This window comes from Dickeya sp. CFBP 2040 (genome assembly GCF_012273755.1).
Classification (GTDB): domain Bacteria; phylum Pseudomonadota; class Gammaproteobacteria; order Enterobacterales; family Enterobacteriaceae; genus Dickeya; species Dickeya poaceiphila.
Genome location: NZ_JAAVXH010000092.1, coordinates 1 through 57,671 on the forward strand (window position 1 = coordinate 1; position 57,671 = coordinate 57,671).

The window sequence follows — 57,671 nt, forward strand, 5'->3', positions numbered from 1 at the left end:
GGAATGACACAGAATTTCTAACACTCCCTTCTGGACGCCGATATTCGCCTCACCTCACTTTAGCAGTCTGACTTTCACCGCCTTCCCTTTAATTTTCCCCTGCTGTAACTGTTTCCATACCTGACGCGCTACCGACTGCTTCACGGCCACATAGGCGTGCATCGGGTGGATCGTAATTTTACCGATATCCGCACCATCCATCCCCATGTCGCCGGTTAACGCGCCCAGAATATCGCCGGGGCGCATCTTGGCTTTTTTGCCGCCGTCGATGCATAAGGTTGCCATTACGGCTTCCAGTGGGGTGATGCGCAGCCCACTGGGCAGTGAATGCCAGCTGAGTTTCATATTCAGCATCTCTTCCAGTGCATTGGCACGCTGGGCCTCTTCCGGCGCGCAGAGGCTGATGGCCAGCCCTTGTTCGCCAGCACGAGCGGTGCGTCCGATGCGGTGAATATGTACTTCAGGGTCCCACGACAACTCGTAGTTAATGACCATCTCCAGCGCTTTGATATCAAGCCCGCGCGCGGCTACGTCGGTTGCCACCAGTACACGGCTGCTGCCGTTAGCAAAGCGCACCAGCGTCTGGTCACGGTCACGCTGTTCCATGTCGCCATGCAGCGCCAGCACGCTCTGGTTACTGCTGGTCAGGGCATCGTATACCGCCTGACAATCTTTTTTGGTATTGCAGAACACCACGCAGGAAGCGGGCTGTTCGCGGCTTAGCAATTTTTGCAGCAGATCGAGCTTGCCGCTGCGGGAAACTTCATAAAACTGCTGTTCAACCGCAGGAAGTTCATCCACCGTGTCGATTTCAATCACCTGCGGTTCGCGCTGAATACGATGACTGATGGCGGCAATGGCATCTGGCCAGGTGGCGGAAAACAGCAGCGTCTGACGCTGAGCAGGCGCGTGGGCGATAACGTCATCGATGGCATCGGCGAAACCCATATCGAGCATTCGATCAGCTTCATCCAGTACCAGCGTCTGCAAGGCATCAAGGCTGACGGTCTCCTTTTTCAGGTGATCCAGCAGTCGGCCCGGCGTGGCGACAATAATGTGAGGGGCATGGGTCAGCGAGTCGCGCTGGATACCGAACGGTACACCACCGCACAGCGTCAGTACCTTGATGTTCGGCATGTAACGCGCCAGACGGCGCAATTCATTTGCGACTTGATCAGCCAGTTCGCGGGTCGGGCACAACACCAGAGACTGAGTGTTGAACTGCCCGGCATCAAGATGCTGTAAAAGACCCAACCCGAAAGCGGCGGTTTTACCGCTGCCGGTTTTTGCCTGTGCGCGGATGTCTTTTCCTGCGAGGATCGCCGGTAACGCCGCGGCCTGAATCGGGGTCATAGTCAGATACCCCAGTTCATTAAGGGTGGTGAGTTGTTCCGCAGGAAGCGCGTTAAGTTCAGCAAATGAAGTCAATGAGGTCACAGTGAAAATTCCAGATGAAATAGGCCGACAATCATACCACCTCTTTCCCACCGCGCCGTGAGGAGTTTTCACCTCGCCGTCATTGTTCGGCTATCCCTGCTCTCTTAGTAGCTTTTGATTTTTGATTGATAAGTAAAGGAAGTACAACCCAATAAAGAGCAAGCATATACCGAGAATGAGCATGGTTTCACTGGCATTAACATATCGAGAAAGGAAAAAAGCGACAGCAGAGCCGAGTGGAATAGCAGAGTATATAATCACGTAAGAGGCTGCAATGACACTGGTTGTATCGCTTTGTTGAAAATTAGTCTGACGCTCGGTGTAAAACACTATCAGATTGATAGAACTGAGCAGCATTACTATGCACCATGCCAGATTAGCAATAAATATATTCCCAGCCAAAGGAATAATAATCAGGCAGATAGCGCAGACAATCCCAGTCACAGAGATAACATACCACTTATTAATATTATGGGAATATATAAGACGCCCTAACCTGACACCAACGATAAGACCTATAGCAGACACTGCAAAAAAAACACCTACTTTTATATCCACCAGATTAAATTTATCAATCAAATAAAAAGTAAGCACTGATTGAAACCCATGCAACGCTATATTCGAAAGAAAAAATCGAGCAAGCAGAAAATTAATGAATGGATTTTTATTATCAATTTAAATCCATTAGTGGTTTTTGCTATAACACTTTCTTTTATTTCTTTTTCTTGCTCACTAATGCGTAATATACAAATCAGAATGAAGGATAGACAATACACCATGCCGATAATAAAGAAAATATGGCTGTAATTGAAAGTGCTTAACATGGCAGAACCAATAAGAGGACCAATAGCAGGAAATAAGCTATCAACAAAGGCAACTCTACGACTTGTACTCTCAATAGTCTCCTTGTCATGAATAACATCTTTCATGACACCATGAATAAGCGTTTGAAATAATGTGAGAACGGTGCAAAATGCAAAAACAACAATAAGAAATACTGCACTGTCAAATCCGTACCTAAAATAGGACAAGCCAAATATACACAATGCAAATCCGAGAAAATTTAAAATAAGCAAACTTGTTTTCCTGGCAAGTTTTCCATCTATAAAATTGACTAATGGCGGGGAGATAACGTTCGGTGTAAATAGTAATCCATAACTAACAGTCATCATCTGTAGTGATTGTGTTTCTGCATAGAGCGCCAATGGCGCTATAAACTTGAACGCCCAATTGTTCATGGCATTGATGATGTAAGAAAAAAAGAACAGGGATGACTGGCTATGGATTAATTTAGACATTTATCTACCTATACCCTAAATAATTCGAATTGCAGAAAAGCAGCCAACGCACCTGCAACTTGACGTATGACGGGTATAAGATACGACGACGATTAATAATTGCAGGGAGGCATCACTCTGGCAAGTGCGCTTTTTGTATTATATTGAAAATTTTTTCTATTATTTATTTAAATAATAGCTTAACGATATAAAAGAACATAAAAATCAAATGGTTTACTGTTGTGTTTTTTAGACACATCCAAAACACAGCGTTCGATAAGATCGTTTTTCTGTCTCATGTGGGTTACTGACGAAGAGAACTACAGCTTCTACTCGATTTTCTGCGGCCAGGCGACACACGCTGATTGTCACGCGAGTCGCTCGCTTATCATACATTCCGCCGTTTCCTGAAGCCCCGTACTGCATACCGGCGTAATCACGGGAAACGGCCACTCACCCGTAACACCCGCCGGCTGACGGCGTCGGCCAGTACTGTACGGTTCTCCCCCACGCAACCGAGGCTGAAAGCCTGTTTGGCACGGGTTATGCCGGTGTACACCAGTTCACGGGTCAGGATCGGGCTTAAGCTATCCGGCAACAGCAATCCAGTGTGGGCGAACTCCGACCCCTGCGATTTATGCACCGTCATGGCGAATACCGTTTCCACCGCCGACAAACGCCCCGGCATTATCCAACGAATGCCGGATGAACTATCGCTGGCAGGAAACGCCACTCTGGTTACCCATGTCAGAGAATCGTCCCGCTGGCGCTGCGGCACCGTCAGGGTAATGCCGATATCACCGTTCATTAGTCGCTGGCCGTAATCATTACGGGTCACCATCACTGGTCGCCCTGGATACCAGCCCTGGCAGGCCACCAGTAACCCATCACGATACAGCAGATGCGCAATGCGCTCATTCATGCTGTCCACACCCCATGGCCCGTTACGTAGCGCGCACAGCAGTTGGAACTGGCCGAAAGCTTTCAGAATCTGCGCTGCCCAGTCATCGAACTCGCTTTGCGGTGCCGTCAGTTCTGGTTGCGTCGCAGCCATCCGCCGCAGGTAGTCGCCGTAGCCCACCGGCGCTACCGAACCGGGCTGAGGCGCGAATCGACTGGCGGCACCATTGATGACCCATTCACGCAACATACTGTTATCGTTGGTGGTGAGCGTCAGTTGTGCCAAATCGGCATACCCGTGTTGCCAGACAGCCGCCAGTGCCGCCACATCACCGGCATTCACCGCGTCAGCCAGTTGGCCGATGCCGCTGTCCGCGCCGAAGCGGTAGCTGTGGCGTAGCATGGCAATGGATTGATCCAGCGCGCTGCCGTGCGGGTCGAGCAATGTATCATCCGGCGCATCCCCTGCCACCTCACGCAGCCAGTCGCAGGTCTGCGGCAGGTAATGCCCCTGTGCGGCACGCTGGCACAGTTCACCCATCAACGCCCCGGCTTCCACCGACGCCAGCTGGTCCTTGTCGCCCAGCAGAATCAGACGGGAATGCGTCGGCATCGCTGCCAGTAGCGCCGCCATCATCTCCAGATCCACCATCGATGCTTCATCCACCACCAGCAGATCCAGCAGCAGCGGGTTATCGGCGTGATGCCGGAAATGCCGGGAGTCCGGTCGGCTGCCCAGCAGACGATGCAGGGTCACCACCTCGCCGTGGAGGTGATCGCGGATAACGTCGCCTTGTTCCAGTCCATCCAGCGTCAGGCTGGCAATCGCCCCGGAAATAGATTCGTTCAGACGCGCCGCCGCTTTGCCGGTAGGTGCTGCCAGCCGGATGCGCAGCGGTTTGCCCTGCTGTTCCAACGCCAGCGACTGCAACAGCGCCAGCAGCTTCACCACGGTGGTGGTTTTTCCGGTGCCCGGTCCGCCGGTGATGATGCTAAAAGCACTGCCTGCCGCCAGCGCACAAGCCAGTTTCTGCCAGTCGGTGGCGTGTGTTACCGCCGCGGGGAACAGCGCATCCAACCGCTGACGCAGCGCCGCAGGCGCAATCGCCGACCGCAACACCGCATGTTGTTCCAACTTCTGTGTGATGGCATGGCGCACATCCTGCTCATACTGCCAGTACCGGCGCAGATAAAGGCGCGAACCGACCAGCACCAGCGGCGTATTGCCCTCCCCCGGCGACACCAACTGCGGCTGTTGTAACGCCGCCTGCCAGGCCGACAGGGTAACGTCCGCCAGCACCTGCGCCGGGCGCACAATCTGACGGTTTTCGCTATAGTCGCCTTCCGGCGGCAACGCCAGCGAAAACCGGCTGTCGGCCAGCGTAGCCGCCAGATCAAGGCATACATGCCCGCGCCCAAGCTGATAACTAACCAGCGCCGCACCCAGCAACAGTAACGGTGGCGCCTCCGGGCATTCCTGATGCAGAAACCGCACCAGCGCCCGATCCAGTTCCCGCAGCCAGCCGCAGCCAACCCATTGATCCAGCAATTCGGTCAGTTCGTCATGATCAGTCATGTTCATGCCGTCACCTCTGATCCACCACTAAACAGGCAATCCAGCGCTTCAATCAGCTCTCGGTCTGGCCGCTCGGCATACACACCGCCGCCCGGCGCCTGACTACCGCGCAGAAACAGGTACAACGCGCCACCGACATGGCGGTCATAGTCATAATCCGGCAGGCGGGATTTGAGTAAGCGGTGCAAGGCAAACAGGTATAGCACCAGTTGCAGATCGTAACGGTGATCCAGCATGGCGTGGGCCATTCGCGGTGTGTCATAGTCGGCGGCGCTCGCCCCCAGCCAGTTGGATTTGTAGTCCAGCACGTAGTAACGCCCCTGATGTTCAAATACCAAATCGATGAACCCTTTCAACATACCGTTAAGTTGTTCGCGCACCAGCGCTGTCCGCGGCTCGCCCGCCAGCGTGGCGGCTCTAACCAGTTGATCTAATGTGGGTGTATCAACCTGATTGAGCGCAAACCAGAACTCCATTTCCACCTGATACTGCGTCAGCCCAGCCAGCGACACCGCGCTGTCAGGTTGCGCCGGCAACGCCAACGGTTGATTGAGCAGCGCCATCAGCCAGTCGGTGAGCATCGGTATCCATTGCGTCCAGCCCTGCCGGTTACAGCGCCTTGCCACCTGATCTTCCACACGAGGCCGATCCCCCGCCAGCGCCGCAAACCCCGTTTCCCCTGCCCATTCCAGCAAACCGTGCAGAAAGCTGCCCGGCACCGCTCCGCGCGGAAAACTGTACATATCACGACCGGTCGGCAACGGCGGCAGACGCTCTGCGGCTTCCTGTGGTTCACTGAAAGTTTCCTGCTGCGCGCTTTGTACTTCAGGCGTCTCGTTCGCAAACAACTCACGACGTTCGTGGTAATGCCCTTCCGGCGCCAGTTGCAACCCGGAATAGCTGGTAATGCGCCAGCGGTGGCGGCTGATATCCGGCAACGGCGGTTCCTGACCCAGCGACGGCAACGTCCGCACCGCGCGATAAATCGCCGCATCCGTTTCCGGCAACGGCGCTATCTGGCTATGCGCGCCGCACCAGGCCGACAACCGCTGCGCCAGTTGTCCCGGCTCCAGCGGCTCGCCCGCGCCGAGCAGATAACCGGGCGCGCTTTTTTCCAGCGCTTTCAGCGGCGCGATGCCAAGCCACAGCGCGTAGCGGGCGCGAGTCAACGCCACATAAAACTTACGCAAGTCCTCGCCCAGCCGCTCATGGTCAGCACGCTGCACCGCCTCGTCGCTGGCGGTCAGCTCAAGGCGCAGCTGCCCATCATCATCATGAAATTTCAGCGGCACATCGCGGTGGCTGACGGCACGAAACGCACAGGCGAACGGCAGAAACACCAGCGGATATTCCAGTCCTTTAGATTTGTGGACGGTCACTACCTTCACCAGATCGGCATCGCTTTCCAGCCGCAGTTTCAGCGTGTCGCCACCGGGATTATCCGCCTGACACTGTTCCGCCAGATAGCGGATCAGCGCGTGTTCGCCATCCAGATGCACGCTGGCTTGTTGCAACAGCTCCGAGAGGTGTAGCACATCGGTCAGCGCACGGGCGTTATCGGCAACCAGTAACCGGCGCGGCACATCGAACTCCCACATCAAGCGCCGTAACATCGGCAACACGCCTTGCTGTCGCCAGCAGTTCTGGTAGCGAACAAATTGCATTACCCGGTTTTCCCACTCCTGCTCGTCGTGGTTAAGGCGTTCAAGCGCCTGCCAGCTCATCCCCAGTAACGGGGTTGCCAGCGCGGCGCGCAACAACCGATCATTCTCCGGATCAGCACAGGCAGCCAGCCAACAGTGCAGCTCACTGGCTTGAGGACTGTCGAACACCGATTCTCTGTCCGACAGATAAACGCTGCGCACGCCGCGAGCGGACAATTGCGCCCGCACCGCCATCGCCTCACGCCCGGTATTGACCAGCACCGCCATGTCTCCCGGTCTGACCGGACGCCATGCCTGCCCTGGTACAGTAAAACCGGCCTGCCCCTGCACGCCGAGCTGTAACAACCGCACCATTTCGCGGGCGCAGCCAGCAGCCATGCGCTGACGGTATTCCGCCGACGACAGCGGCTCCTCGGTTTCCAGCATCCAGCACGTCAACGCCGCCGCTTGCGCCCCCTCCAGCACCCAGCTTTCATCACGGCCATTGGCCTGCACCGGCAGAAACGGCACCGGATTGTCACCGTCCGGCTGGCGAAACAAAAATGCACCCGCGCCGTCAGCGCGATTTTCCGCCTGCATGAACACCTGATTAACGGCATCGACCATCGCCTGCGTGGAGCGGAAGTTAGTACCCAGCGTGTAATGCCGACCGTCGGTATCGCGCCGGGCGCACAAATAGGTGTAGATATCGGCACCGCGAAACGCGTAAATCGCCTGTTTCGGGTCGCCTATCAGGATCAACCCCTGTTGCGGATCGTTGGTTGCCACCCGGTACAGGGTATCGAAAATGCGGTATTGCAATGGATCGGTGTCCTGAAATTCGTCGATCATCGCTACCGGGAACTGGCGGCGAATGCGTTGGGCCAGCCGTTCGCCGTTATCGCCGCGCAATGCGGCATCCAGCCGGGTCAACAGATCCTGAAAACCCATTTGCGCCCGGCTATCCTGCTCGTGACGAAAACGCTGACTAACCCAACGGCAGGCATGACGTAACAGTTGACTACGTGGCTCCGGTAATTCGCTTAACTGCTGCGCCAGCGTCTCCATCGCACTCAGTGCCGGGTGCTGCGGCGCGTCTTCGGGCACTTTCCAGCACTCCCGCAGCCCTTGCGGGGTCAGCCGCGTCCAGCCGGTGCCGATATCCAACGTCGTCTCATCGCTGGTGGCCCAGTGGTGCAGTTTGTCCAGCCACGGGCCGAAATAACGAGCTTGCAGCTTGCGGCCATCCGCCTTTTTCTCTGCCACCGCTGCGTTCAGCAACTCGCGCAGTTCGTCACACCACTGCGACCAGGGCGCTTTTAGCGCCGCCAGTCGGCGTGTTTTTTCTTCACGGACAGCGCTGAAAATCTGTGCTGGCAGGTCATCGATACCCATTTCATCGGCATACTCCAGCAGCGGCGTCACACTGCGGTAAAAATCGTCCGGTGATGCCCAGCTATCACGTAGTTCCAGCACATCGCGGGCATCGAGCGGGAAAAAGAAGGTGCGCCAGTAATCACGCACGACTTCCAGTAACAATTCACGCTGGTCGGTTTCCAGCGTTTGGTTAAACAGGCTGCCGCTGTCAAACGCATGTTCGCCCAGCATCCGGTTACACCAGCTGTGGATGGTGGATACCGCCGCTTCGTCCATCCATTCGGCGGCCAGTTGTAGTTTGCGCGCACAGTCCGGCCACTGTTCCGGCGGGTAACCGGTGCGAAGTTCCCGCAACAACGGATCGGCCTCTTCATCCTTGCCATCTTTGCCATCCGGCTGAAAATAGCCAGCCGCCTGCGCCAGCCGGGCGCGAATGCGGTCACGCAGCTCGCGGGTGGCGGCATCGGTAAAGGTCACCACCAGAATTTCCGGCGGGGTGAGCGGGCGGGAAAACGCCTGCTCGCTGCCGTGCCCCAGCACCAGCCGTACATACAGCATGGCGATGGTGAAGGTTTTGCCGGTGCCGGCGCTGGCTTCAATTAACCGGCTGCCGGAGAGCGGAAAGCGCAGCACATCCAGCGGAGAAGGTAATGAACGCGCCGTCATGACTGGCCTCCTGATTTCCTATTTTTCGCCGACGCCGCTTTCAGCGTCAGGTACAGCGGTGCCAGCAGTTGCTGCGTCCAGCGGGCGAACTCGCCGTTGGCCCACAACTGGTCGAAGCCTGGAAACGCGCGGGACAGATAGGCGTTAGACGCGGATTCAGCAAACTTGCGGTTAGCCGGGTCATGCTCCTCATAGCACTGGCGTGCCGCGTTACCCGCTTCACCATCCAGCGCTTGATCCGGTTCTCCGCCCGCTTCCAGCCAGCGAAATCCGGTTTTTACCGCCAGCGGCAACGGGTAACGCATTCCCTCTCGCCAGGCATCGACCAGCGCCAGCCAGTACACTTTCGCCTGCTGCGGTTCCAGCGCCGGCAGGTAAACAGTACCGTTTTTGCTGACCAGCGTACTATGCAGCGGTTGCCCATCAAGGTGCCCGGCCAGATGCGTCACCCAGAAAGGCAATAGCTTGTCGAAGCGGTAACTACGCCGTGTGGGATGGAGCAACCCGCCGCTTTCCAGCACCAGCCGACAGCGGTTGCCCTGCTCATCAACGCGCAGTTCATTCAGCCAGTCTTCCAACTGTAAATCGGGCCACGACAGCGGTTCGTCAGATACCGATTTCGGCCATTTTTCCTGTTCCTGCTGGTAACGGGTGAACAAATCCGCCATAGGCTCCGCCAAATCCTGCACCAGCACCGTGGTGAAGCCACCGGGCGCCAGTTCGCCGCGCCGGGCGATGCGTGCCAGTTGTGCCGTCAGCGCCTGCTCACGGGGAAGATGCCGACGTAACGCGGCTTTCTGTTCCTCGATCAGTTCATGTTGCAAGCGCCAGTTTTCCAGCGCATCCATGGCAAATGGTTCCTGATCCTGACTGGTGGGGTCTTCCTGTTCGAACCAGACGTTGAGCCGCAACCGGAAGAAGCTGCGCACCGGGTCACGGACAAAATCCGCCAGTTGCCGCAGCGTCAGCACGCCATCCTGCCGATAATCGTCCAGCGCGGTATCCGTAGCCGGAGTATCCTGTGGTAGCAGCCCGGCGCGCCATTCGCGGGCATAACTGAACAACGGGCTGCCGGCGGTAAAATAATCCGGGCTGAATGGCTGCAACCGGTGTTCCACCGTCAACGCGGACAACACATCCTGCCCGTCAACGGTCCGCCAGCCGTTGCTTAGATGGTCGCGCAGTTGCGCCACCAGCACCGAAGGCGGGCGTTCGCTGTTATCGTGGATGCTACGCCCCACCCAACTGATGTAAAAATGTTCACGCGCCGACAGCAGCGCCTCCAAAAACAGGTAGCGGTCGTCTTCGCGGCGGGAACGATCGCCGGGGCGGTAGTCCTGCCCCATCAGGTCGAAGTCCAGCGGCACCCGGTTACGGGGATAATCGCCGTCATTCATTCCCAGCAGACAGACATGACGAAATGGAATGGCGCGCATCGGCATCAGCGTGGCGAAGGTGACGGCACCAGCAAAAAACGGCTGGGTCAGGCTCGACTGCTCAAACAGCCCCAGCCAGTGCTCGCGCACCACCGACAGCGGTAACGCCCGCTCCAGCGCGACCGATTCGCACGCCTCCAGCCAGTTCTGTAATCCTTCGTCCAGTTGCAGCAGCATGAAGCCGTCTTCCCCCCCATCTGCGGCAAAGAACGTGCTCAACAGCGTACGTAACCGTTCACCCCATTGCACCGGTGTCGCAGGCTGACAGAGCTGCTGCCAGCTATAATCCAGCCGGTCAAGCAACAGCGCCAGTTGCCCAGCCAGCACCGCATCCAGCCCACCGATTTCATCCAGCGGTTCAATATTCCGCCAGGCACCGCCTGCACCCACCGCGTACCCCAGCAACATACGGCGCAGACCAAAAAACCAGCTATTCTGTTCCGGCGCATCAGGCAGGTTGAGGCTTTGGCGCTGACGGGCGTGTAACCCCCAGCGCACATTGGCGGCCCGAACCCAGCGCTGCAACAGCGGCAATTGTTCTTCAGCGATGGCAAAGCGCTGGCGCACCGCCGGCACCTCCAGCAAGTCCAGCACATCGCTGACCGCCACGCGTGACTGCGGCAGGTTTAACAGTTTTTCCAGCGCCGCCAGCAGCAGGTTATTCTGGCGCGGCCCGCGATCCGCCACGCTGAACGGGATGTAACGCGGGTCCTTCCGGTCGATCAACCCGAACACCGCCTGAATATGCGGCGCATAGCCGTTGATGTCCGGCACCATCACGATCACATCTCGCGGGCGCAGCGTCGGGTCAGCGGCAAATGCCGCCAGCAGTTGGTCATGCAGCACTTCCACTTCACGCTGTGGACTATGCGCAATATGAAAACGGATCGAACGATCATGCCGTGGATCGACGGCAGGCCAGCGCGCACGGCTGTCCGACAGCGGTCGCAAATCCCGAATGTCGTCCTGTAACTGATGCAGCAGACAGTCTTCGCCGTTGCTGTAAAACAGGTCGGCACGCTGAATCAGTGAGGCGTACCGCTCGCGCTGATCATATTCATCCAGCAGCCCGATGTAATCGCGCCCTTGTTTACCCCACGCCGCCAACAGCGGGTGGGCATGTTGATGCAGTTCTTCCAGCGCGATGGTCTGCGGCATACCGGGTTTACGTTGCTGGCGGACACGCTCGGCACGCAGCAGGTCCTTATCGGCAATAATATCGCCCCAGTAATGCTCGCACGGGTTATGTACGCACATGAATATCTGGGTCCAGCGCCCAATGGCCGCCAGCAGTTCCAGTGCCTGCTGTGACAACGATGAGATGCCAAAGACAATCACCCGCGAGGGTAAACCTGCGGGACGTTCGCTATCGTCCCGCTGTTTTACCTCATCCAGAAAGCGCCGGTGCAGCGCCGCTCGGCTGGTGCCGGCCAGCGCCTCGCCGGTATCCATCAGTAGCGCGCGCCACAACAGCGGTTGCCAGTGCTGTTCATCCGGCAGCGGTTCCACGCCGCGTCGGTGGCTGGTCAGCACGTCACGCCCGGCAGTCCAGTCAGCCAGCCAGTCAGCGCGATACACCTGATATTGGTCAAACAGGTCAGCCAGCCGTTCGGCCAACTGGTAATGCTTACGCAAGTCGGTATCCTGCCGCAGAAAACGCGCCAGCGTAGCGAATTCCGGTTGTGTTAGCAGCTCAGGCAACAGCCGCAACAGTCGCCATACCAGCAATGATTTCTCGAATGGCGAGGTTTCCGGCACCTGATCATGCCCCAACACCGACCGGTAAACCTGCCAGAAAAAACGCGACGGCAACTGAACATCCAGCGCAGCGGCTACGCCGCATCCACCCTCGTGGGTATCACGCGCCAGTGCCAGTTTCAGCCACTGCCCGATGCCGTTGCTCTGTACCAGAATCAGCTCGTTTTCCAACCCGGCTAGCGGATTAGACGCCATCCACGAAACCAATACATCACGTAAAGCTTCAGGATGGTTGCTGTGGATCGCCATCAAACCGGGTTGTAACCTGTTTTCGCTCATCACTATCTCTGCTCGTTGCCACAACGGTGTACCGAATAACGGTACAGTCAGCAAATATCTTAGCATTCAATAGGATTAGCGGGGATGTTACGCAGCAAATCGAGATATTTTCAGAAAATCTGTTCAGGCGGTATATCTTGTAAAACGAAACAGCAGTGAATGGCTTCAATAGCCAGACTCTCTTTTATCGATTGTCTGTGATCCACATCCTCTTTCACCATAATCAGACCATTGCATTACCCAATAGAAAATTATTAGAAAAAATAAACAATCAAGACACTTGAGACCACCAGAAACATCATTTAACACCAGTAAATCTGTCTTTAGCGGGACAGACCACCCTCATTAATCATTCAAAGCTTTTAACTATATTATTCACTTTTTCTTCCTGTTCGTTTTTATGTAATCCGATACACTCGATTCCTAATTCCCTGCCAGTCCGGCGCGTCGCGCATTGTGACTCGCCACTCACGCCGTAGCCGCCGTCAACATTGATAGACACCGTACGTCGGCACGGATTTTTATCCCAAGTCAAGGAGACTACGATGCAATACACTGGGAAGTACCTAAAGAAAACCGCGTTGATGCTGACGATGATGGCCGGTATCAGCACCTGGCAAAGCCAGGCAGCTGTCGCACCGGACACGCGTTCGCTGGATGAAATTTATCAGAGCGCATTACAGGAAGGCGGTACAGTGACCGTTTATGCTGGCGGCGACGTACAGTCACAGCAAAATGGCTTTAAGCAGGCATTTGAAAAACGTTTTCCCGGCATCAAACTGAACGTGATCGTCGATTACAGCAAGTACCACGATGCGCGTATTGACAACCAACTGGCTACCAACACCCTGATTCCAGATGTGGTGCAACTGCAAACGATACAGGATTTCCCGCGCTGGAAAAAACAGGGCGTGTTGCTGAACTACAAACCCGTGGGTTGGGACAAAATCTACCCGGAATTTCGTGATGCAGATGGCGCGTGGATTGGTGCCTATGTGATTGCCTTTAGCAACGTGGTCAACACCCAACTGCTGGATGAAAACGCCTGGCCGCGAGAAGCAAAAGATTATCTGCGCCCCGACTTGAAAGGCAACCTGATTCTGGCCTATCCCAACGACGATGACGCCGTGCTGTTCTGGTACAAACAGGTCGTGGATAAATACGGCTGGGATTTTGTTGCAAAACTGCAAGAGCAGGACCCGGTTTACGTACGCGGTACTAACGTTCCCGGCGCTCAGATAGCCACCGGCAAATACAGCGCGACCTTCTCCAGCTCCGGTGCGCTGGTCCCGGCGGCAGGCTCGGTGACCCGCTTTGTGCTGCCGAAGAGTGACCCGTTTGTCTCCTGGGCGCAGCGCGCGGCAATCTTCAAACAGGCTAAACACCCGGAAAGCGCCAAGCTGTACCTGAGCTGGCTGCTGGACCCAGAAACACAAACTCAGGTTTCACGTATGTGGTCAGTACGTACCGATGTAGCGCCACCGGCTGGCTACAAACACATCTGGGAATATCGCAATACTCGTCCACAAGCTTTTGCTGACTTCATGTCTGACCGCGCTGCGGTTGAGCGCTTCCGCGCGCAAATGAGCCTGTACGTGGGCGAAGCCAAAGGCGACCCGACTCCAGGCTGGCTCGGCCTGCACCCGGATGCACCACTGGCGAACTAATCAATAATTTAGTAGACGTCATTAATAGAGCTAACCGCCTCGGCTGGGGCGGTTAGCTCATTATTTGAAACATGGATTCAGGCGTAGCGAGAGAAAGAGAGATCGTCGTATTCAATTGCCGGTGTTTTGCCGGAAATGATATCGGCCAGCAACTGACCGGAGCCACATCCCATGGTCCAACCCAATGTACCGTGCCCGGTGTTCAGGTACAGATTGTGTAACGGCGAACGCCCCACCAGCGGCGTGCCATCCGGCGTCATGGGTCGTAATCCGGTCCAGAATGTTGCCTGTTCCACCGGTCCGCAATCCGGGTATAGATCGCGCACTACCATTTCCAGCGTAGCCCGGCGCTTCTGATTCAAGGAGAGATCAAATCCGGCGATTTCCGCCATGCCGCCGACGCGAATGCGCTGATCAAAACGGGTAATGGCGATCTTGTAGGTTTCATCCAATATGGTGGAAACCGGCGACCCAGCCTCACTGGTCAGCGGGATGGTCAGCGAATACCCCTTGAGTGGGTAGACCGGAATGCTGAACCATTTTTCCAGTAAACCGCGGGAATAAGAGCCACAAGCCATAACGTAAGCGTCGGCCACGATCTTTTCACCATCACAATACACCGCGCTGACCCGTTTCCCTTCCACCTCAAGGTGTTGTACCTCCGTATTGAAACGGAAGGTTACGCCCGCTTTTGTCGCCATCGCCGCCAACTGACGGGTAAACAGCTGGCAATCGCCAGTTTCATCATGCGGCAGGCGCAATCCGCCGGTTAATTTATGGCGTACCCCCGCCAGTGCCGGCTCAACATTAGCCAGTTGATCGGCTTCCAGTAATTCATAAGGCACACCGGCTTCTTTCAAGACCGCAATGTCACGGTAAGCGTTTTCGTACTGTTGCTGGGTACGGAACAGTTGCAACGTGCCTCCCTGACGTCCTTCATAAGCAATACCGGTTGCTGTGCGCAGTTCTTGCAGGCAATCGCGGCTGTATTCAGCCAGCCGGACCATACGGGCTTTATTAACGCGATAATGAGCGTTGTCGCAGTTCAGCAACATTTGCCACATCCAGCACAATTGCGTAGCAGTGAAATCAGGGCGAATCGCCAGGGGCGCGTGCCGTTGAAATAGCCATTTGACCGCTTTCAGCGGAATACCTGGTGCGGCCCAAGGCGCAGAATAGCCAGGGGAAATCTGACCGGCATTGGCGGCGCTGGTTTCTAAAGCTGCTTCGGCTTGCCGGTCAATGACGGTGACGTCATGTCCTGATTGCGCCAGATACCAGGCGGTACTGACGCCGATAACACCACTCCCTAAAACAACCACCTTCATTATTGCTGTTCTCCCTACTTTTCTCCGCCAATCCCGCGGAATATGCTATACAACGCCTTAAAGCCTGAAATAAAAACCTACTTTAACATGCCGCTATCAATTGTCATCTGTTGCAGATATAGCTTTTATTTATTATGAGAAAACGCACGCAGCCGCGTAGGATAACCGGATAACAACGTGCGGCCATCAGGCGTAGCCGACGGAAATACGTCATCCGACCCTCTACACAAGGACTTCATCCAAACTACCGATTTCACATCACTTTTCCCAAAATAAGCTACGATTAAATATGCCGACGCAATGAGGTGACGGCGGTTATAGTGAGGGGTGCGCTGATGGCTATATCGACTGATGAGCGGGTAATAAACCCACAACGTCTAAGTGACGGACCTGACTGGACATTCGATTTGCTGCAGGTCTATCTGGATGAAATTGACCGGGTAGCCAAACTGTACCGTTTGGATACCTATCCCCACCAAATCGAGGTAATTACCTCCGAGCAAATGATGGACGCCTATTCCAGCATCGGGATGCCTATCAACTACGCCCACTGGTCATTCGGCAAGAAATTCATCGAAACCGAACAACGCTATAAACACGGCCAGCAAGGGCTGGCATACGAAATCGTCATTAACTCCAATCCTTGTATCGCCTACCTGATGGAAGAGAACACCATGCCGATGCAGGCACTGGTGATGGCTCATGCCTGCTACGGCCATAACTCATTCTTCAAGGGTAATTATCTGTTTCGCAGTTGGACCGACGCCAGTTCAATTGTCGATTACCTGCTGTTCGCCCGTCAGTACATTGCACAATGCGAAGAACGTCACGGTGCCGATGAGGTGGAGAAACTACTCGACTCTTGCCATGCACTAATGAATTACGGTGTGGACCGCTATAAACGACCGCAGAAGATCTCGCTGGAAGAGGAAAAGTTGCGCCAGAAAAGCCGCGAAGCCTACCTGCAAAGTCAGGTAAACGAACTCTGGCGCACGCTGCCCCGCCGTGAACAGGAAACCTCGCCGGAAAAAGCCCGCCGTTTCCCAAATGAACCGCAGGAGAATCTACTCTATTTCATGGAGAAAAATGCTCCGCTGCTGGAACCGTGGCAGCGAGAGATCCTGCGTATCGTGCGTAAGATCAGCCAGTATTTTTATCCGCAAAAACAGACTCAGGTGATGAATGAAGGCTGGGCTACATTTTGGCACTACACCATCCTTAATCATCTTTATGACGAGGGCAAACTGTCTGACCGCTTTATGCTGGAATTTCTTCATAGCCATACCAATGTGGTCTACCAGCCGCCGTACAACAGCCCTTACTACAACGGTATCAATCCGTATGCGCTTGGCTTTGCCATGTTTCAGGACATCAAGCGCATCTGCCAACATCCAACGGAAGAAGACCATTATTGGTTCCCGGATATCGCCGGTAAGGACTGGCTGACAACACTGCATTTCGCCATGCAAAACTTCAAAGATGAAAGTTTCATCAGCCAATTCCTGTCACCCAAAGTGATGCGGGATTTCCGGCTATTTACTGTATTGGATGATGATCGCAACAATTATCTGGAGATCGCCGCGATCCATGATGAAAAAGGGTACCGGAAGATCCGTCAGGAGCTGTCTTCCCAGTACAACCTGAGCAATATCGAACCCAATATCCAGGTCTGGAATGTGGATTTACGCGGCAATCGTTCGCTGACTCTGCGCTATGTGCCGCAAAACCGCGCTCCGCTGGATAAAAGCAGCCACGAGGTCATGAAGCATGTTTACCGCCTGTGGGGGTTTGAGGTGACACTGGAACAGATGAATGAGGACGGCAGTGTCGAACTGATTGACCGTTGTCCGCCACGTACTACTCTATGATATTCAATCCTATTGTATACAATGGGTTAAAAAAACGGGTAGCCAAATGGGCTACCCGTTTTTCAATCTACTTACCATCAATTAACGACGGCCTTCAGCCAGATCATGGGGGATAGCATTCTGCATACTATGCCACAATGCCCCGCTTTCTTTACCATACTGACGAATAGTGTCTGGCACCTGATCATACAGGCCATCACGGCTCAGCGATTCCAGACGGCGGTAAAATGCCAGTGCTGTTTTACGCGCTTCCGTATTGGAGAAATAATAACGCCCGACCCGAATATACAACCCTTTCAGCCCATTGATAATAAGACCGTAAATCGGATTGCCGGACGCAAACGCCAGCCCGCGAAACACGTTGTAATCCAGCTCGGCGTACGCATCCGATGTATCCTGAACCGATTCGGCTAACTTAAGAATTTCTACCGATTTGGCCGGATGCAAGCGAATTGCTGTACGGATGAAAATCCCGGCGATGTTAGTACGCACCGCCAACAGGTTATCGATCAGTTGGGGAACGCTGTCATGGTCGAGCCGGGCCAGCGTTTCAAGGATATTTAACCCGGATGTCTCCCAAAAATTATTGATTTTGGTCGGTTTGCCGTGTTGAATCGTGAGCCATCCATCACGGGACAAGCGCTGTAGCACCTCGCGTAGCGTGGTACGCGTAACCCCGATCAATTCAGACAACTCCCGCTCAGCGGGCAGAATAGAACCCGGAGGGAAACGATTATTCCATATACTTTCAATAATATATTCTTCCGCGAATCCCGCCGGACTTTGCGCCTTTATAACCATAAGTTTATATTCCGTAGCGATGTTTACCAGTGAAAGTCAACATCATCATACCAAACGAACCCTACATCACATAGCATAGCAGGACCTGAAAGTCTCAATTCGACATAAAAACTGTGATTAAAGGCAATTACCCGTAAACAAACTCGGATATCTACCGTGATTTACGATAATTTTCTTCCAACACCCATCAAATTGTTAAATTAAATTAGCGCTAAAGAAAAAACGAACACCGCAGGATTACCCCACTATCGTATTTCTTTTTAGACAGCGTTGCTGGCACTAAGTCGGATTAGCGCAGGTTACCGTTCTATTATTTCTAATCATCAATCCGCTCTGTTCTTGCCGTCCACTTTCATTACTCATGATCGTCCGCAAACACAGAGTCTGTCCCTGAGTGAAGTCCTGAATGTTACCTGCAGTAGCCCTATGGCTTATCAGCGCTGGCGGCTATTTTCACTGGCATGACCAGTACAGATCAAGTATGGCATGAAGTCGCTCATAAGTAACGTAGTTAGCCTGATGCATATCGCATTTACCTCGTTACAGATCAGTTATAAAACTGATAAGGCACACAGCGGACTCATCATTGATCAATACCGTCATGTTCCCACATAAATCGTGTATAGTAAGGGGCGGATTTTGCCATGAAACTGGCGATAACTCGTAGAGAGCGTTAAAAACAACAGGGTATTTTTGGCACAGCAGAATCTCCGTTCAAATGCCGATGCAGACGCAGTGCGCGGTACAGGCGCTAGCCGCGCCACCGTGAGAAACGTCAGTTCAACCGGGCAGAGATTCAATGAGGGCGGTGAGCACGGTTATCACTGCCCATACTATCGTTTTTAGCATGGAATATTTTTTATGTTGCGATTTTTGAACCGTTGCTCCCGTGGTCGGAGTGCTTGGCTTTTGATGGCGTTCACGGCACTGGTTTTCGAACTGGTTGCGCTTTATTTCCAGTACGTCATGATGTTGAAACCCTGCGTACTATGCATTTACCAACGAGCCGCACTCTACGGCGTAATGATGGCCGGACTGGTAGGTGCCGTCGCCCCTGGCACACTGCTACGCTATCCGGCGATTGGATTATGGATTTACAGTGCCTGGGAAGGCTTGTCACTGGCCATCAAACACACCAATATTCAGTTGCACCCATCGCCATTTGTTACCTGCGATTTTTTTGTCAGTTTCCCATCCTGGTTGCCGCTGGATAAGTGGCTACCAGTTGTTTTTACCGCCACCGGCGATTGCGCCGAGCGCCAGTGGCATTTCCTTAATCTGGAAATGCCGCAGTGGATGATCGTGATTTTCGGTGCCTATCTGCTGGTTGCAGCACTGGTACTGATTGCCCAACCTTTCCGCCCCAAACGCCGCGATCTGTTTGGTCGCTAAACGCGTACGATACCGGGTCGGATGGTAACCGGCCCGGTTGATTGTTACCTACAGCACAGTTCTGGATAACGACAGGCTGAGTGAATGCGAAAAGCCATGTCACTCGATGACATGCCTTGGTCCAGTGAATTGATATAACATCATTAATATCAATAACTATCGCGCCCACTCCGGTTTGTTTAAGATGTGATCCTGCCAGTCCACCACATCGCTTTCACGCACGGCGATATATCGTACCGAGATTCTCTGTTGGTGCATCGCCGTTTTGGAACCCGCCAGCAACGGATGCCAGGGCTGCAATCCTTTACCCTCATGTATCAACCGATAAGCGCAGGTTTCCGGTAACCAGTCGAATGACAACAAATTTTCTCGCGTCAGCTTGATGCAATCCGGCTCATATTCGAACCGGCGCGCATAATTACGGCATTGGCAACTTTTAATGTTCAGTTGATTACAGGCCACATTGGTGAAATAAAGTTCATCCGTGTCTTCATCAATCAACTTATGCAGGCAGCAACGACCACAGCCGTCACAAAGCGCTTCCCACTCGTCGTCCGACATTTGATCGAGGGTTTGGGTTTCCCAAAAGGGTTGTAGAGTCATAACTGCAGTTCCGATGATAAACAGGATGTACGGCTGCGTATTGTAAAGTGGGGAGATGTCAGATACCACCCGCAGCGATGCCACGGGTGGTAAAGAATTAAATAACGTGGGTCGTCAGCGTGCGATCATTAAGCGTAATGGTTAGCGCATCGCCCGGTTGCAACGGCCCCACCCCTTGTGGTGTACCAGTCAGGATGATGTCGCCAGCGCGCAGGGTAAAAAAGCGGCTCATGTAGGCGATCAATGGCAGAATCGGCGTAATCATATCTCGCGTATTGCCTTGCTGGCGTACTTCACCATTGATGTTGATACCCAGTTCAGCCTGCTGTGGATCGCCAAACTCAGCCACCGGAATAAACCCGGATACCGGACAGGAACCATCAAAGCCCTTGGCTTTTTCCCACGGCTGCCCGGCTTTCTTGAACCCGGCCTGCAAATCGCGCAACGTTAGATCCAACGCCACGCCATAACCGGCAATCGCTCTGGCAACCCGCTCTTCATTAGCCTGTTTGAGCGGCGTGCCGATCAACACCGCCAGCTCAACCTCGTAATGTACCGAACCCAGTTCTTTAGGAATGGCCACCGGCTGGCGCAAATCGCACAGCGCGGTTTCAGGCTTGATGAACAGGACCGGTTCCGCCGGTTTGGCGCTACCCATTTCACGGATATGCTCGGAATAGTTACTACCGACACACACCACCTTATTGGCAGGAAAATCCAGTAATGCGCCCTGCCAGTCTCTGTGTTGATACATGTACCTTCTCCTGACTTTCTGTTAGCGGATGGTGCCTGTCCGCCATAGCAAACGGGACATAGCCACCTCATCATACCGGTATCATCATCAAAAAAGTAAGTGCGATTAATGCGCAACAGCACCTGAAATTTATCATGACTTCACGCGATATTTTACAAACGCAATCAATACACTAGGTCAGGAGAGCGATGGCATGGGATGAATAAAAATACGGTTATTTGCCCACCACAGAAAATACACCTGTATATAAATCAGTATTAAAGAGAATAACATCAGCATAACTAAAGTATTTCCCGGCTTATTGCCGATACCCTGTATTAAAAAACAGCAGCTGATTCCCGAAGTCGCCTTGAACATTATATAAAAAATAATTCGGGCATTATTTTTTTATACTTGCCTGTAGCTCATCCAATAAATTTTCCGGCGGCGGCGGCAATTGCAGGTAAAAACCCTGTTCACTAATCAACTGTTTTACTTTATCAATATCAGCCGATGCCAGTTTTTTGCTGCCATCAAGCGGTAATAACATTACCAGATGCGGCAAACCAAAACTTTTCATCAGCTCGGCGGGGACGCGGGAAAAGTCGTCTTTTTTTTCGACATAAAGATAGGTTTGATCGCGTTTGGAACTTCTGTAGATCACACAATACATGTTTTTTACTCTTAACTAAGATAATGGTGTCTTGCCTGTATTTTCATGTGACTATAACATGCTCGAAGCGCTCTGGAATATCATGCCTTAATGCTACTCTGGGGATTTAAAGATGCTGAAACTGAGTCAGGACAGATGTCACAAACGCCAATTGAGTTGAAAGGCAGCAACTTTACCTTATCCGTTGTTCACCTGCATGATGCACAGCCCGATATTATTCAACAGGCCTTGCAGGAAAAGATCGAACAGGCACCGGCGTTTCTCAAAAACGCGCCGGTCGTCGTTAATGTATCGGCACTACCCGTTGACGCTGAATGGATTAAGCTTCAGCAGGCCATTACCGCCGCCGGTCTGATAGTTGTAGGGGTGAGTGGATGTAATGATGAACAACTCAGGCGCGTCATCGCCAAAGCAGGGCTGCCGCTGTTGCGTGAAGGCAAAGAACGGCGGACAGCTCAGCCGCCCGCACCGGTTGTCGCACCAGTAAAAACCAGAGTAATCAATACCCCCGTCCGTTCCGGACAGCAAATTTATGCCCGCGACTGTGATCTTATCGTCACCAGTCATGTCAGCGCAGGCGCTGAAGTGATTGCCGACGGCAATATTCATATTTACGGCATGATGCGCGGCCGTGCGCTGGCAGGAGTCTCTGGCGATATCAACAGCCAGATCTTCTGCACCCAGTTGGCCGCCGAATTGGTGTCGATCGCCGGGCGTTATTGGCTCAGCGATCAGATACCGGAAAATTATTTCGGGAAGGCGGCGCGCCTGAAACTCAGTCCGCCTGACCATATTCTGACTATACAACCTCTAGACTAGGCCCTTGGAAGGAATTATTTATGGCACGCATCATTGTTGTTACTTCAGGTAAAGGGGGCGTTGGCAAGACCACTTCAAGCGCGGCCATTGCTACCGGTTTAGCCCAAAAAGGCAAGAAGACGGTTGTCATCGACTTTGACATCGGTCTGCGTAACCTCGACCTGATCATGGGATGTGAACGCCGGGTCGTGTATGACTTTGTGAATGTCATCCAAAACGACGCGACCCTCAATCAGGCGCTGATTAAAGATAAGCGTACCGAAAACCTGTACATTCTGCCGGCATCACAGACCAGAGATAAAGATGCCCTCACCCGTGAAGGCGTGGATAAAGTGCTCCAGGATCTGGCGGATATGGAGTTCGATTTTATTATCTGTGATTCCCCAGCCGGTATTGAAACCGGTGCGTTAATGGCGCTTTACTTCGCCGACGAAGCCATCATCACCACCAACCCGGAAGTGTCATCGGTACGGGATTCCGACCGAATTTTAGGGATCTTGTCCTCCAAATCACGCCGTGCCGAGCAAGGTCTGGAGCCAATCAAAGAACACCTGTTGCTCACGCGCTATAATCCGGGCCGCGTCAGCCGCGGCGACATGCTGAGCATGGAAGATGTACTGGAGATTCTGCGTATTCCGCTGATCGGCGTGATTCCGGAAGACCAGTCAGTATTACGTGCGTCTAACCAGGGCGAACCCGTCATTCTGGACAAAGAGGCTGATGCGGGTAAAGCCTATGCGGATACCGTGGATCGTTTGTTGGGAGAAAATCGGCCTTACCGTTTTATTGAGGAAGAGAAGAAAGGCTTCCTGAAACGACTATTTGGGGGATAAATCATGGCGTTACTCGATTTCTTTTTGTCCCGCAAAAAAACGACAGCCAATATTGCCAAGGAACGGCTGCAGATTATTGTCGCGGAGCGACGCCGTGGGGACAGCGAACCGCATTACCTGCCACAGTTGAAGCGAGACATTCTGGAAGTCATCTGCAAATACGTACAGATCGACCCGGAAATGGTAACGGTGCAGTTAGAGCAGAAAGGCGATGACATTTCGGTGCTGGAATTGAACGTGACTCTGCCGGAAACCGACGAGCCTACACCGCCCCCTGCCGATAAGTAATCACCGTTTTCCCGGTATCTGAAGGAAACGATTTAAGCTGCCGCCCTTGTCTGCAAGGGCGGTAAATCCGATGTTAGTAATGCGCCAGAATGTCTTTCAGATCTTGCCCAAACAGGCGACTACGCCAGCCGGTTATCATTTCAGGTTCATGTTCAGACGATACCAGTTTCCAGTGCCAGTTCAGCAACCGGTTAATCTGCCGCCGGGATGCCAGTAACTCAGCAGATAACCCGCGCTGCTCCGCGCACTGCTGTACCAAGGCCTTGATGTCACGAAATGCTTTCTTATAGCCGGGATAGTCAATCAGATTGACCACAGGTGGCGGAGAATCCGCCTCACTCAGCGATGCAGTTTCCGCCACCATCGCCAGCAGCATCTTGCCGTGGTAACGAATTTCCGGTCCGCTTAGCCCCAGCGAATCCAGCTCACCTAATGAACCGGGCAGGTAACGAGCCACCTGCAACAGGTTCTCCTCCCGGACAATAAAATTAACCGCACTGTCACGCTCACGCGCCTTATGCAACCGCCATGCCGCCAGTTTTTGCAGACAAGCCAGATGGCGTCCTCTTAATTGCCAGGCATTGCCGATCTCCCGATATGCCAATTCCGGCGCCAGCACCTCCTGACGACGCTGGCACAGTAACCGGCACTCATCTTGTGCAGCCTCCAGCCAGCCCGCAGCACGAGTTTCGTCCACTAATGTTCTGGCTACCGGCAGCAGATAAAACACGTCTGCCGCGGCGTACTGGCACTGCTTTTCACTGAGCGGACGCGCCAGCCAGTCGGTGCGGGATTCGCTTTTATCCAGCGCCACCTGCTGATAATCCGCTACCAGCGCCGCAAAACCATAGGATAACGGCTTGCCCAGAAACGCTGCCAGAATCTGGGTATCGATAAATGGCGACGGCAGGCAGCCCAACGCATTCAGAAACACTTCCAGATCTTCGCTGCCGGCATGTAGAAACTTGGTCACCTGCGGATTCTGCAGCAGCGCACGAAGCGGCGCCCAGTCACGGATCGCCAGCGGATCGATCAGCGACAGATTGTCGCCGTCATACAACTGAATCAGCCCCAGTTGCGGGTAATAGGTACGAGTACGGACAAATTCGGTGTCCAGCGCCACCTCAGACACCGCGCACGCCTGTGCGCACACCGCTGATAATCCTTCATCGGTAGTAATCAACTGATAATTCAAAACGGTATTCTCTTGGTTGCGCCCCAATGCGCTCAACGGCGATCAGGGCATAAAACATCATTTATGGCGGACCATCGGCATTACGCGGGTCAACCGGTCCATCAGGGCAGGCAATGGCTTGACGCGAAAGGCGATGTTGTCCTGTGGTGCTCAGCAGGCAGGCTCCACCATACCCGGCATCCCACCCACAGGCAACCATCAGGCGGCTGACTGCTCATTGCGCAGCTCACGCCGGAGGATTTTCCCCACGTTCGATTTCGGTAACTCACTGCGAAACTCAAACAATCGTGGCACCTTGTACCCCGTGAGATTGCGACGGCAATGGTTGATCAGTTCTTCCACCGTCAGCGATGGATCACGACACACCACGAAGACTTTCACCGCTTCCCCTGAGGTGGCACTGGACACACCAACCGCCGCCGCTTCGGATACTTTTGGATGTCGTACCACCACTTCCTCGATCTCATTGGGATAAACATTAAAGCCGGACACCAGAATCATGTCCTTTTTACGATCAACGATTTTCAGGAACCCTTGTTCATCTGCCGTGACAATATCACCGGTTGCCAGCCATCCCTCTTTCAGCACGTCGTGCGTCGCGGCGGGCTGCTGCCAGTAACCGGACATCACCTGCGGACCACGCACCCACAGCTCACCGGCTTCGCCAGGCGCCGCATCCTGACCGTCATCATTGATGATTCGCACATCGGTAGACGGCACCGGCAAGCCAATGCTGCCGCTGTAATGTTGCAAATCATAAGGGTTTCCCGCTACCAGCGGCGCGCTTTCGGTCAATCCATAACCTTCCAACAAATGAATGCCAGTCAATTTTTCCCAGCGCTCAGCCACCACCTGTTGTACCGATGCCCCACCGCCCACCGACAAGTGCAGGGTGGAAAAATCCAGTCGGCTAAACGCCTCATTGTTGAGCAAGGCGTTAAACAGCGTGTTTACCCCAGTAATAGCGGTAAACGGATAGTGGGACAACTCTTTGATCATGCCGGGAATATCGCGTGGGTTGGTGATCAGCAGGTTTTTCCCGCCAATTTCGACAAACAACAGGCAATTCACCGTCAGCGCAAAAATGTGATAAAGCGGCAGCGCCGTTACCACCAGTTCTTGTCCTTCTTTCAGCACCGGGCCATACGCCGCCTTAGACTGCATCAGGTTAGCCTGCATGTTACGGTGGGTCAGCATAGCGCCTTTGGCGATACCGGTAGTACCACCGGTGTATTGCAGAAAAGCCAGATCCTGATTGCTCACTTCTGGCTTCACATACGGCATCCGTCTGCCCTGTTGCAATATCTGACGAAACGAAATGGCATCCGGCAGATAATACGTCGGCACCAGTCGTTTAACGTACTTGACTACGAAGTTGACCAGCGTGCCTTTGGCCGGCGCCAGTTGATCGCCCATGCGGGTCAGGATCACATGTTTTACCGGAGTGTTATACACCACCTTTTCCAGCGTATGGGCAAAGTTGGAAACGATGACAATCGCCGAGGCACCGCAATCTTTGAGCTGGTGCTCCAGTTCACGCGGTGTATATAGCGGATTGACGTTAACCACCACCAGCCCAGCCCGCAAAACGCCGAATAGCGCAATGGGGTACTGCAACAGGTTAGGCATCATCAACGCGACGCGCTCCCCCTTTTTCAGTTTCAACTGATGCTGCAGGTAAGCGGCGAAAGCGCGGCTACGCTCCTCCAACTGACGGAAGGTCATGACCTCGCCCATGTTGATAAATGCGGGCTGGTCGGCATAACGCGACACCGCGTGTTCAAACAACTCGATTAGCGAAGTGTAGCGATCTGGGTCAATGTCCGCAGGGACATCCACCGGGTAACGCGCTAACCATATTTTTTCCAAAACGTCACTCCAGAGATATTTTTTAAGTGGCATAGTCAATCCCAACCTGAGTGATATGTAACAATATTTTAACTCATATTAATAACGGTGAAGTTAACAATGTTCAGGTTGAGAAGACGATCACTTAATTTCAACGTATTGCTATTACTGCAAAAAACCATACTGCAAAAAAATAAGGCGACCCTGGTCGCCTCTGTTCACTGCCCGGCTATAGCTGGACTGATAACGCGTGTTACTCCGTGACAACCGACTCTACCTGCGCTGGCGCATAGCCGTCATTCCAACTGGGTCCCCATCCGGGTCCCCACATATGACGGTAGTGGCGATCCCACCAGGGATCGTAAGCCCGCGGTGGTAACATCACCTGCTGTACGACTCGCCAGCGTTTGTAACCCTGAATGCCTACCACCACATACTGATATGGCCGTTCACCAATTTTACCCTGTTCAGTGCCGGTAATCGGACCTACCACCGTGATCAGTTGATTTTTGAACTCTACCGGTTCCAGAAAACCGTTCACGTAGGCTACCAGACGTCCTTCGGAAGGTTCGTTTAGCCGCGGGCGGCCCGCATTATCCAGCGGCAACGCAACAATCTCCAGCCGGGTACGATTGGCCTCGTTGCGAATATCCGCAATCCGACCACCAAAGCGTGATTCCTGCCCTACGTACAGATTGGGCGCATTCATCACCCGAATCAGGTCCATCTGCGGCGTTGCCGAGGTGCCACGGATTTCATCCGGCACAGTGACGCAGCCAGATAACAAGCTCAGGCTGAGCAACAACAGGCCGCACCATCCACTCCGGCGTAGCCATAATCTTCCTGGCATCGACGTTTGGTTTCCGAAAATTTGGATTCTCATCACATACACCCTGCTTGCCGTCGTCAATTTATGACCGATGTCTAAATTAGACTGTAGCTAATGCGATAAGTTGCTGTTATTCGCGGCCAGGTAATTTTTTCCACGCCACGTTGTTGCGCAGATAACGGGGTTCAGCCTGCTCCACGCTCACCGCACCGCCCGATGTCCATAACTGCCAGGCCAGCGGCAACATGTCTTGCGCCTGCGGTAAGAGAACATCGGTACGATTCAGGGCAATACCGGGATGGTCGATCAGATCCGGGTAGGTTTGCCAGCCGGTTCCCGCGCTGGCCCAGTCGCCACTCAGCGACGCCGCCAGTGACTGTGTCTGGACTGGCGCCAACACGGCTTCACTCGTTTCGCCTTGCCAGTTGCCCTGCTGATCACGCTCATAACTTGCCCAGTAGACTTCGCCCATGCGGGCATCAATGGCAGTCAGCACGCGGCTGGCACCGCTCAGGCGGTACGCTCCCTGTGCCAGCGTCGCCAGCGTCGATACGCCAAGCATCGGCAAACCCGCGCCCAACGCCAAACCTTGCGCGATGCCGATGCCAATACGCACGCCGGTGAAGCTGCCCGGCCCACGTCCGAATGCCAGCGCATCCAGTTGACTGAGCGCCATGCCATGATCGGCCAGCAGTTGCTGAACCATCGGCAATACCCGCTGAGTATGTTCACGGGGGCAAATCTCAAACAGGAAATGGATTTCACCATCATTCCAGAGTGCAACAGAACAGGCTTCTGTTGCGGTATCAAGCGCTAAAATTCGCGTAGACATGCCAACCTCAGGCAGGGAGAGAATATTTCAACGGCGCGCATCATAACAGCCAGCGCCGGTGAGCGTCACGGTTTGCGCGTCAGAAAATCGATAGCGTGCCGCAAATCCCGCGTTCTTGGTGCCGGCGGCAGGCTGGTAAGAAACACTTCGCCATAAGGCCGCGTCACCAGGCGATTATCGCAAATCACCAACACGCCGCGATCCGACACATCGCGGATCAAGCGGCCAACACCTTGCTTGAGCGTGATCACCGCATCGGGCAGTTGCACCTCGTCGAACGGGTCACCGCCGCGCACCCGACAATCCTCCATGCGAGCCTTAAGCAGTGGGTCCTCCGGGGAAGTAAACGGCAGCTTGTCGATAATCACGCATGACAGCGCATCGCCCCGCACATCCACCCCTTCCCAGAAGCTGCCGGTCGCCACCAACAGTGCGTTCCCTGCCGCCAGAAACTGCGCCAGCAACTGCGGCTTACTGGTTTCACCCTGAACCAGCACCGGCAACGTCAGCGAGGCGCGGAATTCGACGGCCAGCTCACGCATCATCTGGTGCGAGGTACACAGCATAAAGCAGCGCCCCTGATTAGCCTCGACCAAAGGACGCAACAGGCGCGCCAGTTGTCTGGCGGCACCGGGCCGGTTGGTTTCCGGCAGGTAACGCGGCACGCACAGCAGCGCCTGACGTGCGTAATCGAATGGGCTTGGCAACAATAACGTTCGAGCCTGCTCCAACCCCAACCGATCAATAAAATGCGTGAGCTGATCGTTTACCGACAGCGTGGCCGAGGTGAATACCCAGCAGGCCGGTTTCTCTTTCATCACCTCACGGAAACGGTCTGCAACCGACAGCGGCGTCAGCGCCAGCACGAAATGACGCGAGGTACATTCGTACCAATAGCTGTAACCGGGTTGCTGCACGTCCCGCAGCCGCTTCAAGCGTGCCCGATATAAGGTCGCCCGTTCAAACGCCGCATCCAGCAACGCGGAACGCCCCAGCGACAGCTTAGCGACATCACAACACAGCTCCAGCGCGTCATCCAACAACGTCAGCGACCGTTTCAAGGTATTATCCGTGACAATGTCACGTAAATTACCGCGAAACCCTGGGTCGCCCAGCGCCAGCCGAAAATCCTGGGTGCTCTGGCTCAAACGATCCGCGCTTTTCTGTAGCTGGCTGACATCACGCACTTCGGTGCGATAAGCAATCACAATATCTTTAGCAAGATCCAGCAACTGGCGGCTGGAGAGCTGCAGGCCGAAATACTGGCTGGCGATGTCCGGAATCTGGTGAGCTTCGTCAAATATCACCACATCGCTGTCGGGGATCAGTTCGGCAAACCCACTCTCCTTCACCACCATATCCGCCAGATAAAGATGGTGATTCACCACCACCACATCGGCATCCATCGCCCGTCGGCGCGCCTTCACCACAAAACACGCCTTGTAGTGCGGGCAGTCGCTGCCAAGACAGTTATCATTGGTACTGGTCACCAGCGGCCATACCGCGCTGTCTTCAGCCACATCGCCGCACTGGCTGATGTCGCCATCTTCGGTTTCAGAACACCAGCTGCGCAGCCGTACCAGTTCACGTAGCACCTCGCGGCCAAGATCGCCGCCCGCCAGCGATTGCTGTTCCAACCGTTCAATGCACAGATAATTGGCACGCCCTTTCAACAGCGCCAGCTTACCCTGAAAATTCAGCGCATTGGCGACAGTCGGCAAATCGCGGCTGTACAGTTGATCCTGCAACGCGCGCGAACCGGTAGAGACAATCACTTTTTTGCCGGAACGCAGTGCAGGCGCCAGATACGCATAGGTTTTGCCAGTACCGGTGCCCGCCTCTACGACCAACGGTTTTTTGGCGCTGATCGCCTCCAGCACAGCGGTTGCCATCTGCCGTTGCGGTTCACGTGGCTGGAAACCCTGAATCGCTCGCGCCAGTACGCCATCGGTTGCAAAATCATCGATTGAGCTATCTGCCGCCACGCTGTCCCTCTTGTCTGACAATGCCGTCACCCTGATTCAGCCGGAATTAAGGTGGCTGATTATGCCAAGCCTGCGCGCACGACACCACTTCGGCTCGTTTCTGTTATTCCAATCAGGGGATCAACTGTTTAAAGGAACTGTGCTAGTCTCTGCGGTTTTAGCGCCTTCGTTGACAGGCGCAGACTGCCACGAGGAGCCTGATTTCATGTCCATTACCCGTATCAATCCCGACGCACGCTGGTCCGACGCGGTTATCTACAACAACACGCTGTACTACACCAGTGTGCCGGAAAATCTGGATGACGATGCCCAGGCCCAGACCGAAAACGCACTGGCATCGCTGGATGCTATCCTGCAACAGGCGGGCACCGATAAAAGCCGTCTGTTGGACGTGACCATTTTTCTGGCTGACAAAGCCGACTTCGCCGCCATGAACGCCGCCTGGGATGCCTGGGTAGTGGCCGGCAGCGCGCCGGTACGCTGCACCGTGGAAGCCAGACTGATGAACCCGAAATTCAAAGTGGAAATCAAGGCAATCGCTGCCGTGGAGTAACACGCACGGGCGGCGATGTTCGCGCCGCCCGAAAGCGATTATTCTTGCGTAGCATCGTCATCGTCAAAACGCGCCACCACCCGTGCACCCTGATGATTGTGGCGCAGTTCTTCCGCCACCTGTGCGATAGCCTCGCCACTGCTCATACCTTCCGCCATCAGGTGTTGTATTCTTTCCACCGCTTGTTGCTGCTGCTCATGAGTCAGCGCCGGGATACCTGCAAACATCATTCTTCTCCTAAAAACCTTTTTTATGCCGACTACGCCCGCGAACCGCCACGGTTTGTGATACGCTTGCACAGACGCTATTGCTATGCATAACGCCGGTTCAGCGTACGGCTGCCGGTATCAACACCACCGAGAAACCATGCCAATATCGCTATGCCGACACCAATAGTCTATCACGCACTACCGTATCAACCGGATGCGCTGTTACGCCTTTTTAGCGCCCTGTCGCACCAGCCCTGGGCGATGTTGCTCCATTCCGGGTTTGCCGATCATCCCCATAACCGGTTTGACATTCTGGTGGCGGAACCACGTCTGACCTTGCAAACCATTGGCGAGCTGACCACTATCCAACAAGGCGATACCCAACAGACATCCACAGAAGATCCGTTCCTGTTGCTGCAGCAGCAGATCGATGCGCTGGCACTGGATGTGCCGCCACACCCGGATTACCCGTTTCAGGGAGGCGCGCTGGGGCTGTTCGGTTACGATCTGGGGCGGCGGGTGGAACAACTGCCTTCTACCGCAGACCGCGATATCGACCAGCCCGACATGGCGGTGGGTATTTACGACTGGGCGTTGATTGCCGACCATCAGCAACAGCGCCTGACCCTGATTGCCCACAGAGACATCGATGCCAGGCTGTCATGGCTGGACGGCTTGTCCCCCGCCGATCCGGGCGTATTTTGCCTGACCAGCGACTGGCAGGCCAACATGAGCCGTGCGCAATACGGCGAAAAATTCCGCCGTATTCGGGAATATCTCCACGCCGGCGACTGCTATCAGGTCAATCTGGCCCAACGCTTTCAGGCTGGTTATCAGGGCGATGAATGGCAAGCGTTCCTGACGCTTTCCGCCGGCAACCGGGCGCCGTTTTCCGCGTTTCTGCGCTTGCCGAGCAGCGCGGTGCTCAGTATTTCGCCGGAACGTTTCCTGTGGCTGCACGATGACCACATTCAGACAAGGCCGATCAAAGGCACGCTACCACGACTGCCGGATGCTGACGCGGATGCGCGTCAGGCACAGCAGTTGGCTAATTCCGAAAAAGATCGCGCCGAAAACCTGATGATTGTTGACCTGCTGCGTAACGATATAGGTCGAGTCGCGGTGCCGGGCAGCGTGTGTGTTCCTGAACTGTTTGTGGTGGAGCCATTCCCGGCGGTGCACCATCTGGTCAGCACTATTGAAGCGCAATTACCCGCGCAGCAACACGCTACAGACCTGCTGCGCGCCTGTTTCCCTGGCGGCTCTATCACCGGTGCGCCCAAAGTGCGGGCGATGGAGATCATCGAAGAACTGGAACCGCATCGCCGCAACGCGTATTGCGGCAGCATCGGCTATCTCAGCGTCTGCGGCACCATGGACACCAATATCACCATTCGTACGCTGATTGCCGCCAATGGCACGCTTTCCTGCTGGGCTGGCGGCGGAATTGTGGCCGATAGCGAAGAACAGGCGGAATATCAGGAAACGTTCGACAAGTTGGGCCGTATTTTGCCGTTATTAACCTTATCGACCACGGATTAAACAGAGCTGACAACATGACTGACACTACGCTGTTGCCTCTCCTGACTCCCATTACCCCATCACCCCCTTATGATCTGGATGCGTTTATTACCCGCTTTCAGTTGCAGATCGCACCCACCCTGCCCGCCACGCACCACCATCGGCAGGCCGCGGTACTGGTGCCGATTATTCGCCGCCCCGACCCTTGCCTGCTGTTGACTCGTCGTTCATCGCGTTTGCGTAAACATGCCGGCCAGGTAGCCTTCCCCGGCGGTGCGGCTGACCCTGAGGATCTGTCGCTTATCGCCACCGCATTACGCGAGGCACAAGAAGAAGTGGCGATTCCTCCAGCATCGGTCCAGATCCTGGGAACGTTACCGGCTTTCGACAGCACCAGCGGTTATCAGGTCACCCCGGTGGTCGGCCTGCTGCCGGAGAACACACCTTTTCATCCCAACGCCGACGAAGTCGCAGAACTGTTTGAAATGCCGCTGCGGGACGCCTTCGCCCTACAGCGCTACCATTCGCTGGATATTGAGCGTCGCCGCCAGCGTCATCGCGTCTATCTTTCCTGGTATCAGCAGCAATTTGTCTGGGGGCTGACCGCTGCAATCATTCGTCAGTTGGCACTGCACGTAGCAATACCGTAACCGGCGTAATCACCACGCCAGACACGGTATCCGCCATAAGTTATTTTTTGGTACAACATAATTTTATTTCATGTGAAAATCCCGATACGACAGCATAGTGTCCACTACAATAGCGCGATCTATCGAGTTTTATTCTGGAATGGGCGATGTCATCGGCGATAACGCCGGGTAGACGCGGTTTGAAGCGCAATGCTCATCCGACCCCTAATATACGACAGGCAGCGCCCTGAAAGGAGTTTCAGCGTGATAAGCGTATTCGACATGTTCAAAATCGGCATTGGTCCCTCCAGCTCTCATACGGTCGGACCGATGAAAGCCGGTAAGCAATTTGTCGATGAACTACAGCAGCGTGATCTGTTATCCCGCACGGATCGGGTGAGCGTGGAGGTCTACGGCTCTTTGGCGCTGACCGGCAAAGGCCACCATACCGATATCGCAATTATCCTTGGGCTGGCGGGCAACCAGCCCGATACGGTAGATATCGACGCCATCCCAACGTTTATCCGCGACGTGGAACAAACCGAACGCTTATCGCTGGCAGGCTCACATGACGTTACTTTTCCCCGCGAAGGCGGCATGATTTTCCGCGGCGAGAACCTGCCGCTGCACGAAAACGGCATGACGCTGACCGCCTTTGCCGGTGATCTTGCGTTATTTCGCCAAACCTATTACTCCATCGGCGGCGGGTTTATCGTTGATGAAGCACATTTTGGTCAGTCTCAGGAATCCAGTTTCACCGTACCGCATCCTTACCGTTCCGCGCGGGAAATTCTGGAACACTGCAAACAAAGCGGCCTGTCAATTTCCGGCATGATGATGCGCAACGAACTGGCGCTGCATAGCCGCCAGGAGATCGAAGACTATTTCGCCGCCGTCTGGCAGACCATGCGCACCTGTATGGATCGCGGTATGAACACCGAGGGCGTGCTGCCCGGTCCGCTGCGTGTGCCGCGCCGCGCCGCCGCCCTGCGCCGTATGCTGGTATCTTCGGACAAACTGTCCAACGATCCGATGAACGTCGTAGACTGGGTCAATATGTTCGCGCTGGCGGTTAATGAAGAAAACGCTGCCGGTGGCCGGGTTGTGACCGCGCCGACTAACGGCGCGTGCGGCATCGTGCCAGCGGTGTTGGCCTATTACGATCATTTCATCGAACCGGTTGGCCCTGGCATCTACCTGCGTTATTTCATGGCGGCAGGGGCGATTGGGTCGCTATATAAGATGAACGCCTCCATTTCCGGGGCGGAAGTCGGTTGTCAGGGCGAAGTGGGCGTAGCCTGTTCAATGGCAGCGGCTGGTCTGGCCGAATTGCTGGGTGCCAGCCCGGAGCAAGTGTGCGTGGCCGCCGAGATCGGCATGGAGCATAATCTGGGCCTGACCTGTGACCCGGTAGCCGGTCAGGTGCAGGTGCCTTGTATCGAGCGTAACGCCATCGCGGCGGTTAAAGCCATCAACGCCACCCGCATGGCGGTGCGCCGTACCACCGAAGCCCGCGTATCGCTCGACAAGGTGATTGAAACCATGTACGAAACCGGGAAAGACATGAACGCCAAATACCGCGAAACGTCCCGCGGCGGTTTGGCCATCAAAGTGCAGTGCGACTAATGCAATTCACGACTATACCCTAAGTAATTCGAGTTGCAGGACAACACGCTCGCGCGTTGAACAACGCAACGCGTTGGCCCGTTAGGGCAAGGCTCATATGAGCCTTGTAACGCAGCCAACGCACCTGCAACTTGAAGTATGAAATATGAAGTATGACGGGTATAAACGATAAAAAAACCGACATTCTTGTGAGGTGATTGCAATCAGGTGATGGTAAAGACATTCCATCAACCTCTTATCACCAAGCCCGCCAGCTATGGCGGGCTTGGTATAACATTACAGGTCGTGTTCTGTGGTCGCTGGCGGAATACGGACCACGCGAACCAGCTCAATACGATAGTCCGTCACTTCCACAATCAGGAAACGTAACCGGTGCAACTCCAGCGAGTCCCCTACTTTGGGGAATTCATCGCTGTGTGCCAGCAGCAGGCCCGCCAGCGAAGTATAATCCTCTTTGGGATCGACCAGATCCTGCACATTGAGCACCTGCTGCAACGAATGCAGATCGGTGCCGCCTCGCACCAGCCAACCATCACCATCTTCGATAATATCCAGCGTTTCATCTTCATCTGGAAACTCACCAGCAATCGCTTCCAGAACATCCAACGGTGTTACCAGCCCCTGCACTACACCAAACTCGTTGGTTACCATCACCAGACTACCTTTCGCACGACGCAACACCGGCAACAGGTTGATGACATCCAGCGTTTCCGGCACCACAATCGACGGGTTAGCGGCAGCAAACTGCTCCACATCGGTGTGTTCATCCAACGCCACCAGCAGGTCTTTAGCACGCACCACGCCGACCAGTTCATCCAGCGAGCCGCGGCATACCGGGAACAGGCTGTGCGGGGTATCCAGCAGTTGCAGACGGATATCGTCCACCGAACGTTCACTATCTACCCAGGAAATATCGGTACGCGGCGTCATAACACTACGCAGGGAGCGGGAAGCCAACGTCAGCACGCCGCTTATCATATAGCGTTCCTCTTCAGCAAACGTTTCTTCCGGTTGCTGTTGCGGTTGCTCCTCATGGTCGTCATGTGTGGTTTTTCGTGACCCCATCAGGCGCAGGATCGCTTCGGCGGTGCGCTCACGCATCGGCAAGTGCGACTGATGTTTAACGAAGTTATGCCGGGCAATTTGATTGAACAGCTCGATCACAATCGAGAAGCCAATTGCCGCATACAGGTAACCTTTCGGGATATGGAAGCCAAATCCTTCCGCCACCAGACTCAACCCGATCATCAGCAGGAAGCTAAGACACAGCACGACTACCGTCTGATGAGCGTTAACAAAGCGGGTTAATGGCTTAGATGCCAGTAACATCATACCCATGGCGATCACCACGGCGGTCATCATCACGCCCAGGTGGTTTACCATGCCCACGGCAGTAATCACGGCATCGAGTGAGAATACCGCATCCAGAATAACAATCTGTACCACCACAGCCCAGAAGCTAGCCTGTGTGCGGTTGGCATTAGCGTCATGTGGCCGGTTTTCCAACCGCTCATGCAGTTCCATCGTGGCTTTGAACAGCAAGAACACCCCTCCAGCCAGCAAGATCAAATCTCGACCGGAAAAGCTAAACTGCCCGATATGAAACAGCGGTTGCGTTAACGTCACCATCCAGGAAATCAGCGATAACAGGCCAAGCCGCATCAGCAAGGCCAGCGACAGGCCGATGATGCGCGCTTTGTCACGCTGCCTGGCCGGTAGTTTGTCCGCCAGAATCGCAATGAACACCAGGTTGTCGATACCCAAAACAATCTCAAGCACTACCAACGTCAGTAAGCCTGCCCAGATTGAGGGATCCAGCAGAAATTCCATGTCAGACTCCAGAAAATGAACGAGCAAATGACATCAATGCCATAGCATTGTGCAGTGAAAATAAAAAGGAGATGTCAGTACCAGGCTGAATGTGGCCCGAATGGCCCATGATATGAAAAACACCACCGGCTTGCGGCGGAGTATAAAGAATGAATCGTCGGTGACAGTCCATAGGAAGGGCGCTTGCCCGTAACTCCTCTGTAATTAAAGGGAGAATAACTTTAACAGAGTTAATGCCATTTTCCACAACGATTTTCTTTATTACTCCGCATCCCCCCGCGAAATGGGTGGTATCGCTGATGATACAGACATGTCTTAGGGTATCGCGCCGCCGATTATCGACCGGTATCACATAATTTATTCCTTCGACCCCTAAAATAAATCCTGCTGATATCAGGCTGGCCTGAATCGATTCATAACCCAGCATGATGGGTGCCTCCGGTGCTTTTCGACCCATATATCGGGCAAGAAACAGTATTACGACCATACTGAATATCGTTCGCAGATAAACACGACCGATTTATCCAGATTCTCAGATAGATTTCACTCTCAACGAAAACAGTGATTCATGAAAGGAGGGAGCAAGTGAGTATTGCCATCATGCTATGCACTCACGGCGCCACTGCCGGTCCGCTGTTAAATACAGCTGAAATGATTCTTGGTGAACAGAGTAACGTTGGCTGGATTGATTTTGTTCCCGGTGAAAACGCCGAGATCCTGATGGAAAAATATCAGGCGAAACTGGCCGAGCTGGACACCTCGCAAGGTGTGCTTTTTCTGGTGGACACCTGGGGAGGCAGCCCGTTTAACGCCGCCAGCCGTCTGGTGAATGACAAGAAAAATCACGAAGTGGTTGCCGGGGTCAATATTCCGATGCTGGCTGAAACCTTTATGGCACGCGATGACAATCCTGAATTCGACGAGTTGGTTGCGATTGCCGTCGAAGCCGGTCGCGCTGGCGTCAAAGCGCTGAAAGCGCCTGCCCCAGAAAAAGCGCCTCATCCCGCCCCTGTCAGCGCCAAACCGACTGCGATGCAACGCGCTGGCGAGCACATGAAAATCGGACTGGCGCGCATCGATGATCGGCTGATTCATGGGCAGGTCGCCACCCGCTGGACCAAGGAAACCAACGTCAGCCGCATCATTGTGGTCAGTGACGAGGTGGCGGCGGACAACGTGCGAAAAACCCTGCTGACGCAGGTCGCCCCACCCGGCGTCTCGGCGCATGTGGTCGATGTTGCTAAAGCCGTCAGGGTTTACGACAACCCCAAATACGCCTCTGACCGCGTCATGCTGCTGTTTACCAACCCAACCGATGTACTGCGACTGGTAGAAAACGGCGTCAGGATCACGTCGGTCAACATCGGCGGCATGGCTTACCATCAGGGCAAAACCCAGGTCAATAATGCGGTATCAATTGACGACAAGGATATTGAGGCGTTCAACAAGCTCCACGAGCGCGGTATTGAGCTGGAAGTCCGCAAAGTATCGACCGATACCAAGCTCAATATGATGGACTTGATCACTAAGGTAGCGCGTTAGTTCATCCGCCACCGCGGATCGCGCAATGACGTTATTTTTCGGATCACTATTCTTACAGGAGAAGTACCATGGAGATCACCACGTTTCAAATCGTGCTGATATTTATCGTGGCCTGTATTTCAGGTATGGGTTCCATTCTTGACGAATTCCAGTTTCACCGGCCCTTGGTGGCCTGTACCTTCATCGGACTGGTGCTGGGCGATCTTAAAACCGGGATCATTATCGGCGGTACGCTGGAAATGATCGCACTAGGCTGGATGAACATCGGGGCGGCGGTTGCGCCCGATGCGGCGCTGGCTTCCATCATCTCCACCATTCTGGTTATCGCCGGTGGGCAAAGCGTCGGAGCCGGGATCGCGCTGGCTATCCCGCTGGCCGCCGCAGGTCAGGTATTGACCATTATTGTGCGCACCATCACCGTCGCTTTCCAACATGCCGCCGACAGTGCAGCTGACCGTGGCAGCCTGTCCGCCATCAGTTGGATTCACGTTTCCGCGCTGCTGTTGCAAGCCATGCGCATCGCCATTCCGGCAGTGATTGTTGCCATTTCAGTCGGAACTGAAGCGGTACACGGCCTGCTCGCTTCCATCCCCGAAGTGGTCACCACTGGGCTGAATATCGCCGGCGGCATGATTGTGGTCGTCGGTTACGCGATGGTCATCAACATGATGCGTGCCGGTTACCTGATGCCATTCTTCTATTTGGGCTTTGTCACCGCCGCCTTCACGAATTTCAATCTGGTAGCGCTGGGCGTCATTGGTGTTGTAATGGCGGTGCTGTATATCCAGCTCAACCCCAAATACAACAAGGCCCAAGGCGTGGCTGCCACATCGTCGCACAACGATCTTGATAACGAACTGGATTAACAGGAGAGCAAGAAATGGTGGATACCACAAAGAAACTCACTCCCAGCGATATTCGCGCGGTGTTCCTGCGCTCAAACCTGTTCCAGGGATCGTGGAATTTCGAACGAATGCAGGCTCTGGGATTCTGTTTTTCCATGGTGCCGGTGATCCGTCGCCTTTACCCGGAAAATTCGGAACAGCGCAAGCAGGCGATCAAACGTCATCTGGAATTTTTCAACACTCAGCCGTTTGTTGCAGCTCCGGTATTGGGCGTAACAATGGCGATGGAAGAACAGCGCGCCAACGGCGCACCGATAGATGACGGGGCGATCAACGGCCTGAAAGTCGGGCTGATGGGACCGCTGGCAGGTGTTGGCGACCCCATATTCTGGGGCACCGCGCGCCCGGTCTTCGCCGCGCTCGGCGCTGGCATCGCCATGAGTGGCAGCCTGCTTGGGCCAATTTTGTTTTTCGTCCTGTTTAATCTGGTGCGCTTACTGGTGCGTTATTACGGTGTTGCCTATGGCTATCGCAAAGGCGCGGATATCGTAAGCGACATGGGCGGCGGCCTGCTGCAAAAAATGACAGAAGGCGCCTCAATTCTGGGGTTATTCGTGATGGGTGCGCTGGTCAACAAATGGACTCACGTTAACATCCCACTGGTGGTATCACGCGTAACCGGACAGGACGGACATACCACCGTCACCACCGTGCAATCGATCCTTGACCAGTTAATGCCTGGCCTGGTACCGCTGTTGTTGACGTTTGGCTGTATGTGGCTGTTGCGACGCAAAGTTAATGCGCTGTGGCTTATCGTCGGCTTTTTCGTTATTGGCATCATCGGCTACTGGGTTGGGCTGCTGGGGCTATAATGTTACTGGCTGGGGCAACCCGGCCATTCTCCATTCCGTTCGATGCACGGCATTTCATCACCCTAACCCGCTTTTTGATCTTGTATTCAGCTACCACCGGAGTTGCCTATGACTTTCACCGATGTCGTTCTGATGGTATCCATTGCATTGACCCTGTTGTACGCCATTTACGATGAATTCATCATGGAGCATCAGCACGGACAAACCCGACTTAAGGTGCCATTACGGCGCAAACACCGTCTGGATGCACTGATCTTCATCGTACTGGTAATTATACTCGTCTACAAAAACGTCATTACTCATGGCTCATCTTTCACCACACTGCTGCTTTTTTCACTAATACTGATGGCGATATATCTGACCATGATTCGCTATCCCAAATTACTCTTCAAAGATCAGGGATTCTTTTATGCCAATACCTATATTCCTTATTACCGTATTAAAAGCATGAATTTATCGGAAGACGCTATTTTGGTGATAGAACTTGAAAAAAGACAGCTATTTATTGCCGTCAATGAATTGGATGATTTGGAGAGAATATATAACTTCATGATTGAAAATCAGTAATATAGAGAAAATCTATTCTATGGATAAATAATAATTTAACAATTCGGATTTCGTAAATAAAATATGCTGTTATTTTGACCACACGCTTATTGGCTTAATTTTCGTCAACTGTTTCCCATTTACGGCAGATGAAAATAATTATCAATTCCACTGGAAGACCTATATTATTTATTGTTGTTTACTGCAGGAATAATATGATATTGTTGCGCCGTCCTTGGGGAGTAGCTGATTCCTGATGTCTTACATTCAGGAATGCCCGTATCAACATACTCGTTCTTCACTGAACGTGGTGCGGGCGGCCAGGTTGGCAAGCGAGACCATAGACACGTGATCCGTCGTCTGGTTGGGGGTGGGTTGCGTGGATATGGAGAACTGCCCAGCCGAGGCTATTACATATGAATTTATCCGCTACTCTCATCCTTGCTTTTGGCATGTCTATGGACGCGTTTGCTGCGTCTATCGGTAAAGGTGCCGCCCTGCATAATCCTCGCTTTCGTGAAGCGATTCGAACCGGTTTGATCTTCGGTGTAATTGAAGCATTAACGCCATTAATCGGCTGGGCGCTGGGGTTTTATGCCAGCCGTTTTATTCTTGCCTGGGACCACTGGGTCGCCTTCAGTCTACTGTTGATTTTAGGCGGCCGCATGATTATCCAAGGGATAAAAGGCGAAGACAGCTGTAACTGTGAAAAAATATCCAAACACAGCTTGTTTATTCTGGTCTGCACGGCGGTTGCCACCAGTCTTGATGCCATGGCTATTGGTGTCGGTTTAGCGTTCCTACAGGTAAATATCTTTCACACTGCCATGGCCATCGGCTGCGCCACCATGATTATGGTAACGCTTGGCATGATGATTGGCCGTTATGTTGGCCCCATCCTCGGCAAACGAGCCGAAATTTTGGGTGGTGTGGTGCTAATAGGCATCGGTTGCAACATTCTTTACGACCACTTGCTCGGCCTGGCCTGACCAATATTCACAACAGGCAGCGTAAGCGTAGCTGCCCGTTGTTGATCAGCCTTCGCGCCGATGAAAACGAATCAGAAAATCGGTTTCACAATCAAACTGCGATTCTGCCATCAACCCGTCACGCACTTCCGGCGTCGCACGCCATGCAAACGGCGTCATCTGTAGCAGACTGGCGGCATCGCTTCCCGACATCGACATCTGATACTGCAACCGCTCCACCGTTTCTAATACAAACCCCGGAAACACCTCGTCTACGTCAGGGTGTGGCCTGACTTCCTGATACACCCGCGCCTTGAGCGACAGTAAATGATTCGGCCCTGGAGACACTGTCATCAGCCCTCCCCCTGGCTGAATAACCCGCGCAAGCTCGTCACCATTACAGGGCGCATAGATTTTCAATACCGCAGCCAGAGAACAGTTCTGAAAAGGCAACCGTTGACTGGACGCCACACAAAACATCACCTGAGCATAACGTTTCGCCGCTCGCTGTATCGCCGCTCTGGATACATCCAACCCATAAACCGGCATTCCCTGTGGGGCTAGTTTGTCCGCCAGCGCAGCCGTGTAATACCCTTCACCACATCCGATATCCAGTAGCGCCCCCGGTTGTCCGCTCAAGCTGGCCGCCAGTTGCTCCGCAACCCTATCCCGCAACGGCTGATAGTGTCCATTATCAAGAAACGCCCTGCGAGCCTGCATCATTTCAGCGCTGTCCCCCGGTTGTCTGGAGCGCTTGAACTGCACCGGCAACAAATTGACGTACCCTTCCCGCGCGCAATCAAAGTGGTGTCGTCCACAGGACCAACGACCAGATTCGGCATTCAAGGGCTGATGACATAAGGGGCATTGATACGGTACTGAAGATTTTTGCATAGCATTCTTGATGATGAGAAAAACAAAAAACCCGCACAAGGCGGGTTTTATGGCATGAGCTGAAAATTACAGTGCAACAACATTCACTGCAGAAGGACCTTTCTGGCCATCCTGAATTTCAAACTCAACATTCTGGCCTTCAGCTAATGTTTTAAAGCCGTTGCCCTGAATTGCAGAGAAGTGTACGAACACGTCTTTGCTGCCATCAGCAGGAGTAATGAAACCGAAGCCTTTAGACTCGTTGAACCACTTAACCTGACCTTTAATCTTTGCCATTTCAAAGTTTCCTTTAATAGTTTAAACCGCACTGAGGCGTTATACAGAAAAACCAAAGTCGTTACTGCTTGAGGCACTAAAATAAGGATCGGCAGAGAAGTGGTATTCAACGCTAACGTTTGTACTCAAGACTTCTTTACTGAAAATGCCATTCATATACAGAACTGTACCTCGTTTTACCCAGATGCGTTATTACATACTATGTAATCGTTGGCAAGGCATTTTTTGCCAGCCATGACATGTCGCACAAATTAGCGCTTTTAATGTATCATTAATATCCACTCTACAATATCGCGGGATATTGACACCTCAACGCATTCTCTGCGGCACATCCGACCATTTGATTATGTGCACAGCATTTCAATTACGCAAGCCAGTATGATCGACTGATTGTCAGCCGCACTTGTCATCACAAAATAATATTACCCGTAAATCACAGGATGCATTGACTGTCCAGCCACTGCTTATCAAAAATGTGATTAAGGTTTTCTTTTTTTGTACTTTAACAATAAGAAAAGCCTTTTATGACAAGGTGGTACACATCGTCTATTTCTAATCGTGACTATCCACTTATATAATAATGATGAAACATAGCAAGTATTCCCGTTCAAAACCCAGCACATTTTCGTAAGAAAAATGATTTGCCGATGATTTTTCTTCGCCTTATTGTGGATTTATTTCTGCTTTTTTAGCGGCTAAAAAAATGTTTATACCCGACATTGGCCTGATTGGTTTACCTGCTTATTTCCTGATTATTCAAGAATGCTACTGAATTATATTCTTTCTCGCCGTATACACCAATGACATTTATCTGTTGTGTTTTACCTAACGCAAAATTAATCTGAATCAAATGCTGACACATTCATACAAAATAAAACCACCACTCTGCGTCAAATCCAACGTTGCCGTTGCTCACACTACAGGATTGCATCATTTTTTTAACATCTATCGTGACAACCCTGACTGAGCGCGTTATTGTGTCCCTGCCGCCATCGTCTAATCACATCATACCGGCGGATTCACATTTTTCTGAGGGAAGCGCACAAACCTGACCGCCATTGTGGCGGCAGCCTGATTTCTCTCATTTCCGGTAGCCATATAGCACAGCAAGAGCTGTGCGCCAGATTCAGTTTTTACACTGCATAAATCGCTAACGTAATGATATATCGGCAACATCAACGGGAGGTGACCTATGTGGCAGACGATTGGGCAACTGCTGGAAGAACATCTCGGCCCCGGCGATATTCTGGAGAGGAAGGAATTACCCGGTGGTGAAGTACATTCCGCCTGGCATCTGCGTTACGGTCAGCATGATGTTTTCGTTAAGTGTGATGCACGTGAGCTACTGACCAAATTTCGAGCAGAAGCTGAACAACTGGAACTGTTGGCGCGCAGTAACACGGTGCAGGTACCGGCAGTCTACGGTGTCGGCAGCAATCGTGACTACAGTTTCCTGCTGCTGGAATACCTCCGTGCCAAACCCGCCTCTGCGCACGATGCCTGGTGCCTGGGGCAACAACTGGCACTGCTGCATCAATGGAGCGATCAACCTCAATTTGGCCTCGATTTCGACAATGATCTCTCTACCACACCGCAACCCAATGCCTGGCAGCGTCGCTGGTCCAGCTTTTTTGCAGAACAGCGTATTGGCTGGCAGTTGCAACTGGCTGCAGAAAAAGGGCTGCATTTTGGTGATATCGATACACTGATTGCTCAGGTGGAAAAACGACTCTCCGGCCACCAGCCCCAGCCGTCATTACTGCACGGCGATCTGTGGTCCAACAATTGTCTTAATACCGATCACGGCTATTATCTGTTCGACCCGGCCTGCTACTGGGGCGACCGGGAATGCGATTTGGCGATGCTACCGCTACACGCCGAATTGCCACCGCAAATTTACGACGGTTACCAGAGTGTCTGGCCGCTGGAAAAGGATTTTATTGAACGCCAGCCTATTTACCAAATTTACTCTCTGCTTAACCGAGCTAATCTGTTTGGCGGCAAGCACGTGGTTACTGCCCAGCAGGCGATAGAAAATCAATTACTGTAATACACGGAGTGAAAAACCGATGCCGGGGCACTGCCCCGGCGAGCCGTCAGGCCAGAATACCCACGACCTTCAGCGTCAGGTAGCCAATCACAGCAACGACAACCGGCAGGATATACAGCGGAAAAAATTGCACCAGAATCGTGTGACGAGGTAATTCCACCCGCGATTCCAGTTCTTCTCTGCTCTTGCCTTCATCGCCTTTGGCTTTTTCCAGAATCAACTGATCTTCCAGCCCTTCACGAATGTGCTTAACCTGACGAGACAGACGGGAGCCTGACACCTGTAGCGCCAGACCAACGAATATCAACAGGTAGATCAGCCAGAACATGACGGTAGCTGCTGACAACAGCCGACTAAAATCAGGCACCGGCGAGTTGTACCAAAAAATGTTCAGAAACGGGGTATTAAAGCGCAGCACTTCCACCACCAGATGCAGGAAGTCCTGCATCACGCCATTAATACCCGGCTTTTTCTCGGTAAAAGCATGAACGAGATTAGCCAGCGAGATAATGGTCGAGAACAAAGCAGGAAGAAAGACGACCCACCCCGTAATACGCTTAATCACGGCAAAAAGGCCAGCCTGTTGATACGTCATGTGTTCCCCTTGTGCGTGACGTCACGCCCAGTGCCACGGTGAGCAAAAAAATGTAGACCCATAAAACCCGTTAGCAGGGTACTTCAGGTTTTAACAGAGTCAACTTTTCTTTAGCCACAGCCGCGAACCGGTGGCAGCGTGCAATGTCTGACGGATAAAAGACAAAGTATATAAAAGGCAAAGTAAAAGGAGGAGTTTTGGCAAAGCGCCGACAATATCGCCGGCACCTTATAAATAGAAGAGATCAGAGGAAATCTGCACGTTTCGGCGAGAACGTGTCGATCAATACACTGCCTTCTTCCAGCGATACGACACCGTGCATTTCATTCTTCACCGCCATATAGGCATCGCCGGTTTTCAGAATACGTTTCTCACCTTCAATCACTACTTCGAAGCTGCCTGCCGCCACATAGGCTATCTGGTCATGGATATCATGTTTGTGCGGTGTACCGATGGCACCTTTGGCAAAATGAACGCATACCATCATCAGCTCATCGCTCCAGGTGATGATTTTACGTTTAATGCCGCCACCCAGCTCTTCCCACGGCGTTTCGTCGTCAATAAAGTACCTTCTCATGGTTTCTCCTTACAGTAGTACGGCGTGCCTCCCTTGAATAATCAAGGTAGCACAAAGGATAAATACCGCTATTCTAGTAACATCAGCATCAGATGAAACATAAAATAAGCAAAACCATGATGCCTCTCAAGAAATAAATAAAACATTATTTCATTTTTATTGAATTCACATCTCAACCACACTATTATCGCGTCACAACACGAAAGAACCGGGCAAAAAGGCTCAGGTGACGTTGTCACTGCCACGCAAGGTTATCTGTTCCGCCCGGCGCTTTCCTGTCAGGTTCATGGCCTGATTTCTACTTGAAATCGAGGAATAGCCATGCCAATCCGTCGGAGCCTCCACGGCGATCACGTCCGCCAGCTTGATACCGCTGGCCTGCGATGCGAGTTTCTGATCGGATGCGTGTTTGATGCAGACGCCTGCACCATGACGCAAAACCACATTGATAAGATTACTGAACGAGCAGGCGGTAATTTCACCAGGCTGATCGATTCATTCGGGCGTAAGTACCACTGGTTACGCCTTTATCTGGGGATAGTTGGCGATAATCAGGTTTTCTCAGACATGGCTAATGTCAAGGTTAGTGAACGAACAGTACTAACGGCGGCTGGCCTGAAAGATTTCATGTTGCGGGAGAGCGGCACGTAAGCAAATCCGATGGCGTAATGGGGATGAGCGAAAATAGCCAATCAACCACAACCTAAAATGTGATGGGTATAACCGGTATTCCCCAGTAACAAGCTCACGACAAACTATGTCGCTTACAGAGAGATCAACGCTATGATTCTAGATTCATTCAATTTACAAGGCAAAGTGGCACTGATCACCGGTTGCGATACCGGCCTGGGTCAGGGTATGGCTGTCGGTCTGGCTGAAGCCGGCTGTGACATCGTCGGCGTCAACATTGTTGAACCGAAAGAAACCATCGAAAAAGTCACTGCCACAGGCCGTCGTTTCCTCAGCCTGACCGCTGACATGAGCGATATCTCCGGTCATGCGGCGCTGGTGGAAAAAGCCGTTGCCGAGTTAGGTAAAGTGGACATTCTGATCAACAACGCCGGTATTATCCGTCGTGAAGACGCCATCGAGTTCAGCGAGAAAAACTGGGACGATGTGATGAACCTGAACATCAAGAGCGTATTCTTCATGTCACAGACCGTTGCCCGTCAGTTCATCAAGCAAGGTCATGGCGGTAAAATTATCAATATCGCTTCGATGTTGTCCTTCCAGGGTGGTATCCGCGTGCCTTCCTACACTGCTTCCAAAAGCGCGGTCATGGGTATTACCCGTCTGATGGCCAATGAATGGGCGCAACACAACATCAACGTCAACGCTATTGCACCCGGCTACATGGCAACCAATAACACCCAGCAGTTGCGTGCCGATCAAGACCGTAGCAAAGAAATTCTGGATCGTATCCCGGCTGGCCGTTGGGGTCTGCCGCAAGATCTGCAAGGCCCGGCAGTCTTCCTGGCCTCCAGTGCATCTGATTATATCAATGGTTATACCATCGCCGTTGACGGTGGCTGGCTGGCTCGTTAATTTTCCCAAAAAAATTCTTTCATGGTCAAAGGCACAACACCAAGTTGTGCCTTTTTTTGTAAATCAAAAAGTTAAAAAGTTTCGCCACCAGCAATAGTTTCCAAATTCTTCATAAAAAAATTTCAAAACAACGTTCCGACTTTGATCACACTTTCACTATTGAGCACATGACGAAGATATAATCCGAGCAATATAATCAATCAAAACAATGTTTCTATTTATAAAGAACTGTGTCCTCAGGTTCTACAAGAAGGTAGTCCATGAGTATTTTTACTGATTTAAACACCAGCAGAAAATGGCAAATCGACCAGTGGCTAGTAGCGATTAGCAGCCATATTGAAAAGATTCAGCAATACGGCCATAGCGCCATCCATCCAACACCGCTATTGGCTGATGGATTTGAGATAAAAACACGGTCGCCCGTTGTCTGGCAATTTCCTGATGGTCATAACGCTCCCATTTCCAATTTTGCCAGTCAGCAAAATTGGCTGAAGCTATTGGTTTCCATGAGTACCGTCACAGAAATGGAAAAATATCGCCAGTCTGCATTTTCTCAGAGCGACTATTTTCTGAGTCGCTTTGTCGATGAAAATAGCGGGCTTTTTTATTGGGGCGGTCACCGGTTTATTAATCTCGATACGCTGGACAGCGAAGGGCCGGAATCTAAATCATTGGTACATGAATTAAAACACCATCTGCCTTATTACGATTTTCTTTATCAGGTTAATCCGGAAAAAATCCGTCATTTTATTCAGGGATTCTGGAATGCACATGTAGAAAACTGGGACTGTCTCGATCTGGGGCGTCACGGCGATTATGCCAAACAACGCGACCCAAACGTATTTCTGCATTCTCGCCACGATGTGGTAAACCCCGCTACATGGCCAGAACTGCCGTTAACCAAAGGGCTAACCTTCGTTAATGCAGGTACCGACCTGATTTACGCCGCTTTTGCTTATGCTCGCCATAGCGGTGATATGCACGCAGCAGCCTGGGGTAAGCATCTTTATCGACAATATGTACTGGCACGTAACCCGGAAACCGGTATGCCAGCTTACCAGTTCAGTTCGCCATTGCAGCGCCAGCCGGTGCCGGCTGACGATAACCAAACCCAATCCTGGTTCGGTGATCGCGCGCAGCGGCAGTTCGGTCCGGAATTCGGCGCCATTGCCCGTGAGGCTAACGTGCTGTTCCGCGACATGCGTCCGCTGTTGATCGATAACCCGCTGGCGATGCTCGATATTCTGCACCACCAACCAGACGATGAAATCCTGACATCGGTCATCGCTGGTCTGAAAAATTACTACCAATATGCGTACGATGTTGACAGCAACAGCCTGCGTCCAATGTGGAATAACGGCCAGGACATGACCGGTTACCGCTTCAAACGCGATGGTTATTACGGTAAAGCGGGTACCGTTCTTAAACCGTTCCCATTGGAAGGCGATTACTTGCTGCCGCTGGCGCGCGCCTGGCGACTGAGCGACGATGACGACCTGTACATGCTGATCGTCACCATGTTGTCACGCCTGGAAAGACAAGGCATTCATCAATCCACCTCTCCTTTTCTGCTGCTGGCAATTACCGAACTGGCGCAGGCGACACAATCAGCGCAATGGGCAGAATATGCCTGGCAAATGGCGGAAATTTTATTTAAACGCCATTTCCATCACGGTTTATTCGTTCGCTCTGAACATCATCGTTATGTACGACTTGACGATCCCTTTCCTGCCATTTTACTGACACTCATCGCCGCCTGCAGAAATACGTGGACGGAAATCCCCGCCATCCTGACGCAAGGGGGATATATCCATGGTGACTATCGTATTAATGGAGAAAGCCGGGTTATTTACGACACAGAATTTATTTACCCACAACAATTAATACACTGATTTTCTTTTACAGATTCATCATTACTAACGCAGGTAGGCATTATGAACGAAAACAGAATGCTGGGGTTAGCTTATATCTCGCCCTATATAATAGGGTTGATAGTTTTCACCGCCTTTCCCTTTATTTCATCGTTTGTACTCAGTTTTACTGAGTATGATTTAATGAGTCCGCCCACATTCACCGGCCTGGAAAATTATCACCGGATGCTTATGGAGGACGATCTTTTCTGGAAATCCATGGGCGTCACCTTTGCTTATGTCTTCTTAACTATCCCGCTGAAACTCATTTTCGCACTGCTTATCGCATTCGTGCTGAATTTCAAGTTACGCGGAATTGGCTTTTTCCGCACCGCCTATTACGTACCGTCTATTCTCGGCAGCAGCGTCGCTATCGCCGTGTTGTGGCGCGCCCTGTTCGCCATCGATGGTCTGTTGAACAGCTTTATCGGCGTTTTTGGCGTCGATCCGGTTAACTGGCTCGGCGAGCCGGCACTGGCGCTGATGTCGGTAACCCTGCTGCGTGTCTGGCAGTTTGGTTCCGCCATGGTGATCTTTCTGGCTGCACTGCAAAACGTGCCGCAATCCCAGTATGAAGCGGCGATGATCGACGGTGCCTCGAAATGGCAGATGTTCCTGAAAGTGACCGTGCCGCTGATTACACCGGTTATCTTCTTCAACTTCATTATGCAAACGACACAGGCGTTTCAGGAGTTCACCGCCCCCTACGTCATTACCGGCGGTGGCCCCACCCACTACACCTATCTGTTCTCGCTCTATATCTATGATACGGCCTTCAAATATTTTGATATGGGGTACGGCGCAGCGCTGGCGTGGGTGCTGTTCCTGGTGGTAGCCGTATTCGCCGCTATCTCCTTCAAATCGTCTAAATACTGGGTGTTCTACTCCGCCGATAAAGGAGGAAAAAATGGCTGATATTCATTCTCCACTGTCTGCGCAGGATATCGCAGCGGCAGAAGTTCGCCGTACGCTGCGCCGTGAAAAAATCAGCGCAGGCATCCGTTACACCATTTTGTTGGCTGTCGGCATCCTGATGCTCTACCCGCTGGCGTGGATGTTCTCGGCATCGTTCAAACCGAACCATGAGATCTTCACCACGCTGAGTCTGTGGCCAACACACATCACCTGGGATGGTTTTATCAACGGCTGGAAAACCGGCACCGAATACAACTTCGGTCACTACATGGTCAATACCTTCAAATATGTGATCCCGAAGGTCGTGCTGACGGTGATTTCCTCCACTATCGTGGCTTACGGTTTCGCCCGGTTTGAGATTCCGTGGAAGAACTTCTGGTTCGCCACCCTGATAGCCACCATGTTGCTGCCAAGCACCGTGCTACTGATTCCGCAGTACATCATGTTCCGTGAAATGGGAATGCTGAACAGCTACCTGCCGCTGTATGTACCGGTTGCGTTCGCCACTCAAGGGTTCTTCGTGTTCATGTTGATTCAGTTCCTGCGCGGCGTACCGCGTGATATGGAAGAAGCCGCGCAGATAGATGGTTGCAACTCCTGGCAGGTGCTGTGGTACGTAGTGGTGCCGATTCTGAAACCGGCCATTATTTCGGTCGCCCTGTTCCAGTTTATGTGGTCAATGAACGATTTTATCGGCCCACTGATTTACGTTTACAGCGTGGACAAATACCCCATTGCGCTGGCTTTGAAAATGTCTATCGACGTGACAGAAGGCGCACCATGGAACGAAATTCTGGCAATGGCGAGTATTTCCATTCTGCCGTCCATCATCATTTTCTTCATGGCTCAGCGCTACTTCGTTCAGGGCGTTACCAGCAGCGGAATTAAAGGTTAATTGAGGATTTATCATGGCTGAAGTCATTTTCAACAAACTGGAAAAAGTCTACTCCAACGGTTTCAAAGCCGTTCACGGTATCAACCTGACGATCAAAGACGGCGAATTCATGGTGATTGTAGGACCATCAGGCTGTGCGAAATCCACAACCTTGCGCATGTTGGCTGGGCTGGAAACCATCAGCGGCGGTGAAGTTCGCATCGGTGACAAAATAGTCAATAATCTGGCGCCGAAAGATCGCGGTATTGCCATGGTGTTCCAGAATTATGCCCTCTACCCGCACATGACGGTTCGAGAAAACCTGGCCTTCGGCCTGAAGCTCAGCAAGATGCCGAAAGACAAGATCGACGAACAGGTTAATGAAGCCGCTAAGATTCTGGAACTGGAAGAGTTGATGGACCGCCTGCCACGCCAGTTGTCCGGCGGTCAGGCACAGCGTGTGGCGGTCGGTCGCGCCATCGTGAAAAAGCCGGATGTCTTCCTGTTCGACGAACCGCTTTCCAACCTGGACGCCAAGCTGCGCGCCTCAATGCGTATCCGTATTTCGGATCTGCATAAGCAATTGAAAAAGAGCGGCCACCCCGCTACCAGCGTCTACGTGACGCACGATCAGACTGAAGCCATGACCATGGGCGACCGTATCTGCGTCATGAAACTGGGTCACATCATGCAGGTGGATACGCCGGATAACCTGTACCACTTCCCGAAGAATATGTTTGTCGCCGGTTTTATCGGTGCGCCGGAAATGAACATCAAATCGGGCAAATTGCTGGAAGATAACGGCCAGATCTCGTTGCAGGTAGGCCACTATACCATGAGCCTTAGCCAATCGCGGCAAGACAAAGTACGCGACTACGTGGGTAAAGACATCTGCTTCGGTGTTCGTCCGGAATATGTCACGGTATCGGAAACGCCTTTCGACGGCGGTCATTTCCAGGGTGAGCTGGTGCGTGCTGAGAACATGGGCCACGAATTCTTTATGTACATCAAGGTCGATGGTTTTGAACTGACCAGCCGTATGCCGTCAGACGAAGCGAGGATGATTATTAGCAATGGTCTGAATCGTCAGGTGTATTTCAGATTTGATATGGATAAATGCCATATTTTCGATGCAAAAACAGAACAAAATATCTCTCTTTAACAGGAGTATAACCGATGAAAAAAGTCATCCTACGAACATTGATTGCCTCTTCTCTGGCTCTGATAGCACACCAGTCTTTCGCCGCTGATCAGGTTGATCTACGCATGTCATGGTGGGGTGGCAATGGCCGCCACCAGGTGACGTTGAAAGCGATTGATGAATTCCAGAAAAAATATCCGGACATCAAAGTAAAAGCAGAATACACCGGTTGGGATGGTCATCTGTCGCGCCTGACTACCCAGATCGCTGGCAACACCGAGCCAGACGTCATGCAAACCAACTGGAACTGGTTACCGATTTTCTCCCGCACCGGTGATGGCTTCTACGATCTGAACAAGGTGAAAGACGTGTTGGATCTGTCGCAGTTTGATGCGAAAGAACTGCAAGCCACCACGGTAGACGGCAAACTGAACGGAATTCCGATCTCCGTGACAGCCCGTGTATTTTATTACAACACCGAAACCTGGAAGAAATCCGGCTTATCCGCACCGAAAAACTGGGATGAGTTGCTGAACGCCGGCAAAGTGTTCAAGGAAAAATTGGGCGATCAATTCTACCCGCTGGTACTGGAACATCAGGACTCACTGGCATTGTTGAACTCTTACATGGTGCAGAAATATGGCATCCCGGCGGTGGATGAAAAAAACAAGAAGTTCTCCTATACCGATGCACAATGGATAGAATTCTTCGAGATGTACAAAAAGCTGGTTGATGCCCACGTTATGCCGTCGGCGAAATACTATGCGTCATTCGGCAAGAGCAACATGTATGAAATGAAACCGTGGATTACCGGTGACTGGGGCGGCACCTACATGTGGAACTCCACTATCACCAAATATTCAGACAACCTGCAACCACCTGCCAAACTGGAACTGGGTGCTTACCCGATGTTGCCAGGCGCCAAAGAAGCGGGGTTGTTCTTCAAACCGGCTCAGATGTTGTCCATCGGCAAATCCAGCAAGCACCCGAAAGAAGCCGCCATGCTGATCAACTACCTGTTGAACAGCAAGGAAGGCATTCAGGCGCTGGGTCTGGAGCGTGGTGTACCATTGAGTAAAGCCGCTGTTGCACAGTTACGCGCCGACGGCATCATCAAGGATAGCGATCCATCGGTAGCGGGCCTGAATCTGGCCTTGTCTTTGCCGCATGACACCAAAACCTCGCCTTATTTTGACGACCCGCAGATTGTCGCCCTGTTTGGCGATGCTATTCAGTATATCGATTACGGTCAAAAATCGGTGGAAGAAACGGCCAAATATTTCCAACGCCAGGCTGAGCGTATTCTGAAACGCGCCATGAAAGAATAATTACGGATTATTTCTTTTAAGCCCCGACGCCTTCGTTGGGGCTTTTTTATTAAAAACATGTCGCAGTCAGTAAAGAAAAATTTTTTGAATCAATCGGATAAAAAATAACTGGTTACAGCGTCACACCTTTCGTCATTCACGACAATCTTTTATACTGTATAAAATGACAGTTTTTGAGATGTTTCATGACCGCGGAAGGACACCTCCTGTTTGCCGTAGCCAGCGCAATCTTCGCCAAAAAAGCAGAATTATCGCCCGCTCTGGCAACAGGCGACTGGTGGCACATCATCCCCGCCGCTATGCTGACTGCCCTGTTACCCGACATCGACCACCCGAAGTCTATCCTGGGCCAGCGCCTGAAATGGATTTCCGTACCGATTGCCAGGCTGTGCGGTCATCGCGGTTTCACGCACAGTTTGCTGGCGATATTTATCGGTATCTATATCATCCGCACCCGACTACCGGCAGGTTGGCCATTACCGGGCGATGTCTATCACGCCATGATCGTCGGCTATTTGAGCCACATTGTTGCCGATATGCTGACCACCGCAGGTGTGCCGCTGTTATGGCCTTGTCGCTGGCGTTTTCGTCTGCCCATCCTTAATAGCGACAAAGGGAACCAACTGGAGCGACTGCTATGCCTGGGGTTGATTCTGTTTATGCTCTGGCAACCGCAACAACCGCTCGAATCCTGGCATTATGGCGAACCAGCACGGTGGCTACAGCAGATCAACCAGCAGTTGCACCAGCTACTGACTCGTTGACTCAACACCTGCCGGAGTTATTCCATTTCGCTCTAACAATGTGCTTCATCTCTATATAACTGCGATATAGCAGACCTGTTATGCTACGACTACGCTGGTCACGTTTCTTTATTAACCGTGGCGGCCATGGTCATTAAAAAAGGAGTCGTGGGATGAATATTCCCCTGATAATAAATGTAGTTGTGTTTGCTGTACTGCTTTTCACACTAGGGTATGGCGGTAATAAAAGCTGGAGCCTGTCCAGAAAAGTGCTGCTGGGTCTGCTTACCGGCGTTCTGTTCGGTCTGGTATTACATCTGATTTATGGCGATGACAATCCTGTCGTCAAACAATCTATCTCCTGGTTCAACATCGTCGGCAATGGCTATGTGCAACTGCTACAGATGATTGTAATGCCGCTGGTATTTGTATCCATTCTCAACTCAGTCGCCCGACTGCATAACGCCTCATCACTGGGGAAAATCAGTCTGCTTGCGCTTGGCACCTTGCTGTTTACTACGCTTATCGCCGCCTTAATCGGTATCTTTGTGACCAATCTGTTTGGGCTTACCGCATCAGGGTTGATACAGGGTGCACAGGAAACCGCCCGGTTATCTGCAATTCAAAGTAGTTATGTCGGCAAAGTTGCAGACCTGAACGTACCACAGCTGCTGCTGTCGTTTATCCCTAAAAATCCGTTTGCCGACCTGACCGGTGCTAACCCAACCTCGATCATCAGCGTAGTGATTTTCGCCGCGTTTCTCGGCATTGCCGCCCTTCAGTTGCTGAAGGACGATGCGGTAAAAGGCGAGCGTGTATTAACGGCTATTGATACGCTGCAATCCTGGGTGATGAAGCTGGTTCGTCTGGTCATGCGTCTCACGCCTTATGGCGTTATGGCGCTGATGACCAAAATGGTCGCCAGTTCCAACCTGCAGGACATCCTCAAACTCGGCAGCTTTGTCGTGGCGTCCTACCTTGGTTTGGCATTAATGTTTGGCGTTCATGCCCTGTTGCTGGCGCTGGCTGGCGTAAACCCGGCCCGTTTCTATCGCAAGGTCTGGCCAGTGCTGAGTTTTGCCTTCACCAGCCGCTCCAGCGCCGCTACCATTCCGCTGAATATCGAAGCCCAGACACGCCGTATCGGCGTGCCGGAATCCATCGCCAGCTTTGCCGCCTCCTTTGGCACTACCATCGGCCAGAACGGCTGCGCCGGATTGTACCCCGCGATGCTGGCGGTCATGGTTGCGCCAACGGTAGGCATCAATCCGTGGGACCCGATGTGGATTGCCACTCTGGCAGGTATTGTGACCCTCAGCTCAGCCGGTGTGGCGGGTGTTGGTGGTGGTGCCACCTTCGCCGCGTTGATTGTCCTGCCGGCCATGGGTTTGCCGGTGACGCTGGTCGCGTTGCTGATTTCAATTGAACCGCTCATTGATATGGGCCGCACTGCACTCAATGTCAGCGGCTCGATGACAGCCGGCACCCTTACCAGCCAGTGGTTAAAACAGACCGATAAAGCAGTGTTCAACCGGGATGATGATGCGGCGTTAACGCATCGTTAGTTCCCTTATCAGTCATAAAAAATGCCGGAGCAGTTTCCCACTCCGGCATTTCTATTTTCAGTCAGAATTTTGGATTGGTGTCGTATTCCTGACAACTCTGGAATCCCTTGTTCAACACATGACCTGTTTCATCAAAGCTGACGAAGTAGTACTGAATCTTACCGTCATGAGTGCCTAACACATAGGTATTACAGGTTCCCCGTGCATGAAGCATTGTGGCTTGCGTCGATGCGGGTCCGGCAATCCGATTCACTTCCTGCTGGCTCATGCCTTTTTTCACATCCTTCACTACAGGTTTAGTGAAGAAATTCTCTGCACGATCATAAACCATACACCCGGAAAGCAGCAGTGCACTTGCAGCGATACACATGAATAAACGTTTTTTCTTCATGCTATTACCTCATTCGCTATCGGTGTTGCTAAGACTAGACAGCCGCAACGGTTTTTTCAAATCAATGGTTGTCATTCAACAGACTACTCGTTGACGAAAAAGCCCCCCGGTGTGATGTAAAACCACCGGCTTCTTATTGTTCTTTTGTTCCATCGGAATTAACGTTACTCTCTGGCGATGTGAACAATTGTTCTGGCACATCAATAAGTTCAGGGGGTGGAGATGTCATTACAAAGAGAAATCATTCAGGCGCTAGGGGTGAAAAGCACCATCGATCCGGCGCAGGAAGTTCGGGTGAGTGTTGATTTTTTAAAGAATTATCTGAAAGCACACCCATTCGTCAAAAGCCTGGTTCTGGGACTCAGTGGCGGGCAGGATTCAACGCTGACGGGCAAACTATGCCAGACAGCGATCACCGAATTGCGCCAGGAAACAGGCAAAGCCGAGTACCGGTTCATCGCAGTGCGTTTGCCGTATGGCGTACAGGCTGATGAACAAGACTGTCAGGACGCCATCCAATTTATCCAGCCGGATCAGGTGCTAACTGTTAACATCAAACCGGCGGTGGATGCCAGTGAAGCGACGCTGCGCGCCATCGGCATTGAATTGTCTGACTTCGTTAAGGGCAATGAAAAAGCACGCGAGCGCATGAAAGCCCAGTACAGTATCGCAGGCATGAACGCCGGTCTGGTTGTAGGTACCGATCACGCAGCAGAAGCCGTCACCGGCTTTTTCACCAAATACGGTGATGGCGGTACTGACATCAATCCGATTTTCCGCCTCAACAAACGACAGGGAAAAGCCTTGCTCAGCCTGCTGGGTTGCCCATCTCACCTTTACACCAAGGCACCAACAGCAGACCTGGAGGATGATCGCCCCTCTCTGCCGGATGAGGTCGCGCTGGGTATCACCTACGAAAAAATCGACGATTATCTGGAAGGCAAACAGCTTGATCCCATCGATGCCGCCATTATCGAAAGCTGGTATCGTAAAACCGAGCACAAACGCCGACCGCCTATTACCGTCTTTGACGATTTCTGGCGGTAATCTTTTGCGTTGATAACCGTGTTGCAGCTTTAATCCCTGTTATAGCTTTAATCCCTTCAGACAGATGCCATCCGGCATCTGTCTGTTTTCCCATAACGCCATAGCCAATAATCATTGATGATACTCATAACCCCTTATCGCGCCACACTGGCCGGACTGCTGGCGATCATACTCTGGAGTACCTCGGTTGGTCTGATTCGCAGCCTGACTGAAGCACTGGGCGCGTTAGGCGGCGCTGCTATGATTTATACCACCAGCGCGCTCTGCCTGCTGCTGGTCGGACATCGTCCCACCTTTCGTTCCCATGCCAGGATTTACCTGCTGCTCGGCGGTGCTTTGTTTGTCAGCTACGAAATTTGCTTCTCGTTGTCGATTGGGCTGGCACAAAACCGAATGCAGGCGATGGAGCTGGGGATGATCAATTATCTGTGGCCCTGCCTGACTATTCTGTTCTCACTCTTTATTAACCAACAAAAAAGCCGGTTGTGGTTGTGGCCAGGCCTTGCCTTATCGATAACCGGGATTCTATGGATTCTGAAAGGCAATGGCGACTGGACGCCTGCACAGATGTGGCAAAACATCAGTGCCAATCCGCTGGCCTATAGCATGGCGCTGATCGCCGCGCTGGTCTGGGCA

General features: G+C 52.7%; 51 protein-coding genes, 1 pseudogene and 1 riboswitch (1 of these 53 running past the window's edge). Of the genes and pseudogenes, 27 read left to right on the forward strand and 25 right to left on the reverse strand.

Annotated features, from left to right (window positions below; translation table 11 throughout):
• Positions 1-54 precede the first annotated feature (54 nt).
• From dbpA to recC, 6 genes are all read right to left on the reverse strand, one after another.
• Positions 55-1,428: an ATP-dependent RNA helicase DbpA gene (gene dbpA, locus Dpoa2040_RS13990; RefSeq protein ID WP_168641695.1), complete on the reverse strand. Its 1,374-nt coding sequence runs from the start codon at positions 1,426-1,428 to the stop codon at positions 55-57.
• Positions 1,429-1,527: 99 nt separating this feature from the next.
• Positions 1,528-2,031, reverse strand: coding sequence for an MFS transporter (locus Dpoa2040_RS13995; protein WP_168641657.1), 504 nt, complete (start codon positions 2,029-2,031; stop codon positions 1,528-1,530).
• A 20-nt stretch (positions 2,032-2,051) separates the two neighbouring features.
• Positions 2,052-2,735 carry an MFS transporter gene (locus tag Dpoa2040_RS14000; protein ID WP_168641658.1) on the reverse strand — a complete coding sequence of 228 codons (684 nt, stop codon included), beginning with the start codon at positions 2,733-2,735 and terminating at the stop codon, positions 2,052-2,054.
• 415 nt (positions 2,736-3,150) lie between these two features.
• Positions 3,151-5,196 (reverse strand): exodeoxyribonuclease V subunit alpha, encoded by a 2,046-nt coding sequence (gene recD, locus Dpoa2040_RS14005; RefSeq protein WP_168641659.1) that lies wholly within the window; start codon positions 5,194-5,196, stop codon positions 3,151-3,153.
• On the reverse strand, positions 5,193-8,876 hold the full coding sequence (gene recB / locus Dpoa2040_RS14010) for an exodeoxyribonuclease V subunit beta (protein ID WP_168641660.1): 3,684 nt from the start codon (positions 8,874-8,876) through the stop codon (positions 5,193-5,195). The genes recD and recB overlap by 4 nt, the downstream gene beginning before the upstream one ends.
• The gene (recC, locus tag Dpoa2040_RS14015; RefSeq protein ID WP_168641661.1) at positions 8,873-12,349 is read right to left on the reverse strand and encodes an exodeoxyribonuclease V subunit gamma; all 3,477 of its coding nucleotides are present in this window, start codon (positions 12,347-12,349) and stop codon (positions 8,873-8,875) included. The genes recB and recC overlap by 4 nt, the downstream gene beginning before the upstream one ends.
• Before the next feature lie 545 nt (positions 12,350-12,894).
• Between recC and Dpoa2040_RS14020 the strand changes: the two genes are divergently transcribed.
• A complete protein-coding gene (locus Dpoa2040_RS14020) occupies positions 12,895-14,016 on the forward strand; it encodes an ABC transporter substrate-binding protein (protein ID WP_042870651.1) in 1,122 nt (373 codons plus the stop codon).
• Between the two features lie 77 nt (positions 14,017-14,093).
• On the opposite strand, the gene Dpoa2040_RS14025 is transcribed toward Dpoa2040_RS14020, so the two are convergent.
• On the reverse strand, positions 14,094-15,344 hold the full coding sequence (locus tag Dpoa2040_RS14025) for a D-amino acid dehydrogenase (protein ID WP_042870653.1): 1,251 nt from the start codon (positions 15,342-15,344) through the stop codon (positions 14,094-14,096).
• Positions 15,345-15,679: 335 nt separating this feature from the next.
• On the opposite strand from Dpoa2040_RS14025, the gene Dpoa2040_RS14030 reads away from it, so the two are divergent.
• Positions 15,680-17,212 (forward strand): SpoVR family protein, encoded by a 1,533-nt coding sequence (locus Dpoa2040_RS14030; protein WP_042870655.1) that lies wholly within the window; start codon positions 15,680-15,682, stop codon positions 17,210-17,212.
• Between the two features lie 81 nt (positions 17,213-17,293).
• Here the strand turns inward: Dpoa2040_RS14030 and fadR are convergent, their stop codons facing one another.
• Positions 17,294-18,013 carry a fatty acid metabolism transcriptional regulator FadR gene (gene fadR, locus Dpoa2040_RS14035; protein ID WP_042870657.1) on the reverse strand — a complete coding sequence of 240 codons (720 nt, stop codon included), beginning with the start codon at positions 18,011-18,013 and terminating at the stop codon, positions 17,294-17,296.
• An 861-nt stretch (positions 18,014-18,874) separates the two neighbouring features.
• Here fadR and dsbB point away from each other — a divergent pair.
• Complete coding sequence (gene dsbB, locus Dpoa2040_RS14040) at positions 18,875-19,405, forward strand: disulfide bond formation protein DsbB (RefSeq protein ID WP_168641662.1); 531 nt, start codon at positions 18,875-18,877, stop codon at positions 19,403-19,405.
• A gap of 156 nt (positions 19,406-19,561) precedes the next feature.
• Here dsbB and Dpoa2040_RS14045 read toward each other — a convergent pair whose 3' ends face one another.
• The 3 genes from Dpoa2040_RS14045 to Dpoa2040_RS14055 form a co-directional block, all read right to left on the reverse strand.
• Positions 19,562-20,008 carry a YcgN family cysteine cluster protein gene (locus tag Dpoa2040_RS14045; RefSeq protein ID WP_168641663.1) on the reverse strand — a complete coding sequence of 149 codons (447 nt, stop codon included), beginning with the start codon at positions 20,006-20,008 and terminating at the stop codon, positions 19,562-19,564.
• 97 nt (positions 20,009-20,105) lie between these two features.
• Entirely contained in the window at positions 20,106-20,762 is a 657-nt protein-coding gene (locus Dpoa2040_RS14050; RefSeq protein ID WP_168641664.1) for a fumarylacetoacetate hydrolase family protein, read from the reverse strand.
• Positions 20,763-21,141: 379 nt separating this feature from the next.
• Positions 21,142-21,414, reverse strand: a complete 273-nt coding sequence (locus tag Dpoa2040_RS14055; RefSeq protein ID WP_168641665.1) for a YcgL domain-containing protein — start codon at positions 21,412-21,414, stop codon at positions 21,142-21,144.
• Positions 21,415-21,549: 135 nt separating this feature from the next.
• On the opposite strand from Dpoa2040_RS14055, the gene minC reads away from it, so the two are divergent.
• From minC to minE, 3 genes are read left to right on the forward strand one after another with little or no spacing between them, the layout of a single operon-like run.
• Positions 21,550-22,233, forward strand: a complete 684-nt coding sequence (minC, locus tag Dpoa2040_RS14060; protein ID WP_168641666.1) for a septum site-determining protein MinC — start codon at positions 21,550-21,552, stop codon at positions 22,231-22,233.
• A 20-nt stretch (positions 22,234-22,253) separates the two neighbouring features.
• A complete protein-coding gene (gene minD / locus Dpoa2040_RS14065) occupies positions 22,254-23,066 on the forward strand; it encodes a septum site-determining protein MinD (protein WP_042870664.1) in 813 nt (270 codons plus the stop codon).
• Between the two features lie 3 nt (positions 23,067-23,069).
• Positions 23,070-23,354, forward strand: a complete 285-nt coding sequence (gene minE, locus Dpoa2040_RS14070; RefSeq protein ID WP_042870666.1) for a cell division topological specificity factor MinE — start codon at positions 23,070-23,072, stop codon at positions 23,352-23,354.
• A gap of 73 nt (positions 23,355-23,427) precedes the next feature.
• Here minE and rnd read toward each other — a convergent pair whose 3' ends face one another.
• The 5 genes from rnd to Dpoa2040_RS14095 all read right to left on the reverse strand — a co-directional run bounded on the left by rnd (position 23,428) and on the right by Dpoa2040_RS14095 (position 30,043).
• Positions 23,428-24,549, reverse strand: a complete 1,122-nt coding sequence (rnd, locus tag Dpoa2040_RS14075) for a ribonuclease D (RefSeq protein WP_168641667.1) — start codon at positions 24,547-24,549, stop codon at positions 23,428-23,430.
• Between the two features lie 198 nt (positions 24,550-24,747).
• Positions 24,748-26,418 carry a long-chain-fatty-acid--CoA ligase FadD gene (gene fadD, locus Dpoa2040_RS14080; protein ID WP_146411260.1) on the reverse strand — a complete coding sequence of 557 codons (1,671 nt, stop codon included), beginning with the start codon at positions 26,416-26,418 and terminating at the stop codon, positions 24,748-24,750.
• Positions 26,419-26,650: 232 nt separating this feature from the next.
• On the reverse strand, positions 26,651-27,280 hold the full coding sequence (locus Dpoa2040_RS14085) for a Slp family lipoprotein (RefSeq protein WP_042870668.1): 630 nt from the start codon (positions 27,278-27,280) through the stop codon (positions 26,651-26,653).
• Between the two features lie 76 nt (positions 27,281-27,356).
• On the reverse strand, positions 27,357-28,058 hold the full coding sequence (tsaB, locus tag Dpoa2040_RS14090) for a tRNA (adenosine(37)-N6)-threonylcarbamoyltransferase complex dimerization subunit type 1 TsaB (protein ID WP_042870669.1): 702 nt from the start codon (positions 28,056-28,058) through the stop codon (positions 27,357-27,359).
• Between the two features lie 65 nt (positions 28,059-28,123).
• Complete coding sequence (locus tag Dpoa2040_RS14095; RefSeq protein ID WP_168641696.1) at positions 28,124-30,043, reverse strand: ATP-dependent DNA helicase; 1,920 nt, start codon at positions 30,041-30,043, stop codon at positions 28,124-28,126.
• A gap of 205 nt (positions 30,044-30,248) precedes the next feature.
• Here Dpoa2040_RS14095 and Dpoa2040_RS14100 point away from each other — a divergent pair, with 205 nt between their 5' ends.
• Positions 30,249-30,596: a RidA family protein gene (locus tag Dpoa2040_RS14100; RefSeq protein WP_042873919.1), complete on the forward strand. Its 348-nt coding sequence runs from the start codon at positions 30,249-30,251 to the stop codon at positions 30,594-30,596.
• 38 nt (positions 30,597-30,634) lie between these two features.
• On the opposite strand, the gene Dpoa2040_RS14105 is transcribed toward Dpoa2040_RS14100, so the two are convergent.
• Positions 30,635-30,823: a YoaH family protein gene (locus Dpoa2040_RS14105; RefSeq protein WP_042870671.1), complete on the reverse strand. Its 189-nt coding sequence runs from the start codon at positions 30,821-30,823 to the stop codon at positions 30,635-30,637.
• A gap of 153 nt (positions 30,824-30,976) precedes the next feature.
• On the opposite strand from Dpoa2040_RS14105, the gene pabB reads away from it, so the two are divergent.
• The 3 genes from pabB (at position 30,977) to Dpoa2040_RS14120 (ending at position 34,581) form a co-directional block, all read left to right on the forward strand.
• Positions 30,977-32,347, forward strand: coding sequence for an aminodeoxychorismate synthase component 1 (pabB, locus tag Dpoa2040_RS14110; RefSeq protein ID WP_168641668.1), 1,371 nt, complete (start codon positions 30,977-30,979; stop codon positions 32,345-32,347).
• 14 nt (positions 32,348-32,361) lie between these two features.
• Positions 32,362-32,976 carry a CoA pyrophosphatase gene (locus Dpoa2040_RS14115; protein WP_168641669.1) on the forward strand — a complete coding sequence of 205 codons (615 nt, stop codon included), beginning with the start codon at positions 32,362-32,364 and terminating at the stop codon, positions 32,974-32,976.
• Between the two features lie 243 nt (positions 32,977-33,219).
• A complete protein-coding gene (locus Dpoa2040_RS14120; protein ID WP_168641670.1) occupies positions 33,220-34,581 on the forward strand; it encodes an L-serine ammonia-lyase in 1,362 nt (453 codons plus the stop codon).
• A gap of 276 nt (positions 34,582-34,857) precedes the next feature.
• Here the strand turns inward: Dpoa2040_RS14120 and Dpoa2040_RS14125 are convergent, their stop codons facing one another.
• Positions 34,858-36,411, reverse strand: a complete 1,554-nt coding sequence (locus Dpoa2040_RS14125; RefSeq protein WP_168641671.1) for a TerC family protein — start codon at positions 36,409-36,411, stop codon at positions 34,858-34,860.
• A gap of 1 nt (position 36,412) precedes the next feature.
• Positions 36,413-36,838 carry a hypothetical protein gene (locus tag Dpoa2040_RS14130; RefSeq protein WP_168641672.1) on the reverse strand — a complete coding sequence of 142 codons (426 nt, stop codon included), beginning with the start codon at positions 36,836-36,838 and terminating at the stop codon, positions 36,413-36,415.
• Positions 36,839-36,996: 158 nt separating this feature from the next.
• Between Dpoa2040_RS14130 and manX the strand changes: the two genes are divergently transcribed.
• From manX to mntP, 5 genes are all read left to right on the forward strand, one after another.
• Positions 36,997-37,953, forward strand: coding sequence for a PTS mannose transporter subunit IIAB (gene manX / locus Dpoa2040_RS14135; protein WP_168641673.1), 957 nt, complete (start codon positions 36,997-36,999; stop codon positions 37,951-37,953).
• A gap of 68 nt (positions 37,954-38,021) precedes the next feature.
• Positions 38,022-38,819 (forward strand): PTS mannose/fructose/sorbose transporter subunit IIC, encoded by a 798-nt coding sequence (locus Dpoa2040_RS14140; protein ID WP_168641674.1) that lies wholly within the window; start codon positions 38,022-38,024, stop codon positions 38,817-38,819.
• 14 nt (positions 38,820-38,833) lie between these two features.
• The gene (locus Dpoa2040_RS14145; RefSeq protein WP_042870684.1) at positions 38,834-39,670 is read left to right on the forward strand and encodes a PTS mannose transporter subunit IID; all 837 of its coding nucleotides are present in this window, start codon (positions 38,834-38,836) and stop codon (positions 39,668-39,670) included.
• A gap of 108 nt (positions 39,671-39,778) precedes the next feature.
• Positions 39,779-40,237, forward strand: a complete 459-nt coding sequence (locus Dpoa2040_RS14150; protein ID WP_168641675.1) for a DUF986 family protein — start codon at positions 39,779-39,781, stop codon at positions 40,235-40,237.
• Between the two features lie 204 nt (positions 40,238-40,441).
• Positions 40,442-40,625, forward strand: a riboswitch (yybP-ykoY riboswitch).
• Between the two features lie 7 nt (positions 40,626-40,632).
• A complete protein-coding gene (gene mntP / locus Dpoa2040_RS14155) occupies positions 40,633-41,205 on the forward strand; it encodes a manganese efflux pump MntP (RefSeq protein ID WP_042870686.1) in 573 nt (190 codons plus the stop codon).
• 45 nt (positions 41,206-41,250) lie between these two features.
• Here mntP and rlmA read toward each other — a convergent pair whose 3' ends face one another.
• The 3 genes from rlmA to Dpoa2040_RS14170 all read right to left on the reverse strand — a co-directional run bounded on the left by rlmA (position 41,251) and on the right by Dpoa2040_RS14170 (position 42,510).
• Complete coding sequence (gene rlmA / locus Dpoa2040_RS14160) at positions 41,251-42,078, reverse strand: 23S rRNA (guanine(745)-N(1))-methyltransferase (protein WP_042870688.1); 828 nt, start codon at positions 42,076-42,078, stop codon at positions 41,251-41,253.
• 66 nt (positions 42,079-42,144) lie between these two features.
• Positions 42,145-42,354 carry a transcription antiterminator/RNA stability regulator CspE gene (gene cspE, locus Dpoa2040_RS14165; protein ID WP_012769694.1) on the reverse strand — a complete coding sequence of 70 codons (210 nt, stop codon included), beginning with the start codon at positions 42,352-42,354 and terminating at the stop codon, positions 42,145-42,147.
• Positions 42,355-42,393: 39 nt separating this feature from the next.
• Positions 42,394-42,510, reverse strand: coding sequence for a DUF2627 domain-containing protein (locus Dpoa2040_RS14170; RefSeq protein WP_071604302.1), 117 nt, complete (start codon positions 42,508-42,510; stop codon positions 42,394-42,396).
• Positions 42,511-43,546: 1,036 nt separating this feature from the next.
• Between Dpoa2040_RS14170 and Dpoa2040_RS14175 the strand changes: the two genes are divergently transcribed.
• A complete protein-coding gene (locus Dpoa2040_RS14175) occupies positions 43,547-44,404 on the forward strand; it encodes a fructosamine kinase family protein (RefSeq protein WP_042870691.1) in 858 nt (285 codons plus the stop codon).
• A 46-nt stretch (positions 44,405-44,450) separates the two neighbouring features.
• On the opposite strand, the gene Dpoa2040_RS14180 is transcribed toward Dpoa2040_RS14175, so the two are convergent.
• Together Dpoa2040_RS14180 and Dpoa2040_RS14185 are read right to left on the reverse strand one after the other, a co-directional pair.
• A complete protein-coding gene (locus tag Dpoa2040_RS14180; RefSeq protein ID WP_168641676.1) occupies positions 44,451-44,999 on the reverse strand; it encodes a YniB family protein in 549 nt (182 codons plus the stop codon).
• A gap of 244 nt (positions 45,000-45,243) precedes the next feature.
• On the reverse strand, positions 45,244-45,576 hold the full coding sequence (locus tag Dpoa2040_RS14185; protein ID WP_012769690.1) for a cupin domain-containing protein: 333 nt from the start codon (positions 45,574-45,576) through the stop codon (positions 45,244-45,246).
• A gap of 433 nt (positions 45,577-46,009) precedes the next feature.
• On the opposite strand from Dpoa2040_RS14185, the pseudogene Dpoa2040_RS18535 reads away from it, so the two are divergent.
• The 9 genes and pseudogenes from Dpoa2040_RS18535 to Dpoa2040_RS14230 form a co-directional block, all read left to right on the forward strand.
• Positions 46,010-46,227, forward strand: a pseudogene (locus Dpoa2040_RS18535) (hypothetical protein); the annotation flags it as partial.
• Positions 46,228-46,359: 132 nt separating this feature from the next.
• The gene (gene kduD / locus Dpoa2040_RS14195; protein WP_042870699.1) at positions 46,360-47,121 is read left to right on the forward strand and encodes a 2-dehydro-3-deoxy-D-gluconate 5-dehydrogenase KduD; all 762 of its coding nucleotides are present in this window, start codon (positions 46,360-46,362) and stop codon (positions 47,119-47,121) included.
• A 260-nt stretch (positions 47,122-47,381) separates the two neighbouring features.
• Positions 47,382-49,013, forward strand: coding sequence for a pectate disaccharide-lyase PelW (gene pelW, locus Dpoa2040_RS14200; RefSeq protein WP_168641677.1), 1,632 nt, complete (start codon positions 47,382-47,384; stop codon positions 49,011-49,013).
• A gap of 42 nt (positions 49,014-49,055) precedes the next feature.
• Positions 49,056-49,946, forward strand: coding sequence for a carbohydrate ABC transporter permease (locus Dpoa2040_RS14205; RefSeq protein ID WP_042870703.1), 891 nt, complete (start codon positions 49,056-49,058; stop codon positions 49,944-49,946).
• Entirely contained in the window at positions 49,939-50,841 is a 903-nt protein-coding gene (locus Dpoa2040_RS14210; RefSeq protein ID WP_042870704.1) for a carbohydrate ABC transporter permease, read from the forward strand. Before Dpoa2040_RS14205 ends, Dpoa2040_RS14210 begins: the two co-directional genes overlap by 8 nt.
• 13 nt (positions 50,842-50,854) lie before the next feature.
• The gene (locus Dpoa2040_RS14215) at positions 50,855-51,982 is read left to right on the forward strand and encodes an ABC transporter ATP-binding protein (protein ID WP_042870707.1); all 1,128 of its coding nucleotides are present in this window, start codon (positions 50,855-50,857) and stop codon (positions 51,980-51,982) included.
• Between the two features lie 14 nt (positions 51,983-51,996).
• The gene (locus Dpoa2040_RS14220) at positions 51,997-53,289 is read left to right on the forward strand and encodes an ABC transporter substrate-binding protein (RefSeq protein ID WP_168641678.1); all 1,293 of its coding nucleotides are present in this window, start codon (positions 51,997-51,999) and stop codon (positions 53,287-53,289) included.
• Positions 53,290-53,474: 185 nt separating this feature from the next.
• Positions 53,475-54,053 (forward strand): metal-dependent hydrolase, encoded by a 579-nt coding sequence (locus Dpoa2040_RS14225; RefSeq protein ID WP_042870711.1) that lies wholly within the window; start codon positions 53,475-53,477, stop codon positions 54,051-54,053.
• 152 nt (positions 54,054-54,205) lie between these two features.
• Complete coding sequence (locus Dpoa2040_RS14230) at positions 54,206-55,597, forward strand: L-cystine transporter (RefSeq protein WP_168641679.1); 1,392 nt, start codon at positions 54,206-54,208, stop codon at positions 55,595-55,597.
• A 61-nt stretch (positions 55,598-55,658) separates the two neighbouring features.
• Here the strand turns inward: Dpoa2040_RS14230 and osmE are convergent, their stop codons facing one another.
• On the reverse strand, positions 55,659-55,988 hold the full coding sequence (osmE, locus tag Dpoa2040_RS14235) for an osmotically-inducible lipoprotein OsmE (RefSeq protein WP_168641680.1): 330 nt from the start codon (positions 55,986-55,988) through the stop codon (positions 55,659-55,661).
• Between the two features lie 222 nt (positions 55,989-56,210).
• Between osmE and nadE the strand changes: the two genes are divergently transcribed.
• Positions 56,211-57,035, forward strand: a complete 825-nt coding sequence (gene nadE / locus Dpoa2040_RS14240) for an ammonia-dependent NAD(+) synthetase (RefSeq protein WP_042870717.1) — start codon at positions 56,211-56,213, stop codon at positions 57,033-57,035.
• 117 nt (positions 57,036-57,152) lie between these two features.
• A protein-coding gene (gene yddG, locus Dpoa2040_RS14245) for an aromatic amino acid DMT transporter YddG (RefSeq protein ID WP_210423965.1) crosses the window boundary here: on the forward strand, positions 57,153-57,671 show its 5' portion. Its footprint extends 366 nt past the window's final position; only the first 519 of its 885 coding nucleotides appear in the window; it begins with the start codon at positions 57,153-57,155; its stop codon lies beyond the right edge, outside the window.

Coding starts and splice junctions, on each gene's coding strand:
- Dpoa2040_RS14130 (WP_168641672.1), bottom strand. CDS start 36,838: ATGCTGGGTTATGAATCGATTCAGGCCAGCCTGATATCAGCAGGATTT.
- Dpoa2040_RS14045 (WP_168641663.1), bottom strand. CDS start 20,008: ATGACTCTACAACCCTTTTGGGAAACCCAAACCCTCGATCAAATGTCG.
- Dpoa2040_RS14175 (WP_042870691.1), top strand. CDS start 43,547: ATGTGGCAGACGATTGGGCAACTGCTGGAAGAACATCTCGGCCCCGGC.
- Dpoa2040_RS14220 (WP_168641678.1), top strand. CDS start 51,997: ATGAAAAAAGTCATCCTACGAACATTGATTGCCTCTTCTCTGGCTCTG.
- fadR (WP_042870657.1), bottom strand. CDS start 18,013: ATGGTTATAAAGGCGCAAAGTCCGGCGGGATTCGCGGAAGAATATATT.
- nadE (WP_042870717.1), top strand. CDS start 56,211: ATGTCATTACAAAGAGAAATCATTCAGGCGCTAGGGGTGAAAAGCACC.
- Dpoa2040_RS14225 (WP_042870711.1), top strand. CDS start 53,475: ATGACCGCGGAAGGACACCTCCTGTTTGCCGTAGCCAGCGCAATCTTC.
- Dpoa2040_RS14125 (WP_168641671.1), bottom strand. CDS start 36,411: ATGGAATTTCTGCTGGATCCCTCAATCTGGGCAGGCTTACTGACGTTG.
- Dpoa2040_RS14020 (WP_042870651.1), top strand. CDS start 12,895: ATGCAATACACTGGGAAGTACCTAAAGAAAACCGCGTTGATGCTGACG.
- Dpoa2040_RS14105 (WP_042870671.1), bottom strand. CDS start 30,823: ATGTTTGCAGGTATCCCGGCGCTGACTCATGAGCAGCAGCAACAAGCG.
- Dpoa2040_RS14055 (WP_168641665.1), bottom strand. CDS start 21,414: ATGTATTGTGTGATCTACAGAAGTTCCAAACGCGATCAAACCTATCTT.
- Dpoa2040_RS14140 (WP_168641674.1), top strand. CDS start 38,022: ATGGAGATCACCACGTTTCAAATCGTGCTGATATTTATCGTGGCCTGT.
- tsaB (WP_042870669.1), bottom strand. CDS start 28,058: ATGTCTACGCGAATTTTAGCGCTTGATACCGCAACAGAAGCCTGTTCT.
- Dpoa2040_RS14000 (WP_168641658.1), bottom strand. CDS start 2,735: ATGTCTAAATTAATCCATAGCCAGTCATCCCTGTTCTTTTTTTCTTAC.
- Dpoa2040_RS14230 (WP_168641679.1), top strand. CDS start 54,206: ATGAATATTCCCCTGATAATAAATGTAGTTGTGTTTGCTGTACTGCTT.
- Dpoa2040_RS14025 (WP_042870653.1), bottom strand. CDS start 15,344: ATGAAGGTGGTTGTTTTAGGGAGTGGTGTTATCGGCGTCAGTACCGCC.
- Dpoa2040_RS14210 (WP_042870704.1), top strand. CDS start 49,939: ATGGCTGATATTCATTCTCCACTGTCTGCGCAGGATATCGCAGCGGCA.
- pelW (WP_168641677.1), top strand. CDS start 47,382: ATGAGTATTTTTACTGATTTAAACACCAGCAGAAAATGGCAAATCGAC.
- Dpoa2040_RS14085 (WP_042870668.1), bottom strand. CDS start 27,280: ATGAGAATCCAAATTTTCGGAAACCAAACGTCGATGCCAGGAAGATTA.
- minD (WP_042870664.1), top strand. CDS start 22,254: ATGGCACGCATCATTGTTGTTACTTCAGGTAAAGGGGGCGTTGGCAAG.
- mntP (WP_042870686.1), top strand. CDS start 40,633: ATGAATTTATCCGCTACTCTCATCCTTGCTTTTGGCATGTCTATGGAC.
- Dpoa2040_RS14115 (WP_168641669.1), top strand. CDS start 32,362: ATGACTGACACTACGCTGTTGCCTCTCCTGACTCCCATTACCCCATCA.
- kduD (WP_042870699.1), top strand. CDS start 46,360: ATGATTCTAGATTCATTCAATTTACAAGGCAAAGTGGCACTGATCACC.
- Dpoa2040_RS14205 (WP_042870703.1), top strand. CDS start 49,056: ATGAACGAAAACAGAATGCTGGGGTTAGCTTATATCTCGCCCTATATA.
- dsbB (WP_168641662.1), top strand. CDS start 18,875: ATGTTGCGATTTTTGAACCGTTGCTCCCGTGGTCGGAGTGCTTGGCTT.
- rlmA (WP_042870688.1), bottom strand. CDS start 42,078: ATGCAAAAATCTTCAGTACCGTATCAATGCCCCTTATGTCATCAGCCC.
- recD (WP_168641659.1), bottom strand. CDS start 5,196: ATGAACATGACTGATCATGACGAACTGACCGAATTGCTGGATCAATGG.
- pabB (WP_168641668.1), top strand. CDS start 30,977: ATGCCGACACCAATAGTCTATCACGCACTACCGTATCAACCGGATGCG.
- Dpoa2040_RS14185 (WP_012769690.1), bottom strand. CDS start 45,576: ATGAGAAGGTACTTTATTGACGACGAAACGCCGTGGGAAGAGCTGGGT.
- Dpoa2040_RS14150 (WP_168641675.1), top strand. CDS start 39,779: ATGACTTTCACCGATGTCGTTCTGATGGTATCCATTGCATTGACCCTG.
- osmE (WP_168641680.1), bottom strand. CDS start 55,988: ATGAAGAAAAAACGTTTATTCATGTGTATCGCTGCAAGTGCACTGCTG.
- Dpoa2040_RS14180 (WP_168641676.1), bottom strand. CDS start 44,999: ATGACGTATCAACAGGCTGGCCTTTTTGCCGTGATTAAGCGTATTACG.
- Dpoa2040_RS14170 (WP_071604302.1), bottom strand. CDS start 42,510: ATGAATGGCATTTTCAGTAAAGAAGTCTTGAGTACAAACGTTAGCGTT.
- Dpoa2040_RS14050 (WP_168641664.1), bottom strand. CDS start 20,762: ATGTATCAACACAGAGACTGGCAGGGCGCATTACTGGATTTTCCTGCC.
- minE (WP_042870666.1), top strand. CDS start 23,070: ATGGCGTTACTCGATTTCTTTTTGTCCCGCAAAAAAACGACAGCCAAT.
- recC (WP_168641661.1), bottom strand. CDS start 12,349: ATGAGCGAAAACAGGTTACAACCCGGTTTGATGGCGATCCACAGCAAC.
- recB (WP_168641660.1), bottom strand. CDS start 8,876: ATGACGGCGCGTTCATTACCTTCTCCGCTGGATGTGCTGCGCTTTCCG.
- minC (WP_168641666.1), top strand. CDS start 21,550: ATGTCACAAACGCCAATTGAGTTGAAAGGCAGCAACTTTACCTTATCC.
- Dpoa2040_RS14145 (WP_042870684.1), top strand. CDS start 38,834: ATGGTGGATACCACAAAGAAACTCACTCCCAGCGATATTCGCGCGGTG.
- Dpoa2040_RS14030 (WP_042870655.1), top strand. CDS start 15,680: ATGGCTATATCGACTGATGAGCGGGTAATAAACCCACAACGTCTAAGT.
- Dpoa2040_RS14215 (WP_042870707.1), top strand. CDS start 50,855: ATGGCTGAAGTCATTTTCAACAAACTGGAAAAAGTCTACTCCAACGGT.
- cspE (WP_012769694.1), bottom strand. CDS start 42,354: ATGGCAAAGATTAAAGGTCAGGTTAAGTGGTTCAACGAGTCTAAAGGC.
- Dpoa2040_RS14100 (WP_042873919.1), top strand. CDS start 30,249: ATGTCCATTACCCGTATCAATCCCGACGCACGCTGGTCCGACGCGGTT.